This window comes from Achromobacter sp. (assembly GCF_050285585.1).
Lineage (GTDB): Bacteria > Pseudomonadota > Gammaproteobacteria > Burkholderiales > Burkholderiaceae_B > Achromobacter.
In genome coordinates, this window is sequence record NZ_JBLZXF010000017.1 from 1 (window position 1) to 54,561 (window position 54,561).

At 66.5% G+C, this 54,561-nt stretch carries 57 protein-coding genes and 1 tRNA gene (1 of these 58 only partly in view); 37 read left to right on the forward strand and 21 right to left on the reverse strand.

What is annotated here, in order from left to right; all coding sequences use genetic code 11:
- The 5 genes from ACN6PJ_RS20175 to ACN6PJ_RS20195 all read right to left on the reverse strand — a co-directional run.
- Nucleotides 1–335 (reverse strand): bile acid:sodium symporter (locus ACN6PJ_RS20175; protein ID WP_427997597.1); only part of this gene is annotated, 335 nt, incomplete at its 3' end.
- A gap of 153 nt (nucleotides 336–488) precedes the next feature.
- A complete protein-coding gene (gene pdxA / locus ACN6PJ_RS20180) occupies nucleotides 489–1,469 on the reverse strand; it encodes a 4-hydroxythreonine-4-phosphate dehydrogenase PdxA (RefSeq protein ID WP_427997599.1) in 981 nt (326 codons plus the stop codon).
- A gap of 69 nt (nucleotides 1,470–1,538) precedes the next feature.
- Nucleotides 1,539–1,847 carry a hypothetical protein gene (locus ACN6PJ_RS20185; protein ID WP_427997600.1) on the reverse strand — a complete coding sequence of 103 codons (309 nt, stop codon included), beginning with the start codon at nucleotides 1,845–1,847 and terminating at the stop codon, nucleotides 1,539–1,541.
- A 42-nt stretch (nucleotides 1,848–1,889) separates the two neighbouring features.
- The gene (locus tag ACN6PJ_RS20190; RefSeq protein ID WP_427989422.1) at nucleotides 1,890–2,348 is read right to left on the reverse strand and encodes an Lrp/AsnC family transcriptional regulator; all 459 of its coding nucleotides are present in this window, start codon (nucleotides 2,346–2,348) and stop codon (nucleotides 1,890–1,892) included.
- A 126-nt stretch (nucleotides 2,349–2,474) separates the two neighbouring features.
- Entirely contained in the window at nucleotides 2,475–3,080 is a 606-nt protein-coding gene (locus ACN6PJ_RS20195; RefSeq protein WP_427997601.1) for a hypothetical protein, read from the reverse strand.
- Nucleotides 3,081–3,252: 172 nt separating this feature from the next.
- Here ACN6PJ_RS20195 and ACN6PJ_RS20200 point away from each other — a divergent pair, with 172 nt between their 5' ends.
- Nucleotides 3,253–3,498, forward strand: a complete 246-nt coding sequence (locus ACN6PJ_RS20200) for a hypothetical protein (protein ID WP_129528610.1) — start codon at nucleotides 3,253–3,255, stop codon at nucleotides 3,496–3,498.
- A 234-nt stretch (nucleotides 3,499–3,732) separates the two neighbouring features.
- On the forward strand, nucleotides 3,733–3,960 hold the full coding sequence (locus tag ACN6PJ_RS20205; protein ID WP_427997602.1) for a hypothetical protein: 228 nt from the start codon (nucleotides 3,733–3,735) through the stop codon (nucleotides 3,958–3,960).
- Nucleotides 3,961–3,969: 9 nt separating this feature from the next.
- Here ACN6PJ_RS20205 and ACN6PJ_RS20210 read toward each other — a convergent pair whose 3' ends face one another.
- Both ACN6PJ_RS20210 and ACN6PJ_RS20215 read right to left on the reverse strand, forming a co-directional pair.
- Entirely contained in the window at nucleotides 3,970–4,533 is a 564-nt protein-coding gene (locus ACN6PJ_RS20210; RefSeq protein ID WP_427997603.1) for a DedA family protein, read from the reverse strand.
- Nucleotides 4,530–5,972 carry a PLP-dependent aminotransferase family protein gene (locus ACN6PJ_RS20215; protein WP_427997604.1) on the reverse strand — a complete coding sequence of 481 codons (1,443 nt, stop codon included), beginning with the start codon at nucleotides 5,970–5,972 and terminating at the stop codon, nucleotides 4,530–4,532. Before ACN6PJ_RS20215 ends, ACN6PJ_RS20210 begins: the two co-directional genes overlap by 4 nt.
- A gap of 169 nt (nucleotides 5,973–6,141) precedes the next feature.
- On the opposite strand from ACN6PJ_RS20215, the gene ACN6PJ_RS20220 reads away from it, so the two are divergent.
- The 4 genes from ACN6PJ_RS20220 to ACN6PJ_RS20235 all read left to right on the forward strand — a co-directional run bounded on the left by ACN6PJ_RS20220 (nucleotide 6,142) and on the right by ACN6PJ_RS20235 (nucleotide 8,766).
- Entirely contained in the window at nucleotides 6,142–6,522 is a 381-nt protein-coding gene (locus ACN6PJ_RS20220; protein WP_427997605.1) for a hypothetical protein, read from the forward strand.
- A gap of 20 nt (nucleotides 6,523–6,542) precedes the next feature.
- A tRNA-Met gene (locus tag ACN6PJ_RS20225) sits at nucleotides 6,543–6,619 on the forward strand.
- A 226-nt stretch (nucleotides 6,620–6,845) separates the two neighbouring features.
- Nucleotides 6,846–7,190, forward strand: coding sequence for a hypothetical protein (locus ACN6PJ_RS20230; RefSeq protein ID WP_043548941.1), 345 nt, complete (start codon nucleotides 6,846–6,848; stop codon nucleotides 7,188–7,190).
- 298 nt (nucleotides 7,191–7,488) lie between these two features.
- Nucleotides 7,489–8,766 carry a TIGR03862 family flavoprotein gene (locus ACN6PJ_RS20235; protein ID WP_427997606.1) on the forward strand — a complete coding sequence of 426 codons (1,278 nt, stop codon included), beginning with the start codon at nucleotides 7,489–7,491 and terminating at the stop codon, nucleotides 8,764–8,766.
- On the opposite strand, the gene ACN6PJ_RS20240 is transcribed toward ACN6PJ_RS20235, so the two are convergent.
- Both ACN6PJ_RS20240 and ACN6PJ_RS20245 read right to left on the reverse strand, forming a co-directional pair.
- Nucleotides 8,748–9,152: a hypothetical protein gene (locus tag ACN6PJ_RS20240; RefSeq protein ID WP_427997607.1), complete on the reverse strand. Its 405-nt coding sequence runs from the start codon at nucleotides 9,150–9,152 to the stop codon at nucleotides 8,748–8,750. The genes ACN6PJ_RS20235 and ACN6PJ_RS20240 overlap by 19 nt on opposite strands.
- Nucleotides 9,153–9,210: 58 nt before the next feature.
- Complete coding sequence (locus ACN6PJ_RS20245; RefSeq protein ID WP_231570458.1) at nucleotides 9,211–9,480, reverse strand: hypothetical protein; 270 nt, start codon at nucleotides 9,478–9,480, stop codon at nucleotides 9,211–9,213.
- 206 nt (nucleotides 9,481–9,686) lie between these two features.
- Between ACN6PJ_RS20245 and ACN6PJ_RS20250 the strand changes: the two genes are divergently transcribed.
- From ACN6PJ_RS20250 to ACN6PJ_RS20270, 5 genes are all read left to right on the forward strand, one after another.
- Nucleotides 9,687–9,818, forward strand: coding sequence for an entericidin A/B family lipoprotein (locus tag ACN6PJ_RS20250; RefSeq protein WP_042792633.1), 132 nt, complete (start codon nucleotides 9,687–9,689; stop codon nucleotides 9,816–9,818).
- Between the two features lie 167 nt (nucleotides 9,819–9,985).
- Nucleotides 9,986–10,420, forward strand: coding sequence for a BPTD_2524 family lipoprotein (locus tag ACN6PJ_RS20255; RefSeq protein ID WP_427997609.1), 435 nt, complete (start codon nucleotides 9,986–9,988; stop codon nucleotides 10,418–10,420).
- 3 nt (nucleotides 10,421–10,423) lie between these two features.
- Nucleotides 10,424–10,834: a hypothetical protein gene (locus tag ACN6PJ_RS20260; RefSeq protein WP_427997610.1), complete on the forward strand. Its 411-nt coding sequence runs from the start codon at nucleotides 10,424–10,426 to the stop codon at nucleotides 10,832–10,834.
- A 98-nt stretch (nucleotides 10,835–10,932) separates the two neighbouring features.
- Nucleotides 10,933–12,225, forward strand: a complete 1,293-nt coding sequence (locus tag ACN6PJ_RS20265) for an aspartate carbamoyltransferase (protein WP_427997611.1) — start codon at nucleotides 10,933–10,935, stop codon at nucleotides 12,223–12,225.
- Nucleotides 12,226–12,443: 218 nt separating this feature from the next.
- Nucleotides 12,444–13,880, forward strand: coding sequence for a diguanylate cyclase (locus ACN6PJ_RS20270; protein ID WP_427997612.1), 1,437 nt, complete (start codon nucleotides 12,444–12,446; stop codon nucleotides 13,878–13,880).
- A 67-nt stretch (nucleotides 13,881–13,947) separates the two neighbouring features.
- Here the strand turns inward: ACN6PJ_RS20270 and ACN6PJ_RS20275 are convergent, their stop codons facing one another.
- Nucleotides 13,948–14,847, reverse strand: a complete 900-nt coding sequence (locus tag ACN6PJ_RS20275; RefSeq protein ID WP_427997613.1) for a recombination-associated protein RdgC — start codon at nucleotides 14,845–14,847, stop codon at nucleotides 13,948–13,950.
- A gap of 150 nt (nucleotides 14,848–14,997) precedes the next feature.
- On the opposite strand from ACN6PJ_RS20275, the gene ACN6PJ_RS20280 reads away from it, so the two are divergent.
- Nucleotides 14,998–15,207 (forward strand): hypothetical protein, encoded by a 210-nt coding sequence (locus tag ACN6PJ_RS20280; protein ID WP_043548922.1) that lies wholly within the window; start codon nucleotides 14,998–15,000, stop codon nucleotides 15,205–15,207.
- Between the two features lie 422 nt (nucleotides 15,208–15,629).
- On the opposite strand, the gene ACN6PJ_RS20285 is transcribed toward ACN6PJ_RS20280, so the two are convergent.
- The 3 genes from ACN6PJ_RS20285 to ACN6PJ_RS20295 form a co-directional block, all read right to left on the reverse strand.
- Nucleotides 15,630–17,291, reverse strand: a complete 1,662-nt coding sequence (locus ACN6PJ_RS20285; protein WP_427997687.1) for an MFS transporter — start codon at nucleotides 17,289–17,291, stop codon at nucleotides 15,630–15,632.
- Between the two features lie 197 nt (nucleotides 17,292–17,488).
- Nucleotides 17,489–18,865, reverse strand: coding sequence for a sensor histidine kinase N-terminal domain-containing protein (locus tag ACN6PJ_RS20290; protein WP_427997688.1), 1,377 nt, complete (start codon nucleotides 18,863–18,865; stop codon nucleotides 17,489–17,491).
- Between the two features lie 115 nt (nucleotides 18,866–18,980).
- Nucleotides 18,981–19,670, reverse strand: coding sequence for a response regulator transcription factor (locus ACN6PJ_RS20295; protein WP_043548919.1), 690 nt, complete (start codon nucleotides 19,668–19,670; stop codon nucleotides 18,981–18,983).
- A gap of 276 nt (nucleotides 19,671–19,946) precedes the next feature.
- Between ACN6PJ_RS20295 and recA the strand changes: the two genes are divergently transcribed.
- Nucleotides 19,947–21,008 carry a recombinase RecA gene (gene recA, locus ACN6PJ_RS20300; protein WP_043548914.1) on the forward strand — a complete coding sequence of 354 codons (1,062 nt, stop codon included), beginning with the start codon at nucleotides 19,947–19,949 and terminating at the stop codon, nucleotides 21,006–21,008.
- A gap of 129 nt (nucleotides 21,009–21,137) precedes the next feature.
- Nucleotides 21,138–21,809: a recombination regulator RecX gene (gene recX, locus ACN6PJ_RS20305; RefSeq protein WP_427997614.1), complete on the forward strand. Its 672-nt coding sequence runs from the start codon at nucleotides 21,138–21,140 to the stop codon at nucleotides 21,807–21,809.
- A 36-nt stretch (nucleotides 21,810–21,845) separates the two neighbouring features.
- Here the strand turns inward: recX and ACN6PJ_RS20310 are convergent, their stop codons facing one another.
- Entirely contained in the window at nucleotides 21,846–22,763 is a 918-nt protein-coding gene (locus tag ACN6PJ_RS20310; RefSeq protein ID WP_427997615.1) for a LysR substrate-binding domain-containing protein, read from the reverse strand.
- A gap of 191 nt (nucleotides 22,764–22,954) precedes the next feature.
- Between ACN6PJ_RS20310 and metE the strand changes: the two genes are divergently transcribed.
- The 14 genes from metE to ppa all read left to right on the forward strand — a co-directional run bounded on the left by metE (nucleotide 22,955) and on the right by ppa (nucleotide 39,868).
- Nucleotides 22,955–25,252, forward strand: coding sequence for a 5-methyltetrahydropteroyltriglutamate--homocysteine S-methyltransferase (gene metE, locus ACN6PJ_RS20315; protein WP_427997616.1), 2,298 nt, complete (start codon nucleotides 22,955–22,957; stop codon nucleotides 25,250–25,252).
- Between the two features lie 166 nt (nucleotides 25,253–25,418).
- Nucleotides 25,419–29,381, forward strand: coding sequence for a Pls/PosA family non-ribosomal peptide synthetase (locus tag ACN6PJ_RS20320; RefSeq protein ID WP_427997617.1), 3,963 nt, complete (start codon nucleotides 25,419–25,421; stop codon nucleotides 29,379–29,381).
- Nucleotides 29,378–29,938 (forward strand): hypothetical protein, encoded by a 561-nt coding sequence (locus tag ACN6PJ_RS20325; RefSeq protein ID WP_427997618.1) that lies wholly within the window; start codon nucleotides 29,378–29,380, stop codon nucleotides 29,936–29,938. Before ACN6PJ_RS20320 ends, ACN6PJ_RS20325 begins: the two co-directional genes overlap by 4 nt.
- An 82-nt stretch (nucleotides 29,939–30,020) precedes the next feature.
- Entirely contained in the window at nucleotides 30,021–30,623 is a 603-nt protein-coding gene (locus ACN6PJ_RS20330) for a DUF2889 domain-containing protein (protein ID WP_427997619.1), read from the forward strand.
- 10 nt (nucleotides 30,624–30,633) lie between these two features.
- Nucleotides 30,634–31,794 (forward strand): ADP-forming succinate--CoA ligase subunit beta, encoded by a 1,161-nt coding sequence (gene sucC / locus ACN6PJ_RS20335; protein ID WP_427997620.1) that lies wholly within the window; start codon nucleotides 30,634–30,636, stop codon nucleotides 31,792–31,794.
- 100 nt (nucleotides 31,795–31,894) lie between these two features.
- On the forward strand, nucleotides 31,895–32,776 hold the full coding sequence (gene sucD, locus ACN6PJ_RS20340) for a succinate--CoA ligase subunit alpha (RefSeq protein WP_043548903.1): 882 nt from the start codon (nucleotides 31,895–31,897) through the stop codon (nucleotides 32,774–32,776).
- Between the two features lie 263 nt (nucleotides 32,777–33,039).
- Nucleotides 33,040–33,738 (forward strand): TerC family protein, encoded by a 699-nt coding sequence (locus ACN6PJ_RS20345; RefSeq protein ID WP_427997621.1) that lies wholly within the window; start codon nucleotides 33,040–33,042, stop codon nucleotides 33,736–33,738.
- Nucleotides 33,739–33,851: 113 nt separating this feature from the next.
- Nucleotides 33,852–34,571 carry a TerC family protein gene (locus tag ACN6PJ_RS20350; RefSeq protein ID WP_427997622.1) on the forward strand — a complete coding sequence of 240 codons (720 nt, stop codon included), beginning with the start codon at nucleotides 33,852–33,854 and terminating at the stop codon, nucleotides 34,569–34,571.
- Nucleotides 34,558–34,680, forward strand: a complete 123-nt coding sequence (locus ACN6PJ_RS20355) for a hypothetical protein (protein ID WP_042792647.1) — start codon at nucleotides 34,558–34,560, stop codon at nucleotides 34,678–34,680. The genes ACN6PJ_RS20350 and ACN6PJ_RS20355 overlap by 14 nt, the downstream gene beginning before the upstream one ends.
- Nucleotides 34,681–34,689: 9 nt before the next feature.
- On the forward strand, nucleotides 34,690–35,637 hold the full coding sequence (gene hemC / locus ACN6PJ_RS20360) for a hydroxymethylbilane synthase (RefSeq protein ID WP_427997623.1): 948 nt from the start codon (nucleotides 34,690–34,692) through the stop codon (nucleotides 35,635–35,637).
- Entirely contained in the window at nucleotides 35,637–36,455 is an 819-nt protein-coding gene (locus ACN6PJ_RS20365; RefSeq protein ID WP_427997624.1) for a uroporphyrinogen-III synthase, read from the forward strand. The genes hemC and ACN6PJ_RS20365 overlap by 1 nt, the downstream gene beginning before the upstream one ends.
- Before the next feature lie 37 nt (nucleotides 36,456–36,492).
- Complete coding sequence (locus ACN6PJ_RS20370) at nucleotides 36,493–37,683, forward strand: uroporphyrinogen-III C-methyltransferase (protein ID WP_427997625.1); 1,191 nt, start codon at nucleotides 36,493–36,495, stop codon at nucleotides 37,681–37,683.
- A 5-nt stretch (nucleotides 37,684–37,688) separates the two neighbouring features.
- Complete coding sequence (locus ACN6PJ_RS20375; RefSeq protein WP_427997626.1) at nucleotides 37,689–39,305, forward strand: heme biosynthesis HemY N-terminal domain-containing protein; 1,617 nt, start codon at nucleotides 37,689–37,691, stop codon at nucleotides 39,303–39,305.
- A 32-nt stretch (nucleotides 39,306–39,337) separates the two neighbouring features.
- A complete protein-coding gene (gene ppa, locus ACN6PJ_RS20380; RefSeq protein WP_043548895.1) occupies nucleotides 39,338–39,868 on the forward strand; it encodes an inorganic diphosphatase in 531 nt (176 codons plus the stop codon).
- A 154-nt stretch (nucleotides 39,869–40,022) separates the two neighbouring features.
- On the opposite strand, the gene ACN6PJ_RS20385 is transcribed toward ppa, so the two are convergent.
- The 4 genes from ACN6PJ_RS20385 to ACN6PJ_RS20400 all read right to left on the reverse strand — a co-directional run bounded on the left by ACN6PJ_RS20385 (nucleotide 40,023) and on the right by ACN6PJ_RS20400 (nucleotide 43,395).
- Complete coding sequence (locus ACN6PJ_RS20385; RefSeq protein ID WP_427997627.1) at nucleotides 40,023–40,859, reverse strand: IclR family transcriptional regulator; 837 nt, start codon at nucleotides 40,857–40,859, stop codon at nucleotides 40,023–40,025.
- Nucleotides 40,860–40,874: 15 nt separating this feature from the next.
- A complete protein-coding gene (locus ACN6PJ_RS20390; RefSeq protein ID WP_427997628.1) occupies nucleotides 40,875–41,636 on the reverse strand; it encodes an SDR family NAD(P)-dependent oxidoreductase in 762 nt (253 codons plus the stop codon).
- Nucleotides 41,636–42,847 (reverse strand): ABC transporter substrate-binding protein, encoded by a 1,212-nt coding sequence (locus tag ACN6PJ_RS20395; RefSeq protein WP_427997629.1) that lies wholly within the window; start codon nucleotides 42,845–42,847, stop codon nucleotides 41,636–41,638. The genes ACN6PJ_RS20390 and ACN6PJ_RS20395 overlap by 1 nt, the downstream gene beginning before the upstream one ends.
- 149 nt (nucleotides 42,848–42,996) lie before the next feature.
- Nucleotides 42,997–43,395 carry a cupin domain-containing protein gene (locus ACN6PJ_RS20400; protein ID WP_427997630.1) on the reverse strand — a complete coding sequence of 133 codons (399 nt, stop codon included), beginning with the start codon at nucleotides 43,393–43,395 and terminating at the stop codon, nucleotides 42,997–42,999.
- Between the two features lie 175 nt (nucleotides 43,396–43,570).
- On the opposite strand from ACN6PJ_RS20400, the gene ACN6PJ_RS20405 reads away from it, so the two are divergent.
- From ACN6PJ_RS20405 to ACN6PJ_RS20435, 7 genes are all read left to right on the forward strand, one after another.
- On the forward strand, nucleotides 43,571–44,350 hold the full coding sequence (locus ACN6PJ_RS20405) for an SDR family NAD(P)-dependent oxidoreductase (protein ID WP_427997631.1): 780 nt from the start codon (nucleotides 43,571–43,573) through the stop codon (nucleotides 44,348–44,350).
- A 10-nt stretch (nucleotides 44,351–44,360) separates the two neighbouring features.
- Nucleotides 44,361–45,122: an ABC transporter ATP-binding protein gene (locus tag ACN6PJ_RS20410; protein ID WP_427997632.1), complete on the forward strand. Its 762-nt coding sequence runs from the start codon at nucleotides 44,361–44,363 to the stop codon at nucleotides 45,120–45,122.
- Nucleotides 45,122–45,814, forward strand: a complete 693-nt coding sequence (locus ACN6PJ_RS20415; protein ID WP_427997633.1) for an ABC transporter ATP-binding protein — start codon at nucleotides 45,122–45,124, stop codon at nucleotides 45,812–45,814. Before ACN6PJ_RS20410 ends, ACN6PJ_RS20415 begins: the two co-directional genes overlap by 1 nt.
- 12 nt (nucleotides 45,815–45,826) lie before the next feature.
- Nucleotides 45,827–47,704 (forward strand): ABC transporter permease, encoded by a 1,878-nt coding sequence (locus ACN6PJ_RS20420; protein ID WP_427997634.1) that lies wholly within the window; start codon nucleotides 45,827–45,829, stop codon nucleotides 47,702–47,704.
- Nucleotides 47,704–48,006: a Dabb family protein gene (locus ACN6PJ_RS20425; protein ID WP_427997635.1), complete on the forward strand. Its 303-nt coding sequence runs from the start codon at nucleotides 47,704–47,706 to the stop codon at nucleotides 48,004–48,006. The genes ACN6PJ_RS20420 and ACN6PJ_RS20425 overlap by 1 nt, the downstream gene beginning before the upstream one ends.
- Before the next feature lie 148 nt (nucleotides 48,007–48,154).
- Nucleotides 48,155–48,850 (forward strand): fumarylacetoacetate hydrolase family protein, encoded by a 696-nt coding sequence (locus tag ACN6PJ_RS20430; protein ID WP_427997636.1) that lies wholly within the window; start codon nucleotides 48,155–48,157, stop codon nucleotides 48,848–48,850.
- A 41-nt stretch (nucleotides 48,851–48,891) separates the two neighbouring features.
- Complete coding sequence (locus tag ACN6PJ_RS20435) at nucleotides 48,892–49,023, forward strand: entericidin A/B family lipoprotein (RefSeq protein ID WP_006388428.1); 132 nt, start codon at nucleotides 48,892–48,894, stop codon at nucleotides 49,021–49,023.
- 377 nt (nucleotides 49,024–49,400) lie between these two features.
- Here the strand turns inward: ACN6PJ_RS20435 and ACN6PJ_RS20440 are convergent, their stop codons facing one another.
- The 3 genes from ACN6PJ_RS20440 to ACN6PJ_RS20450 are packed head-to-tail and all read right to left on the reverse strand — an operon-like array spanning nucleotide 49,401 to nucleotide 52,087.
- Entirely contained in the window at nucleotides 49,401–51,101 is a 1,701-nt protein-coding gene (locus tag ACN6PJ_RS20440) for a PhoH family protein (protein WP_427997637.1), read from the reverse strand.
- 60 nt (nucleotides 51,102–51,161) lie between these two features.
- Nucleotides 51,162–51,626 (reverse strand): peroxiredoxin, encoded by a 465-nt coding sequence (locus ACN6PJ_RS20445; protein ID WP_042792662.1) that lies wholly within the window; start codon nucleotides 51,624–51,626, stop codon nucleotides 51,162–51,164.
- Nucleotides 51,623–52,087, reverse strand: a complete 465-nt coding sequence (locus ACN6PJ_RS20450) for an Mth938-like domain-containing protein (protein ID WP_427997638.1) — start codon at nucleotides 52,085–52,087, stop codon at nucleotides 51,623–51,625. Before ACN6PJ_RS20450 ends, ACN6PJ_RS20445 begins: the two co-directional genes overlap by 4 nt.
- Before the next feature lie 316 nt (nucleotides 52,088–52,403).
- On the opposite strand from ACN6PJ_RS20450, the gene alaC reads away from it, so the two are divergent.
- Nucleotides 52,404–53,591, forward strand: a complete 1,188-nt coding sequence (gene alaC, locus ACN6PJ_RS20455) for an alanine transaminase (protein WP_054451081.1) — start codon at nucleotides 52,404–52,406, stop codon at nucleotides 53,589–53,591.
- A 182-nt stretch (nucleotides 53,592–53,773) separates the two neighbouring features.
- A protein-coding gene (locus tag ACN6PJ_RS20460; protein WP_427997689.1) for a homoserine dehydrogenase crosses the window boundary here: on the forward strand, nucleotides 53,774–54,561 show its 5' portion. The gene runs 517 nt beyond the window's last position; only the first 788 of its 1,305 coding nucleotides appear in the window; it begins with the start codon at nucleotides 53,774–53,776; its stop codon lies off the right edge, out of view.

Consider the following 54,561-nt stretch of genomic DNA (forward strand, 5'->3'; position numbering starts at 1 on the left):
GCGGGCAGGCAGCACAGGAACAGGATGCCCAGGTACAGCTCGGGCGTGACCAGCGGTTCCAGCACGGGCTTGAGCGCCAGGCCCAGCACGGGAAACATCAGGAAAGTCGCCGAGAAGATCGTCAGGTGGAGCTTCCAGTGCGTCAGGCCGGCGATGATCGCTTCGCGGGACAGCCGCGCCCCGTGCAGGAAAAACAGCAGGCCGACCGCGATGTTGGTAATCCATCCGAACACGACCACGCCTTGCCCGTGGGCGGGCAGGATGCTGGCGATGACGACGGTGCAGATCAGGTAGAGGGTGAAGCGGTCGGGAAGAAGGCGGGCAAGGCGTGACATTGGAGGATCGGGGGACGGACGGAAAGCGCCGCAAGGCGCCGGAAACGGGGCGTATTGTAGACTCGGGGCGGCCCGCCTTCCTGACAGGCAGGTGTCGGCCGCGCGCAAGGCGCGGCTTCGAGGGCGATACCGATGGGGCGGCGCTTGCCGCGTTCAGGGAGTCATGGCGAGCGCGAGGTCGAACGCCGCCACCAGCGAGGCGTGGTCGGCCAGGCCCTTGCCTGCGATATCGAAGGCCGTGCCGTGATCGACGCTGGTGCGCACGAAGGGCAGCCCGACGGTCACGTTCACGCCATGGTCCAGCCCCAGGTACTTCACCGGGATGAGGCCCTGGTCATGATATTGCGCCACGACGATGTCGAACTCGCCGCGCCGGGCGCGCATGAAGATCGTGTCGCCGGGCCAGGGGCCGCTGGCGTCGATGCCCTGCGCGCGGGCGGCGGCGACCGCGGGCTCGATGATGTCGATGTCTTCGCGGCCGAACTTCCCGCCTTCGCCGGCATGCGGATTCAGGCCCGCCACCGCGATCCGGGGATGCGCGATGCCCATTTGCCGGCAGGCCCTGTCGGCCAGCCGCAAGGCTGTCAGTTCGGCTTCCGGGGTGATGCGCGCGATCACGTCGGCCAGCGCCACGTGTATGGTCACCAGCAGCACGCGCAATTCGTCATTGGCGAGCATCATCGCGAAGTCGCGCGTGGCGGAGCGCTCGGCCAGGATTTCCGTGTGGCCGGGGTAGTCGATTCCCGCGGCGTGCATGGATTTCTTGTTCAGCGGCGCGGTGACGATGGCGCGGATGCGGCCGGCCTGCGCGTCGTCGATGGCGGCGCACACATAGTCATAGGCCGCGCGCCCGGCGGCCGCGTCGACCCGCCCGAGCGGCAGGTCGGCGGGCAGGGCGGGGCTGCAGGCGATGACGTCGATATGCCCCGCGTCGGCGCAGGCTTCGCCGACATCGGCGATCTCGTTCACCGTCAGCCTGGCGCCCAGCTGGGTCGCTGCGCGGCGCAGCGCGCCGGCGTCGCCGTACACCACGCAAGGCGCGCCCAGGCCCTGTGCGCATGCCTTGACGACGATTTCGGGGCCGATGCCTGCGGCATCGCCCATGGTGATTCCCACGGGCAGGGAGGTGTTCACGGTGCTTGGTGTCGGGGTTGCGATGCCGATAATGCTACACCCGTTCGCGGGCGCGGCCGGGGGGGGGCGTTACTGCTTGTCTTCCTTCGGCGGTTCGATGGCGCCGCATTCGAAGGTGACCGTGGCGCGCTTGGAGCCCAGGCCGGTCGCATGGTTGGAGGTGATCTTCGGCTTCTGCAGCTTGCGTCCGATGGACTGGCAGTACTGTTCGGCGCGTTGCAGCGTCTGGTTCTTGAGTTCGACCCAGGTCAGCAGCTGGGTGCCGGAACTGTAGGTGACGCTGTAGGTGTCCTTGCCGACGGAAGTGACCTCGCTCATGCTGGAACAGGCGGCCAGAAGGAAGAGCAGGGCGGCGGCGGGGGCAAGACGAGCAAGCATGGAGGGTCCTGAAATCGCGGTAGACATCATTACACCATCATTTCACGGCGCGCCCACGGCGCTGCGGCGGTCCACCTTGCGGCTGAGCACGATGGAGGTCTGGGTTTGCTTGACGCCGTCGATGAGGCCGATCCGGTCCAGCAGCGCATCAAGCTGCTCATGGGTTTCGCAGCGCAGGAAGATCAGGTAGTCGTACGGGCCGCTGACGGACGACACTTCCTCGACCTCGGGCATTTTCTCGAGCTCGCGGATCACCGCGGCGGGCGTCTTGGGCAGCACGCTGATGAAGCAATAGGCGCGCACCGCGGCCTCTTCCAGCAGGCGTCCCAGGCGCACGCCGTAGCCGGCCACGATGTGTTCGCGCTCCAGTCGGGCAATGCGCGCCACCACGGTGGTGCGGGCCAGCCCGAGCTTGCGCGCGAGAATGGCGGCCGGTTCGCGCGCATTGGCCTGCAGCAGGCTGAGCAATTGCCGGTCGATGGCGTCGAGTCTTTCGTTCATGCGTGGGGCGGTGGCATTGGGCGCGAGGGCGAGACTGCCGACGGTACAGGCCCCGGCCGGCCCGCGTCAATGCGGCGCGGGTGCGGGGCCCGGCCTGCGCCAGGTTCCTTTCAGCGTGGACAGGCCCTAGCCGTCCGATTCCGGCGGAATGCCGCCCTGGTAGATCCGCCCATCGAACTCGAAGCGGGTGATGGTCTTGCGCGCCGCGTCGAAGATGCGGTCGCGGCTGGCGGCGTCCAGGCCGTCATGGTCGGCGAAGCTGAAGCGGCAGAGATCGATGTCGCTGTCGTAGAACGCGGCGTGCACGAAGCGGCTGACGTCGAACTCATGGGCGAAATGCGCGAATTCGCGCAACTGCTCCATTTCGTGGAAAGACCCGTTGCGGCTGATGAGCAGCATGCCGAACTTGCGCTCTTCGTCCGCCGCGGGCTCCGGAGCCGGCGGGGCGCTGGCGGCCTGCGGTTCCGCGTAGTCGAAGCGCGCGCCCAATTCGTGCATGGAGGCCAGCACGCGTTGCCAGGTGTCTTCGTCCAGGGCGAGGCGGGCCGCCACGAAGAACAGGCGTTGCCGGCCCAGCGAGCGCGGCTCGGGGCCGCCGACAAAACTGGGCCAGGGGGCGGCCGCGTCCAGGCCCGCAAGTTCCGTCATGCGTGCGTCGCTGTATCCCAGCCTGTCCTGCAGGCGCCGCAGGGACCGGGCATCCGGGGGAACATAGTTCTGGATCGTCTTCATGGGCGCGCTCCGTTGGGCTGCGGGCGCCGCGAAACGGGGCCGGCGGCGTGCGCCTGGGCGCCCTTGCGGCTACGCTTTCATGCTAGCGCGCCGCGCCGGGCTTGCCTAGCGCCGGCCCGGGCGGGACGCGTGCTAGGATTTGCGCCGACTTTCAATGCCAGGAGGCTTACCCATGGACATCCAGGAACAAATCGCCGTCATCGTGCATACCATTTCGCACCAGGGCGGCCGTATCGACGCGCTGAACTCGACCCTGCTGTCGATGTTGCATCTGGTCAAGGCTTCGCCCGGCCTGCGCGAGGCGATCGAAGCCCAGCTGGAACAGAATTACTCCAGCCTGCTGGCCCGCTCCGAGAATCCGCAGTACGTGGCGGGATTCGAAAGCGTGCGCGACATGATCACGGCGGCCCTGAAGTAGGCGCGGCAAAACGGGGGAGTTACCCACAACTTCTGTGGACAAGCCTTGGGATAGCGCGGGCATAGCTGCGCAAATTCCTTTGATTACAAGGGCTTGCCGACGGCGCTCAAAGGCGGCTCCCGCCGCGCATTTGCACAGCTCCCCGCGGAGGTCGTCACGGGGCGCCCAAGCCGGGTAATATGCGCCCCCATGCGGAATCAGTATTCAATGGAATGCCGGGACGGATCGATGGCGATGCGCGTTTCGGAAGCGGCAAAGCTGGCGGCGTTCGACCCCGGCAAACTCTCGCCCGAGGCGCGCCAGAGCTGGGAGCGCATGGGGCACGGCTTCAAGGCCTGGCACGACTTCGACCAGCGCCATCCCATCCTGCGCCGCCTGGCGCGCCTGCCGTTGATCGGGGCCTGGTACCGCAAGGCCCGCCGCCGCCATGTGCTGCGGGCGAGCGGCCAACTGGTGGTCTGACGCCGGCGGCTACTTCCGGCGCCTGGCGTACAGGTGATAGGCAAGCGCGATGGCCGCGCCGATCGCGGCGGCCACCGCCAGCTTGGTCTCGACGCCATGCAGGCGCCCGAGCATGGATTCGATGGTCTGCCCGAACGCATAGCCCAGCGCGCTGAAGCACAGCGCCCAGATGGCGGCCGCGATGGCATTCAACGCGAGGAACCGCAGCGGCGATACGCGCGACACGCCCAGCGCCACGGGACCCACCGTGCGCAGGCCATACAGGAAGCGCAGGGTCAGGATAAAGCCATGGGGATAGCGGTCGATCAGCGCCAACGCCTTCTCGAAGGCGGGCTGCTCTCGGATCCGGCTGACGTAGCGATGGTCGCGATAGCGCCGGCCCAGGTAGAAGAGCAACTGGTCGGCCGCGAAAGATCCCGCGAATGCGCATAGCATGACCTCGGGCAGGTGCAGGAGGCGCTGGTGCGCCAGGAATCCCGCAAGCACCACCACGCTTTCGCCTTCCAGGAACGTGCCGGCCAGCACCGCCCACAGGCCGTAGTCCACGATGAATTGATGCAGCGCCGGGTTCATTTCTTCGGCCGCTCGCCCACGATGCGGGCCAGGGTCTGCAGGGCCTGGGTGATATCGGGCGAGATGCGCTGTCCGCAGCTGATGCGCAGGAAATGGTCGTAACGGGTGCCGTTCGAGAACATGGAGCCCGGCGCGACCCGTATGCCCTGGCGCAGGGCGGTCTCGAAAACATCCATGCCCGAGCGGCCGCCCGGCATTTCCACCCAAAGCAGCATGCCTCCCCGGGGCATGCTCAGGCGGGTGCCCTGGGGGAAATGCGCGGCGATGGTTTCGGCGGTCTGGTCGCGCTGGGCCTTCAGGTGCCGGCGCAGCCGCGACAGATGGCGATCGTATGCGCGCGCCCCCATGAATTCCGCCACGGCCATCTGCGCGAGCGGTTCGTTGGGGCGGCTCTGGGCGAATTTCAGCATGGCGATGCGGGCCTTCCAGCGTCCGCCGATCAGCCAGCCCAGGCGCATCCCCGGGGCCAGCGTCTTGTGCATGGACGAGCAATAGATGACATTGCCGGTCGCGTCCCAGGATTTGGCCGCGGGCAGCGGCGTGTCGTCGTCGGTCAGCGCGCCGTAGGTGTCGTCCTCGATCAGCGGCACCTGCTGGCGTTCGCACAATGCCACCAGCCTGGCCTTTTCGGCTTCGGGCATGACGCAGCCCAGCGGGTTCTGGAAATTGGGCACCACGACCACCGCGCGGATGTTTCCGTGCGTCTGGAAGGCCAGGTCCAGCGCCTCGATCGATAGCCCGTGCTGAGGGCTGGTGGGAATTTCCAGCGCGCGCATGCCCAGGCTTTCCAGGACCTGCAGCAGGCCGAAGTAGGCGGGAGACTCGACGGCGATGGTGTCCCCGGGGCGGGCCACTGCGCGCAGCGCCAGGTTCAGGGCCTCGATGCAGCCATGCGTGACGATGACGTCGTCGGGCGCCGCATTGATGCCATTGGCCAGCGCCCGGCGCGCGAGCACGGTGCGCAGCGCCGGATGCCCTTGCGGGGGGACGGAGCTGACCAGCACCTGGGGCGACTGGCGCAGCGCGCGCGTCATGGCCTGCTTGAGCGCTTCCATCGGATAGGCCTCGGGCACCGCCGCGGCCAGCGCGAAGTTGGCGCTGACGGGATGGGCCTCGCACTTGGCCACGAAATCCGACACCCGATCGTGGATGCCCACGTACTGCGCGGCCCCCAGCGTCTGTCGGATATCAGGTTCGTCCACGGGGGGAATGCGGGCGCGGCGCGGTTTCAGGACGAAATACCCGGAACGCGGCCGGGCTTCGATCAGGCCGTCGTCCTCCAGTTGGCGGCAGGCCTGCAGCGCGGTGGAGAGGCTGACGTGGTGGGTGCGCACCAGCGTGCGCACGGAGGGCATGCGCTGCTCCGGCGCGAGCACGCCCGCCTGGATGGCGCGGCGGTAGTGATTGGCCAGGCGTAGATAGAGCGGTTGCGGGTCCATGCGCCGATCATCCTCCCCGGGGCTGGAATGCAGGTAGGCACAGATTCCGGGAAAGTACACCATAACAGCGAGGAAATCGAGGATCTGCATCGGTACAGAAAGACAGTTTGTGTGGCTGTTGCGCATAGCAGGGGGCGCGTAGCCTGGGTATGTCCGACAGGAGATGACCATGAACTCGAATTTCGTCCCCGATGCCCAGGCGCGCCGCCTGGTGCTGGCCGCCGGGGCCTGCCAGCAACTCGTCCTGCGCGCCGGCGCCACCGTCGTCTGCGTCGACGGCAGCGTGCGCATCGATGAGCCGCCGACCGGCCCGGAAGCCGCGGGCGGCCTGCCTTGCGCCATTTCCGTGCGCGTCAATGCGGGCGAAGGGCACGGCCTGGCCTACGGCGGGGTGGCGCGCATAACGGCCATCGGCCGCGCGGAGGTGCTTTGCCTGGAACGGCCCGGCCTGGCGCGTCGCCTATTGCGTCGGGCAAGCGATTTTTTCCACCGGGAAATGGCCGGAACCCAAAAAAATTCCGTGGGTGCGCTGCACAAGATTTCAAAATGATGTATGATTCACACATCAGACGCGGGGTGGAGCAGTCTGGCAGCTCGTCGGGCTCATAACCCGAAGGTCGTAGGTTCAAATCCTGCCCCCGCAACCAGTTTCAAGCAGGACCCGGACAGCCGGGCGGCGCATCGGATGCGCCTCTCCTCTAAAAAAAGCCGCGATCATGTCGCGGCTTTTTTTTGCTTTGCCGGCCTCGCGCTTGCCTTGGGTCAAACCTTTGTTCCAGCCCGGGCTTTCCCGGGGGCGCGGGGCCGCACAGGGCGGCGCCCCTGCGCTACGATGGGTCACGCGCGCTAGGTTGCCGCATTCGAGGAGGGTCCATGGGAACAGCAAAATACGATCATCCCGGCTACGTCGCCGACACCGGCGCTGAAGGCAAGTACCACGTGGGCATCTGGTGCCCTCACGGCTATCCCGCCCATATCCATATCGGCCGCCCGGCGGAACGCGGCGATCCCCAGGCGCTGCTGCGGCTGCGCATACCGGACGGCGTATTCCAATCCCTGCCCGACGACCCCGAAACCCTGTGCCGCCGCGCGCTTGGCCAGGCCCTGGATGCCGGACTGCTGCGTTCGGTTTCCGTGGATGGCGAGTTCCAGGAGCTGCGCTTCGAGCTGGACGCCAAGCCCTGGTCGGGGCCGATGCAGGCCGCGATCCGCGCCTAGGGAAAGGCGCGCCGGATCGGCGGGGTGCCGGCGTCCGGGGGACTTGCCCACAGCGATTGTGGACAAGCCTTGGGATAGCCCCTGCGCATGTCGGCTTTTCCCCGCCATAACAAGGACTTGGCGCCATCGCTCAATAAACGCCCTTCGGGGCGTTTATCGCGTCGGGAGGCTTCATCGGCGGGGCTGTGCGACAATCCTCGCCGGGGCGCGTCCGCGTCCTTTCCCGCCGTCCTCCCGATTTCTCTTCCATGCACTGTGCTTCGCCTGTCCATCCCGTCGGCCTGAAGGCGGCGGCGCCATGAGTCCGTCCGTCAAGCGCGTTGCCGTCGTCGGCGGCGGTCCGGCCGGCCTGATGGCGGCGGAAAGGCTGAGCGAGCGCGCCGTGCAGGTGGACGTGTTCGATGCCATGCCCTCGGTGGGGCGCAAATTCCTGATGGCGGGGCGGGGCGGCTTGAACCTGACCCACAGCGAGCCCTCGGGCCCCTTCCTGGCCCGCTACGGCGACCGCGCCGCGCAGGTGGCGCCGTGGCTGGCGGCGCTGGATGCCGACGGCCTGCGGGAGTGGGCCCGCGAGCTCGGCATCCAGACCTTCGTGGGCTCGTCGGGGCGCGTGTTCCCCGAGGAAATGAAGGCCGCGCCGCTGTTGCGGGCCTGGCTCGCCAGGCTGCGCGCCCGGGGCGTGCGGCTGCACATGCGGCACCGCTGGCTCGGGTGGCCGGCCGGTTCGCGGCCGGGCGCCGCCGCGCTGCGCTTCGATACGCCCGAGGGCGAGCGCGTCTATGCGGCGGATGCCGTGATCCTTGCCCTGGGCGGCGGTAGCTGGGCCAAGCTGGGCTCGGACGGAGCCTGGGTAGCGGGCCTGCAGGCGCATGGCATCGGCGTTGCGCCGCTGCGCGCCGCGAATTGCGGCTTCGACGTGGACTGGTCGGATCACTTCCGCGAGCGCAACGCGGGGCAGCCCGTGAAGTCCGTGGCCATGGCCTGCGCGACCGCCGCGGGCGCGCGGCTGGCCAGGCAGGGCGAATTCGTCATTTCGCAAACCGGCATCGAAGGCAGCCTGGTCTATGCGCTGTCGGCGCACCTGCGGGACCGGATCGAGGCCGAGGGCGAGGCGATCGCCATGCTGGACCTGCTGCCAGACTGGCCCCAGGAAAAGGTGATGGCGGCGGTGGCTCATCCGCGCGGCGCGCGCTCCATGTCCAGCCATTTGCAGAGCCGCCTGGGATTGCGGGGCGTCAAGGCGGGCCTGCTGCGCGAATGCGCGACGGCGGAGGATTTCCGCGACCCGGCGCGGCTCGGCCTGCGCATCAAGGCGCTGCCGTTGAGACTGGCGCGGCCACGGCCGGTAGACGAGGCGATCAGCACGGCGGGCGGGGTGCGTTTCGATGCGCTTTCGCCGGGCCTGATGCTGCATTCGGCGCCCGGCGTATTCTGCGCCGGCGAGATGCTGGATTGGGAGGCGCCGACGGGCGGCTACCTGCTGACGGCCTGCATGGCGAGCGGTGTCGCCGCCGCTGCCGGTGTGATGGATTTCCTGGCGGCGGGCCAGGCGCGCGCTCAGGAACTCGACGAGTAGCGCGTCATGCCCGCGGGGGCGCGCGGCGCCAGATCGCCGACGACATGCCCCACGACCGGCGGACCGCCCTCGGGCTGCGTGATGATGCCGATCACCTGGGTGATGGCGCTGGCCGGGATGCTGGTGCCGTGCGCCGGATCCTGGACCAATTGCCAGATGGGGGCTTCTTCGGCGCCGGCTTCCTGCTCGGCGGGATTCGTGGTGTCCAGGCAGTTGCGGGCGAAAGACGACCAATCCGCCGCGCTGCAGGGCAGGCCATGCGTGGTGGCCAGCCGTGCCAGGGCCTGCGGAGCGTCGGGCTGGCCGGCGGCGTGCTGGGCGGCCGCGCCCAGGGTGACATCCAGCGACAGCAGTCGGAGAAACTCGACGACATTGTCCGTACTCATTATGGGTCTCCTGCTATAGCTGTTCTCTTCCTGGTCCTGCCGCCGGGCCTGCTGTGCGTCAGCCAGCCTGGCCCAGCATCGATACCAATGATTGTTTCAGGCGCGCCGAAAAAATCGGCACCGTATGGGAAACGCCGTTGCGGTCCACGCCTTCCTTAAGTTCGACAGACTGTCCGAGGAAAATATCCGGCGCGGCGCCGATTTCGTTATATCGGGCCAGCAGCTCGTTCACGTCGCGCTGCGCATCGGCCAGGGTGCTGCTGTCCGCAAGCTTGCCCGCGGCGTGCGCCTGCAGAATTCGATGCAGATCATCGATGAACAGGGCCAAAGCCGCCTGTCCGCGGCATTGAGGCTGTTCCCAACCCCAGCCTTGAGGGGAGGATCCGGCGCTCTGCGATACATGTTTCTTGATCATTTGCGCATCCTAATCCATTGCCGGCAATTTCGCGACAGGCGGGGCGGGAGGGTGATCCCCAAGTCGAGGGCTTTGCGGTATGCTGGGTTTCGCTTTTCTCGGCCAGACAGGAGATATTCATGAAAAACAAGGTCTTTCTCGTCATGCTGCTATCGATCGCCGCGCTTTCGGCGGGCTGCAACACTGTTGCGGGTGCTGGCAAGGACATTCAGCGCGGCGGGGAAAAGATAGAAGGCGCAGCCACCAAGTAGCGGGCTCGCCCGGCCGTCGCGATACGGGCTCAAGGCCGCACGTGAAATGCTCCAGCATTTCACGCGCGGCTTTTTCGTGGCGGCTCGCCCGCCTTGCGGCGGCGGCCCGGGCCCGTTTTGGGCTGGGGCATAATCACGGAAATCCGAATCTCGAAGCGGGAAGTGTCATGCGCAAGTCTGTGTGGGTGGGAATGGTGGTCGCGGCCGGGTTGTTGGCCGGCTGCGCGAGCCGAGGCGTCTACGAGTCCGATGCCGCCGTGAAGGAAACCTTCAGCGTCAATACCAACTACGAGGCGGCTTTCCGCCGCGCGGGCGAATACGTGCGCGTCTGCCACGTCCAGGTGCAGCATGCGTACAACGTGGCCTACGCCTGGCGTCACGTGAAGGGCGAGAAAGGCGCGCCGGACGAGGTGCAGCTCTATAAAGTGACGGAGCCCGCCAAGGTGCTGGAACTGATCTCCGCCGAGACCGACACGCCCTCGACGTCCAAGGTGACCGTCACCGTGCTGGGCGAAGGGCCGTGGGACGCGGCCGAGATCGCGGCGGCCAAGGCGTCCATCCAGAGCGCCACGCCGGTGTGCCGCAAGGGCGCCGAAGGCTGATCCATGGATATCCGCTCCCAGCAGATCCGCGCCGGCGCCGTATCGTTCTCGCTGCTGGTCGGGGCGTTTCGTTTCCTGGGCTGGCTCAATGGCGGCGCCGCGCTGATCCTGACAGGGTTTTCGCTGGGTATCGTGGGCGGCGACATCGCCGCGCCGGATCTGCAATTGCCGCTGGAGCTGCTGCTGGCCGGGCTGCTGGCGGGCTGCCTGGGGATGCTGTTCGCCTACCTGGCCCAGGTCAGTTTGTTGCGCCAAGGCTACACCGGACATCTGACGCGCGCGCATTGGCCAACGCAGATATTGGCCGCGATCTGCTACCTGCTGAGCGCGCTGGCCTTCTGCGCGGCCTGCTGGCTGGCGGCCGCGCAGGCCGTTACGGATCCTCCTCAGATGACGGCCTATGTGAGTCGTTGATTTGGGGTAAACCCTTGTGCGCAAAAATGTTGGACTTGCGTATGTGTTGAGAATAATATGCGCACTGCGTATATAAATCCTCCTCTTTGGGGCCCGCCATGACCATCTCCCAGCAAGCCTTCCTGCGCGACGCCATGCGGCGCCTCAACCTGACGCGTGACGTTTTCGCCACCCGCATCGGCGTCAAGCGCCGGGCCTTGGACACTTGGCTGCTGCCCGAGGGGTCGCAGGAATTCCGGGCGATGCCGGAGGTGGTGCAGCGCTTCGTCAGCGAAATCGTGCAGAACGGCGTTTTGCTGGAAAAATATACGCAAAGCGTACAAGAAGGCCCGTTGCGCGACCGTATTGCCGTGGAAGGCAAGCATCAACTGCTGTCGGTGGACCAGTTCACCCGCGAGTCCGTCGAAGACCTGTTCCGCGTGGCCGACATGATGCAGCCCATCGCGCGTCGCCAGAAGGTGTCGCGCGTGCTGGAAGGCGCGGTGCTGGGCAACCTGTTCTTCGAGGCGAGCACCCGGACCCGCGTGAGCTTCGGTTCGGCATTCTGCCGCCTGGGCGGCTCGGTGTGCGACACCACGGGCTTCACGTTTTCGTCGATGGCCAAGGGCGAGTCCATCTACGACACGAGCCGTGTCATGAGCGGCTACGTCGACGCCATGGTCATTCGCCATCCCGACCAGGGTTCGGTCGCCGAATTCGCCCGCGCCACCAATATTCCCGTGGTGAACGGCGGCGACGGCCCGGGCGAGCACCCCAGCCAGGCCCTGCTGGACCTGTACACGATCCTGACCGAGTTCTCGCGCCTGGGCAAATTGCTGGACGGCGCCCACATCGCCATGGTCGGCGACCTGAAGTATGGCCGCACGGTGCATTCGCTCATCAAGCTGATGGCGCTGTACAAGAACGTGAAGTTCTCGCTGGTGTCGCCCAAGGGCCTGGAAATGCCGTCCTACATCATCGACCAGGCCAGCCGCAACGGCAACGTGATCGAACAGAAGAGCTCGCTGGCCGACGGCCTGGCCGGCGCCGACGTGATCTATGCGACGCGCGTGCAGAAAGAGCGCTTTGCCAATGAAGAGAACGAAGGCTACACGCCGGACTTCCAGATCAATCGCGCAATCATCGATGCCTATTGCAGCCCCGAGACCATCGTGATGCACCCGCTGCCGCGCGACAGCCGCCCCGGCGCCAACGACCTGAGCGTGGATCTGAATCACGATCCGCGCCTGGCGATCTTCCGCCAGACGGATAACGGCATTCCCATCCGCATGGCGATCTTCGCGGTGCTGCTGGGCGTAGAGGGCCTGGTCCAGCACTCGATGCGCGATGTGACCTGGCAGCACCCCTCGCACGTCGGGCCGGACGATTCGGCCTTCCACGGCCTGGACTGACGGCTCGGCCACCCCGAATACCCCTGCGGCAAGGCCGCCTGGCCCGCCTTTGCAGGGGTTTTCAAGCATAATCCGCGCTAGCTTTTTTGCCGCCGGGCCGCCCCAAGGCAAAGCGCCCATCTGGGCGGCAGGCACGCACGGCGTGTGGGGGGAGGGCATCTGGCGCCTGTCGCGTGCCGCATCCCGGGCGCGCCCTTGAGCCTTCGGGCGGATTATCTATGTCTTCAAGCAGTCTTGGCATCCCGACTTCTTCCGGCGGGTCCGATGACACGCCCGGCCGGGCGTGCTACCTGAGCGCGTCCAACGAGCAGGCCTGGGCGGCCGTCTACCGATCGGTCGATGCCTATACCCGCGGCCAGGTCGCGGCGGTGGTGTCCGACAGCGTGGCGCAACTGGTGGATACGTTTTATTCGGTCTTGCTGGCGGATGCCGAGGCGGGGCCGCGCCTGTCCCATGACATCGTGGCCACGCGGCTGCACAGCGGCATGACCCGCTGGCTGAAGGGGCTGCTGTGCGTGCGCGATCAGGGCGACATCGGCGCCCTGATGGCCACGCAGAAGAAGGTGGGCGAGGTGCACGCCCGCGTGCATATTCCCATGCATCTGGTGATGGCCGGCGCGCGCATCCTGAAGAACGAGATTGCCCTGCGCCTGCGCGCGAGCGACCTGGACGGCCCGGCCGTTGCCGTCGCCATGCAGTATGTGGGCAATCTGTTCGATCTGGCGGTCGAACAGATGAGCCGCGCCTTCATGCGCGACATCAGCCGCGGCGCGCGCAACGACGAGGCGTATCGGCTTTTCGCCCTGGGGCAGAACATTTCCACTGAACGGGAGCGGCAGCGCGCGGCGTTGCTGGAATGGAGCCAGGCGGTGCTGATCGGCCTGCATTACCGCGCGCCGGGCCAGGCCCTGCCGCGCCTGGCGGCGTCCGAGTTCGGGCTGTGGCTGCAGCACAAGGGCGGCGCGATGTTCGAAAGCGCGCCGGCCCTGCAGCAGATCACCGAGGCGGTCGCCCGGCTGGACCAGGAGGTCTTGCCGCAGCTGATGCGAAATGAAACGCCGGGGCAGGCCTCTTCGATGCCGGATCACGTGCGCGAATTGCAGGAGCTGGTGGCGCGCATCAAGCATCTGCTCAACGGCCTGTTCGACATGGTGGCCGAGATCGAAAGCGGCAGCGACCCGCTGACCAACGTGCTGAACCGGCGGTTCCTGCCCTCGGTGGTCGGCCGCGAGATTTCGATCGCCCGCCGCCAGCGCAGCGAGTTTTCGGTCCTGCTGCTGGATATCGACCATTTCAAGGCCATCAATGACGAGCACGGCCACTCCGGCGGCGACCAGGTGCTGCGCCAGTTCGCGGAGGTGCTGCATCAGTCGTGCCGCTCCAGCGACTTCGTGTTCCGCTATGGCGGCGAAGAGTTCCTGGTGGTGCTGGTGGATGCGGGGCGGGAGGCGGCGCTGGCGGCTGCGGAGAAGCTGGGCGCCGAGATCCGCCGCCATGTGTTCACCGTGACCGAGGCCGGTCCGCTGCACATTACGGCCAGCATCGGCGTGGCCACGTTCGACGGGCATCCAGACTATGCCTACCTCATCGATCGCGCCGACAAGGCGCTCTACCGGGCCAAGCAGGCGGGCCGGGACCGCAGCGAGACCGCATAGAAAACGCCCCCTGGGGGGCGTTTCCATTTGCCTGGGGCGGCGGGGCGCGGGCCCTGCCGGCTAGGCTCTACACCTTCTTTTCGCCGCCGAGCGCGTCGACCAGCTCGGCCATCATCTTGGCCAGTTCGCCCGTCATGAGCATCATGTCGGAATCGAATTTCTCGTCGTCGTTGGCGGCCACGCCTTCGTTGCCTTCCTTCAGCACGTCCAGGGGGGCGACGCGCTTGATGTCCAGGCCCTCGGTCAGCACGAACGAGATGCGGTCTGCCCAGGTCATGGCCAGGCGGGTGCACTGCTTGCCGGACTGGATATGGCGGCGCACGTCGTCGGCGTCGATGGAATGCTTGACGTAGCGGATGGCCGCGCCGCTTTCCCCCGAGGAACGCAGTTCGGTGTCCTGGTCGATGGAAAAGTTGACGGGGGCCTCGTCTTCAGCCAGCCAGCCCGTCATTGCCGACGCGGGCGATTGCGCCACGTAGAGGTTTTCGAGCGGGAACGGGTCGATGCACTTGGCCAGCAGGCCAATGACTTCGTCGGCCTTGGCCGAGGCGGCGGCATCGACGACGAGCCAATGGTTTTGCGTATCGATCCACACGCGGGTGTCGCGGTACACGCTGAAGGCGCGCGGCAGGAGCTCGTCGGTGACGCGCTCCTTGATTTCCTTCATCTGCTTGCGGCCCGGCTTGTAGCCTTGCTGCTCTTCGATTTCCTGGGCGCGCGCCTTGGCCACCTGGTTCACGACGGTGCCGGGCAGGAGCTTTTTTTCTGCGCGCAGGCTGAGGAGGATCTGGCCATTGATGACGTGGGCCAGCCCGCCGTTTTCGCGGGGAGGGACCCAGCCCAGGCTTTGCATTTCCAGGTTGTTGCCGGCCTGGTAGGCATGCCGCGCCAGCGTTTCTTCAAGCTGGTCGCCGATCAGCGTCCACGGCGAGGAGAGGCGATAAATCTTGAGATTCTTGAACCACATGAGCGTCGGCCAAAAGGGGAGATTCTATACGACGCGGGCATATTGCCGAAGCGTCGCAATACGGCAGCGCGGCGCGACACCTTCTGTCACTGACAGCCGCCGGCCTATGCGCTAATGTCCGCGGCAGCAACGTCGAACTGGAGAAAACACATGAAGATCATTGGCGTCATCTTGATCGTGCTGGGCATTGCCGCCCTGGCCTACAAGGGCTTCAACTACAAGTCCGAGGAGACCGTGCTGCAGATCGGGTCGGTGAAGGCTACCGCCGAAACCGAGAAGTCGGTGCCCATCCCGGCGTGGGCCGGCATTGCGGCCATCGTGGCGGGCGTCGTGGCGATAGGCGTGGGCATGCGCCGCTGATCGCCCGGGATCTTTGGGGCCGCCGGCTGGCCCCGGGGCAGGCGACCGCCTTGCGGTCGCCTTTTTTGTGTTTGCTTGCGCAAAAAAAAAAGCGGCCCGGCTCAATGAAGGCCGGGCCGGTACGGGAGCACACAATACCGCGTCATAAAAGGCTCGCGGGGAACGCGGTATCGGTGTCAGAACACTGACCCTGCAATCCTCCGACAGGGGGATCAATCGTCGGCGGACCTGGTGCAAGACCGTAATCTGAGCGGCCAGTCTAATGTCGTCGGTCTGACATGGTCCTGAATCGGCCAAATACGCCGAAGCCGCCATCCGCGCGTCATCGATACGCCCCGGGGAAGCGGGCAAAAAAAAAGCTCCATAAGGAGCTTTTAAAGGCCGGGCGGGCGCAGCAGTCCCGTCCGGCGGGGGATGGAAGGTTAGGCGTTGATGTCGACGTCCTTGGTTTCGCGCACGAACAGCGTGCCGATGACCAGGGTCATCACCGCGATGATGATCGGATACCACAGGCCGTCGTAGATGTTGCCGGTTGCGGCGACCACGGCGAAGGCTACCGGAGGCAGGAAGCCGCCGAACCAGCCGTTGCCGATGTGGTACGGAAGGCTCATCGACGTGTAGCGGATGCGCGTCGGGAACATTTCCACCAGCATGGCGGCGATCGGGCCGTACACCATGGTCACGTAGATCACCAGGATGGTCAGCAGGACGACGACCATGACGTTGTTGGTCTGCGCCGGGTCGGCCTTGGCGGGGTAGCCGTGGCTGCGGATCGCGGTGGTGAGCGCCTTGTCCAGTTCCGCGACCTTGGCCTTGAAGTCGGCCGCGGGCATCGTCTTGCCGTCGAACGAGGCGAACTCGTCATTGCCGATCTTGACCTTGGCGACCGAACCGGCCGGAGCGGCTTCGTTCTTGTAGTTCACCGAGTTGCGGGCCATGAAGGACTTGACCACGTCGCAGGAGCTGGTGAACGACGAGGTGCCCACGGGGTTGAACTGGAACGAGCAGGTGGCCGGGTCCGCGATCACCGTGACGGGCGCCGTGGCCTGGGCCTTCTCCAGCGCGGGGTTGGCGAAGTGCGTGAGACCCTGGAAGAGCGGGAAGTAGGTGACGGCGGCGATCAGGCAGCCCGCCATGATGATGGGCTTGCGGCCGATCTTGTCCGACAGCGCGCCGAAGATCACGAAGAACGGCGTGCCGATCAACAGCGCGAGCGCGATCATGATGTTGGCGGTGTTCGCGTCGACCTTCAGCGTCTGCGTCAGGAAGAACAGGGCGTAGAACTGGCCCGTGTACCAGACCACGGCCTGGCCGGCGGTCAGGCCCAGCAAGGCCAGGATCACGACCTTCAGGTTCTTCCACTGGCCGAAGGATTCGGCGATCGGCGCCTTGGAGCCCTTGCCTTCTTCCTTCATGCGCTTGAAGGTCGGCGATTCGCTCAGTTGCAGGCGGATCCACACCGAGATGCCCAGCAGGACGACCGAGATCAGGAACGGAATGCGCCAGCCCCAGGCCTTGAAGTCGTCTTCGCCCATGAACGTGCGGATGCCGAGGATGACCAGCAGCGACAGGAACAGGCCCAGCGTCGCGGTGGTCTGGATCCAGGACGTGTAGAAACCGCGGCGGCCCTGGGGAGCGTGTTCGGCGACGTAGGTCGCGGCCCCGCCGTATTCGCCGCCCAACGCCAGGCCTTGCAGCAGGCGCAGCCCGATCAGGATGGCCGGCGCCGCCAGGCCGATGCTGGCGTAGCTGGGCAGGACGCCGACGAGGAAGGTGGACAGGCCCATGATCACGATCGTGACCAGGAAGGTGTATTTACGTCCGACGAGGTCTCCCAGGCGGCCGAACACCAGCGCGCCGAAAGGCCGGACGGCGAAGCCTGCGGCGAAGGCGAGCAGCGCGAAGATGAAGCCCGCGGTGGGGTTCACGCCCGAGAAGAAGTGCTGCGCGATGATGGCCGCCAGCGAGCCGTAGAGATAGAAGTCGTACCACTCGAAAACCGTGCCCAGGGACGACGCAAAGATGACGCGGCGCTCATCCTTGGTCATCGGGCGCGGACCCGCGGATGGGCCGCGGCCTGCCATGGTTGTTGTGCTCATGATGTCTCCTCGTTTTTGTTGCCGGCGGTGGTCCGCCGTGCACCGCCCTCCGCCGGCGACACCGACATCGAGAGCTATACGTAACATTGGGGGGCGAGGCTGACGAGGTTCTGACGGGATCCTTACTCGAATCTTAAAATTGAAACAACATGCTTCTTTCCCTGGGGGCGCTAGGGATAGTCCTAGCTGTCGAACAGGGGCGCCGGGTCCGCGTAGAGCGGGAAAACCACGCGGACGCGCATGCCGGGCAGGGACGAATGCGCGGTGGGGTGGTCGTGGATTTCGACGCTGGCCTGGTGCTTCTGCGCGATCTCGCGCACGATGGCCAGGCCGAGGCCGCTGCCGTCGGACATCGTGCCCAGGACGCGGTAGAAGCGGTCGAACACGCGTTCGCGCTCCTCGGGCGGAATGCCCGGGCCGGAGTCTTCCACATCCAGCACGGCGTGCCCGCGCAAGGCCTGCACGCGCACCGTGATGTGGCCGCCTCGGGGCGTGTAGCGCAGCGCGTTGTCGACCAGGTTGTTGAGGAGCTCGGCAAGCAGCAAGGGATTGCCGTTGATCTCCACGGGCGCGTCCGCGCCCTCGAATCCCAGGTCGGTGCTGAGCGACAGGGCTTGCGGCACCCAGTGCATGGCCTGTTCGTAGGCGATGGCATTGAGGTCGCTGCGGGTCAGCCCGATGGCGCTGGGGTTTTCCGCGCGGGCCAGCAGCAGCAATTGGTTCACCAGGCGCGTGGCCCGTTCCGAACCGGTCACGAGTTGGCGCAGGCTGGATTGCATTTCCTCGGGGCTGGCGTCGCGCAAGGCCAGTTCGGCCTGGGTGCGCAGGCCGGCCAGCGGCGTCTTCAGCTGGTGGGCCGCGTCCGCGACGAAGCGGCGCTGAGCCTGGACGTTGGAGGAAAGCCGGTCCAGCAGGTCGTTCATGGCCGCCACCAGCGGCGCGATCTCGGATGGCGCGGCGCGCTCGTCGATGGGCGAGAGGTCGTCGGGCCGGCGCGCGCGCAGCCGCTGCTGCAGCGCGTTCAGCGGCGCGACGCCGCGCGACAGTCCGAACCACACCAGCAGCACGGCGACGGGCAGCACCACGAACTGCGGAATGATCACGCCCTTGATGATGTCGTTGGCCAGCTGCGTGCGTTTTTCGACCGTCTCGGCGGCGATCAGCAGCGCGGGCTGCGTGTTCGGCAGATGCAGGTCCACCCAGGTGAACGCCAGCCGTATCCCGAAGCCGCGCAGCGTGGCGTCCTCGTACTGCACTTCGCCGGGATGGGGCTGGCCCACGCTGGAGGGCAGGGGCAGCGCCCGGTCGCCGCCCAGGTATTCGCCGCGGCTGCCCAGCGCCAGCCAGAACACGCTGTCGGTCTCGTCGGCATGCAGCACCTCGCGCGCCGCGTCGGACATCTTCAGCACGGCGCGCCCGTCCTGCGCGTGGACCTGCCGGGTCAGCACGTGGAGATTGTTTGCGAGCGCGCGGTCATAGGGCACGTTGGCGATGTTCTGCGCGACCACGTAAGTGATGGCGACGCTCATCGGCCACAGGAGGAACAGGGGCGCGAGCATCCAGTCCAGAATCTCGCCCAGCAGGGAACGCTGGGGCGGCGCGAAGCTCGGTCCCTTGGAACCGGCTTGCATGACATCCAGTGCTTCCTGGTTGAGCGCCTCCGGATGCGCGGGCTCAGCTTGCGAGGTAGGCCGCACCCTGGTCCCGCTCAAGACAGTAGCCCAGGCCGCGTACGGTCACGATCTTCACGCCGCTGGGCTCCAGCTTCTTGCGAAGGCGGTGGACGTACACCTCGATGGCGTTGGTGCTGACTTCCTCGCCCCACTCGCACAGATGGTCGACGAGCTGGGTCTTGCTGACCATGCGGCCGCTGCGGGTCAGGAGGATCTCGAGCAGGCTGACTTCGCGGGCCGACAGGTCCAGCGTCTGGTCGTCCACCATGGCCACCCGGCCGGTCTGGTCGAACAGCAGCCGGCCGTGCTTGAGCAGGGTCGCGCCGCCGCCGGCGCCGCGCCGGGTCAGCGCGCGCACGCGCGCTTCGAGTTCCGACAGCGCGAAGGGCTTGGCCATGTAATCGTCCGCGCCCAGGTCCAGGCCCTTGACGCGCTGTTCGATGCTGTCGGCGGCCGTCAGGATGAGCACGGGCAGGGCGGAATTGCGGGCGCGCAGGCGGCGCAGCACCTCCAGGCCGGCCAATTGCGGCAGGCCGAGGTCCAGGATGAGCAGGTCGAACGGCTGGGCCGCCAGGGCGGAGTCGGCCGCAAGCCCGTCGCGCACGGCATCCACGGCGTAGCCATTGTGGCGCAACGAACGGGACAGGCCGTCGGCCAGGATGCTGTCGTCTTCGGCGATCAGGATACGCATGGGCTACAGTAGAAAAAAATCCCGCGCCATGGCTGGGGCGGTCCGGCGGGGGTACGGGGACGAAACGCCGGGCTCGCCTGGGATTCTGGCATATGCCGGCCGGCTTGCCACTCAGGGTATACGTGCAAAACATTGGCACACTGTTTTTTTGTACAGTATAATCCGATGCCATAATCTGATCCGTAGCCCAAAGCACTGCCCAGGTCGGCGCGCCGGATCGGCCCGCCAGATCCGCAATCCCCTTCGACACCAGATACGTTACAGACAGGACTCTACATGGACGACAAAACCACCAAGGCCGCCGCCTCGGAAAAGGCCAAGGCACTTGCCGCCGCGCTTTCGCAGATCGAAAAGCAGTTCGGCAAGGGCTCGATCATGCGCTACGGCGACAACGAGGTCTCGCACGACATCCAGGTGGTTTCCACGGGTTCGCTCGGTCTGGATATCGCGCTGGGCGTCGGCGGCTTGCCGCGCGGCCGTGTCGTCGAAATCTACGGTCCGGAATCGTCGGGCAAGACCACGCTCACGCTGCAGGTCGTCGCCGAAATGCAAAAGCTGGGCGGCACCTGCGCCTTCGTCGACGCGGAACACGCACTGGATGTCCAATACGCCTCCAAGCTGGGCGTCAACCTGGCCGACCTGCTGATCTCGCAGCCGGACACGGGCGAGCAGGCGCTGGAAATCACCGACGCGCTGGTGCGCTCGGGTTCGGTCGACCTGATCGTCGTCGACTCGGTGGCCGCGCTGGTGCCCAAGGCCGAAATCGAAGGCGAAATGGGCGATTCGCTGCCCGGCCTGCAGGCCCGCCTGATGAGCCAGGCGCTGCGCAAGCTGACCGCCACCATCAAGAAGACCAACTGCATGGTCATCTTCATCAACCAGATCCGCATGAAGATCGGCGTGATGTTCGGCAACCCCGAAACCACCACCGGCGGCAACGCGCTGAAGTTCTATTCCTCCGTCCGCCTGGACATCCGCCGCATCGGCTCCATCAAGAAGGGCGACGAAGTCGTCGGCAACGAAACCCGCGTCAAGGTCGTGAAGAACAAGGTCGCGCCTCCGTTCAAGCAGGCCGAGTTCGACATCATGTACGGCGCCGGCATTTCGCGCGAAGGAGAAATCATCGATCTGGGCGTGGCCGCCAACGTGGTGGACAAGTCCGGCGCGTGGTACAGCTACAACGGCAACCGCATCGGCCAGGGCAAGGACAACGTCCGCGAATACCTGAAAGAGCACAAGGAACTGGCCATCGAGATCGAGAACCGCGTTCGCGAGAACCAGGGCATCGTCAGCCGTGCAGCCGAATTCGTGCCCACGGCGGAAGACACCGCCGAGTAAGCCCGCGGGCTCGCCGCCTGCCCTTTGCAGTGGGGCGCGGCAGGCCCCGCGGCGATGCCGGGCGCAGCCCGGCGACTTGCGGCAGGCGCCAGGACGGGCCTGCCGTTATGCATCGCAAGCAGGAAACGCATGAGCTGGAAACCGCCCCAGGCGTCAGCCGACCGTCTTCGCGCCAAACTTGACGACGAGTTCGAAACCGTCGCCAGGCCCCAGGGCTTGCGCCGCACGTCGGACGCCCGGCGCGAGCCCGACGAGGCCGAGGCCGGCGCTGAAGATGGCTGGCGGCGCAGCTCGGAGGAGCGCGCGGCGGCGCGCGGCCGCCAGGCCGCCGATGACGCGGAGGGCGGCAAGCCCGCGCGCAGCGGTCCGTCGCTGAAGATGCGCGCCGTGGGTTATCTGTCGCGGCGCGAGCATGCCCGCAACGAGCTGGCGCGCAAACTCGCTCCCTATGCCGAAGACCCATCCGAAGTCGAGGCCGTTCTCGACGCGCTGGAGAAAGAAGGCTGGCTGTCCAACGAACGCTTCGCGCAGGGCCTGGTCCATCGGCGCGCTTCGCGCCAGGGCACGGCGCGCATCGTCCAGGAACTGCGCCAGCATGGCGTGGACGACAATCAGGTCGCCGAATTGCGCGACCAACTGCGGGCCACCGAATACGACCGCGCGCTGGAAGTCTGGAAGAAGCGCTTCCATGCCAGGCCCGAGGATCGCGCCGCCTACGCCAAGCAGGCGCGCTTCCTGGCCAGCCGCGGCTTTGCGCACGACGTGATCCGCCGCATCCTGGGCGAAAGCGACGAAGACTGATCCTCCCGCGGCCGCCGCGGGATGGCGGGCGCCCTGCTATTTCGCCGACTTGATGCCGGACAGCGTCTTGAAGCAGACGTCGCGCGTGATCGTCAGGAATTCGTCGATGTACGACGCGTCCGTGTCTTCGCTGCGCACCGTGGCGTACAGGGTGCGCCACACGCCTTGCGGCCCCAGCCTGCACAGCCGCAGCCACCCCTGGTTCATGTATTCCGTCAATGCCCAGTTCGGCAGCGCCGCCACGCCGCGATTGCTGGCGACAAGCTGCGCGATGATGGGGGTGAGTTCCGCCTTGCGGACGGCCGCCGGTTCCACGTCGGCCGGGTCCAGGAAGGCGGTGAAGATATCCAGGCGCTGCTTGTCCACCGGATAGGTAATGAGCGTCTGGTCGGCCAGTTGGTCCGGCATGATGAATTTGCTGCCGGCCAGCGGATTGGATTCCGACACCGCCAGCACCAGCTCGTACTTGAACAGGGGCAGGTATTCGACCGCGTCCAGCGGCTGCGGGTCCGACGTGATGACCAGGTCCAGATCGCCGCGCACCAGCGCGGGCAGGGGAGCGAACGAAAACGCGGCCGACAGGTCCAGCGCCACGTCCGGCCATTGCGCGCGGAAGGCGTCCAGCGCCGGCATCAGCCATTGGAAACATGAGTGGCAATCGATGGCCAGGTGCAGGCGGCCGGTGCGGCCGGCGGCCAGCCGCTGCAATTCCCGTTCGGTCGAGCGGATGCGTGGCAGCACCTCGTCCGCCAGCGCCAGCACGCGCAGCCCGGCGGTGGTCAGGCGGGCCGGCCGCGTGCGCCGGTTGAGCAAGGGCGTGCCCAGGCGGGTTTCCAGGTCGCGTAACTGGTGCGACAAGGCGGACTGGGTCAGGTGGAGGCGTTCGGCGGCTTCTTGCAGGCTGCCGCCCTCGCGGATGGCGGTCAGCGTTTCAAGATGGCGGATTTCTAGCATGGGCGGGGACGGAAGGTAGAAAGCAACGATGGGCCGAACCCAGCGGTTCGCGGCGAACCCCATGGGGGTAATGAGCTTATATTGTATGAGATTTACTCATTTTATGAATGTAGACATTGATTTTGATTCATCTAGTTTTGCCGGCACAATAGCCGTCACTTGAACAAATTTTGTCTAACGGCGGTGTTGTCATGACTACTATTCATAATTTGGGGTTCCCGCGTATCGGCGCCCAGCGCGAATTGAAGCGCGCTGTCGAAGCCTATTGGGCCGGCAGGCAAACCGCCGAAGCGCTAGAGGCGATCGGCCGCGAATTGCGCGCCAGGCACTGGCAGCTGCAGGCCGGCGCCGGCTTGAAATTCGTGCCCGTGGGCGACTTCGCCTGGTATGACCAGATCCTGGAGTGGACCACGCTGCTCGGCGCCGTGCCCGCGCGCTTCGGTCAGAAGGACGGCGAGCCGGTGTCGCTGGACACGCTGTTTCGCATGGGCCGTGGCCGCGCGCCGTCCGGCAAGCCCGCCGCGGCCTGCGAAATGACCAAGTGGTTCGACACCAACTACCACTACATCGTGCCGGAACTGGTCCCCGGCCAGACCTTCCGCATCGCGCGCGAATCGCTGTTCGAACAGATCCAGGAAGCCCAGGCGCTGGGCCACGCCGTCAAGCCCGTGATCCCCGGGCCGCTGACCTGGCTCTACCTGGGCAAGGGCGACGCGTTCGCCGAAGGCGCCGCCGACGCGGGCAAGCTGCAATTGCTGGCCGCATTGCTGCCGGTCTATCGGGAAGTGCTGGCGCGTTTCGCCAAGCTGGGCGTGCAATGGGTGCAGATCGACGAGCCGATCCTGGCCCTGGACCTGCCCCAAGCCTGGCGCGACGCCTTCCGCGAGGTCTACGCCACGCTGGCGGCCAGCCCCGTCAAGCTGCTCGCCGCCACCTATTTCGATGGCCTGAAGGACAACCTGCCGACGGCGCTGGGCCTGCCCGTGGCCGGCCTGCACGTGGACCTGATCCGCGCGCCGGAGCAATTGGCCGAGGTGGTTTCGGGCCTGCGCGGCGACCAGGTGCTGTCGGCCGGGGTCATCAACGGCCGCAACATCTGGCGCACCGACCTGGATGCCGCCATCGCCACGCTGGCTCCCATCAGGCAGCAACTCGGCGAACGCCTGTGGCTGGCACCCTCGTGCTCGCTGTTGCACGTGCCGGTGGACCTGGCCCACGAAACCGAACTGGACGCCGAACTCAAAAGCTGGCTGTCCTTCGCCGCCCAGAAGCTGGACGAACTGAGCCTGCTGGGCCGCGCGCTTGAAAACGCCGCGGACGCGTCAGTGCAGGAAGGTCTGGCCAAGCAGCGCGCCGCGCTGGCCGCCCGCCGTTCCTCCGCCCGCATCCACAACCCGGCGGTCGGCCAACGGATGGCCGCGGCCGCCGGCGTGTCGCGCGAGCGCGCTCCGTTCGCGGGCCGCATCGCCCGCCAGCAGGAGCAGCTGGGCCTGCCGGCCTATCCGACCACGACCATCGGCTCCTTCCCGCAGACCGCTGAAATCCGCGCGCTGCGCCGCGACTGGAAGGCCGGCGCGCTGACGGACTCGGCCTACGAGACCGCCATCCGCAAGGAAATCGAGGAAGTGATCCGTTTCCAGGAAAAGGTCGGCCTGGACGTGCTGGTGCATGGCGAGCCCGAGCGCAACGACATGGTCGAGTACTTCGGCGAGCTGCTGGCCGGCTTCGCCTTCACCAGGAACGGCTGGGTGCAAAGCTACGGCTCGCGCTGCGTCAAGCCGCCGATCATCTTCGGCGACGTGGCCCGTCCGGCTCCCATGACCGTGGGCTGGTCCTCGTACGCGCAGTCGCTGACGGACAAGCCGGTCAAAGGCATGCTGACCGGCCCGGTCACCATCCTGCAATGGTCCTTCGTGCGCGACGACCAGCCGCGCGAGCAGACCTGCCGCCAGCTTGCGCTGGCGCTGCGCGACGAAGTCGTGGACCTGGAAGCGGCCGGCATCAGCGTCATCCAGATCGACGAGCCCGCCATCCGCGAAGGTCTGCCGCTGCGCCGCGCCGATTGGCAGGCGTACCTGGACTGGGCGGTGGACTGCTTCCGCCTGTCCACCGCGGGCGTGCGAGACGAAACGCAGATACACACCCACATGTGCTATTCGGAATTCAACGACATCATCGAGTCGATCGCCGCCATGGATGCGGACGTGATCACCATCGAAACCTCGCGTTCCAATATGGAGCTGCTCAAGGCCTTCGAGGATTTCCGCTACCCCAACGATATCGGCCCGGGCGTCTACGACATCCATTCGCCGAACGTGCCCGAGGTGGACTGGATGGTCGGCCTGATGGAGAAGGCGGCTGCCCGCCTGCCCAAGGAGCGCCTGTGGGTGAATCCTGACTGCGGCCTGAAGACGCGCGCCTGGCCCGAAACCGAGGCCGCGCTGATCGGCATGGTGCAGGCGGCCCGCGCCCTGCGCCAGGCGGCATAAGCCGATACGCCCGGAGCCTTGGCTCCGGGCCGCCTTCAGGCAAAAACGCGCTCCTTCCGGGAGCAAGCCGCACGCGGTGCGGGCTTTTTTTATTTTTGCTTGAACGAAATGGCGCGGCGCGGGTCCATAGGCAAAATTCTCCCCTTGCCGGATCGTTGCCGCCCACATGATTCTCCATGGCCCTTATCGGGCAGACCTGCTGCGTGCCGAAACGCTGCCCGATATTCTTGAAGCCACGATCCGCCGGCAGCCCGCCGCCATCGCCATCCATTGGCAGGATCAAACCCTGACCTACGGCATGCTCGGCCAGCGCGCCGACCTCGCCGCGCATCACCTGATCGAGGCGGGCGTGAGGCCCGGACAGGTCGTGGGACTGTGCCTGCCGCGCGGAGCGGAACTGCTGGTCATGCAGGCGGCGATCGCCAAGGCCGGCGCGGCCTGGCTGCCGTTCGAATCCGATACGCCGCCCGACCGCATGCAGGCCTGCCTGCTGGACGCTGGCGCCAACGGCCTGATCGCCGGCGGCGACGTGCGCCTGGAGGGGCTGGACACATGGACTCCCTGGCTGCTGGCCGATCCCGTGGACGGACCCTTGCGGGCGCGCGAGGGCCTGATGCCCGGGCACCCCGCCTACGTGATCTACACCTCCGGCTCCACCGGCAAGCCCAAGGGGGTGCCGATCAGCCACGCCAGCATCTGCCATTTCCTGCGCAGCGAAAACGAGGTGCTGGGCGTGCGCCAGGACGACAAGGTCTACCAGGGCTTCTCCGTGGCCTTCGACATGTCGTTCGAGGAAATCTGGATCAGCTACCTGGCGGGCGCCGCGTTGTGGGTCGCGCCCAAGATGCTGACGACCGACCCGGAAGAACTGCCGCTGGCGCTGGCGCGCGAGGGCGTCACGGTATTGCACGCCGTGCCGACGCTGCTGGCGCTGTTCGCGCATGACGTGCCGGGGCTGCGCATCGTGAACCTGGGCGGCGAGGCCTGCCCGGAATTCCTGGCGCGTCGCTGGGCGACGCCCGGGCGCCGGCTGTTCAACACATACGGCCCCACGGAAACCACGGTGTCGGCGAGCGTGGCCGAGCTGTTCGCGGATCGCCCGGTGACGATAGGTTCGCCCTTGCCAAACTACGGCATGCTGATCCGCGGCGAAGACGGTTCGGTGCTGCCCCAGGGGCAGGTGGGCGAGCTGTGCATTACCGGCCCCGGCGTGGCGGACGGCTATCTGGGCCGGCCCGAACTGACGGCCGAGAAGTTCCTGGCCAACCCCCGTCCCGGCGGCGAGCACGACACCCGGATGTACCGCAGCGGCGATCTCGCCCGGATCGACGACTCCGGCCAGATCGTCTGCCTGGGCCGCAGCGACGACCAGGTCAAGGTGCGGGGCTTTCGCGTCGAACTCGGCGAGATCGAGGCGGCGCTGTACCGTCAGCCCGGCGTGGGCGCGGCGGCGGTGGTGCTGCGCGATCTTGCCGGCATCGAGCAACTGGTCGCCTTCGTGGCGCCCGAAGGCGACGTCCGGCTGGATGCGCACGCGCTGCGAGCGGCGCTGGCGGCAGATCTACCCGCTTATATGATTCCTGCCCGCTTCGAGCGGGCGGCCGAGGTGCCGCGCCTGACGTCGGGCAAGATCGATCGCAAGGCGCTCAAGGCGCGCCCGCTGGAGGCGGCCGCGGGGGCCGGCGGCGACGACGATCCGCCGGCGACGCCTGGCGCCGCTGCGCTTTTCGATGCGCTGCGCCCGCTGTTTCCGGGGCAGCCCTTGCGCCTGTCCAGCGATTTCTTCCGCGACCTGGGCGGGCATTCTCTGCTGGCCGCGCGGCTGGTGTCGGCGCTGCGCAGGCACCCGCGCTATGCCGCGCTGACGATGCACGAGCTCTACCAGCATCCGGAGCTGGGCGCGCTGGCGGCCAGGCTGGACGCGCTGGCCTCGGCCGGCGAAGAGGCCCCGGCGGAAGCGGCGCCCGAGCAGGCGCCGCAATGGCGGCGCTGGACCTGCGGGCTGGCGCAACTGGCCGCCTTGCCGCTGCTGATCGGCGTGCGCATGCTGATGTGGCTGACCCCGTTCTTCACCTACCACTATTGGACGGGCGACGAAGGAGATTCCGTCTGGCGCGCGGTGGCCTTGTCCATCGCCAGCTACCTGGCCTGCAATCTGCTGAGCTTTGTCGTGGCGGTCGGCTGCAAGTGGGCGATCCTGGGGCGGCTCGGGGCCGGCCGCTATCTGTTGTACGGATGGACGTTCTACCGGTGGTGGCTGGTGGACAGGATCCTGGACATCCCGCCGGCGCACCTGCTGGCCGGCTCGCCGCTCCAGGTTTGGTATCTGCGGGCGCTGGGCGCGCGTATCGGCCGCGACGCCGCCATCAACCGTATCTCGGTCCGCGCGCCGGACCTGCTGTCGGTGGGCGACGGCGTGAGCATCGGCGCCTCGGTGAACCTGGAGAATTTCGCGGTGCGGGGCGGCACCTGGGAGGTGGCGCCGATCACGCTGGCGGACGAAACCTATATCGGTTCGTATGCGGTGCTGCAGGGCGACGTGGCGATGGAGCGGGGCGCCCGCCTGGAGGGGCTGTCGTCGCTGCCGCGCGGGTCGCGCGTTCCGGCGGGGCAGACCTGGACGGGGGCGCCCGCGCGCCACGATCCGCTGGCGCGCGCGTCCGACCTGCCCGCCCGTCCGGCGCGCCGGACGGCCTGGCGCCGGCTCGACTGCCTGGCCTATGCGGGGGGCGGCGCGCTGATCGCGGCCCTGTTCTTCATGCCGGTCTTCCCGAGCTTCGTCCTGATCGACTGGATCGACGCCCGCTGGCTGGACCTGATGGGCTCCCGAGTCGCCTGGCCCCAGGCCTTTCTTGCCTATCTGCTGCTGGCGCTGCCGGCCAGCGCCTTGCTGCTGCTCCTGACCGTGATCGTCTCCGCAATGCTGCGCTGGGCGCTGCTGCCGCGGCTGGCCAGCGGCCGCTGGCCCGTCTATGGGCAGATCTATCTGCGCCGCTGGCTGACCAACCAGATCCAGGAGTCCAGCCTCAGCGTGCTGCACGGCCTGTACGCGTCCATCTACGCGGGCACCTGGTACCGCCTGCTCGGCGCGAAGGTCGGGCGCGGCACCGAGATCTCCACTGCCATGGGCATCGTGCCGGACATGCTGACCCTGGGCCGCGACAGCTTCATCGCCGACGGCGTCATGCTGGGCGACGAGGAGATCGACCGAGGCTGGATGACGATGCGTCCCACCGTCATCGGCAACCGCAGTTTCGTCGGCAACGGCGCATACGTGCCGGACGGCTCGACGCTGCCCGACGACGTGCTGATCGGCGTGCAGAGCCGCGCGCCGGCCAATGCCCGCATGGCCAGCGGCCAGACGTGGCTGGGCAATCCCCCGATCTCGCTGCCCGCGCGCGAACAGACCGCCGGCTTTCCCGAGCATCTGACGTTCCGGCCAGGTCCGGGACGCAAGGCCGCGCGCGGGGCCGTCGAAGGCATGCGCATGATCCTGCCGCTGGCCGTGGTGATCGCGGCGGGCTACCTCACGGTGATGAAAGTCATCCCCATCGCCGCCCGCGACGGGTTCCTCGCCGCCTTCGACGAGCTGATGCTGGCCGGCGTGCTGTACGGCGTGGGCGCGTTCCTGTTCCTGGTGGCGTTGAAGTGGGCCCTGATCGGGCGCTACCGGCCCCGCGCCGAGCCGATGTGGACGCCCTTCGTCTGGAAGAGCGAGGCCGTCACCAGCCTGTACGAGTCCATCGCGGTGCCGAACTTCTTCAATTTCCTGCGAGCGACGCCGTGGCTGCCCCTGGCCCTGCGCTGCATGGGGGCGCGGATCGGCAAGCGCGTCTTCATGGACACCACCGACGTGACCGAGTTCGACTGCGTATCGATCGGCGACGACGCGGTGCTGCATGCATGGTCGGGGCCGCAGACCCACCTGTTCGAGGACCGCGTCATGAAAATCGGGACAGTCCGCATCGGCAAGGCGGTCAACGTCGGGCCGCGTAGCACCATCCTGTACGACACCCGGGTAGAGACGGGCGCGCGCCTCGGACCGCTGACGCTGGTGCTCAAGGGCGAAACCATCCCGGCCGGACAGGCCTGGATCGGCAGTCCGGCCACGCCGTGGAGATCGCGGTGAGCCCGGCGCTCTGCCTGAGCGGGGAGGGCGCCGCCGTCGAACTGTGGCTGCTGCGGGCGGCTGCCGCCCGCCAGCGGCAGCGGCAGGCGGCCCGGGACTGGCTGGCGGCGGAGCTTGCGCGGCGCGGCGCCGGGGTGTCGTGGACGGAATCGGCCAAGGGGCCGCGGATGCCGGCCGGCGCGCGCTGGCAAAGTTCGTTTTCCTATTGCGGCCCCTATATTCTTTGCGGGCTGTCCCGGCTAGGCGTGCCTGGCGTGGACCTGGCCGGCGGCGAATCCTGGCCGGGCGACGCGGACGTCGCCCGGCTGTACCTCGGCCCAGCGGCGGCCGGGGGGCTGGCGGCCAGCCCGCCAGCGGGCAGGGCGGACGCCTTCGCCCGGGCCTGGAGCGCGCTGGAGGCGCGCCTGAAGGCATGCCGGCGCGGGCTGGAGGAATACTCCCCGGAGCGGGAGCGGCATCTGGCCGCGGCCGGGATCACCTGCCAGGTCCGGCACGAGGGCCTGTGGGCCTCGGCCGCGCTGCGCCCGGACGCCGCGGACGCCGGCCTGGGCGGTTGATGAAGGGCCGCCTGCGCTATACTTTCAAGGTTTTGTTGCCGCGCACCATGCGCAGGCCATCTTCGCCCCGCAGGCCCCCAGCATGCCCTTGCCCCCGCCGGACTATCCTCGCCAACCACTGCATACGCGTTCCATACGCGTGCAATCGTATGCGCGCGATGACGGGCTTTGGGATCTGGAGGCCGAACTGATCGACGTCAAGGCGTACGATTTCCCCAAGCGCGACGGCGAAATGTTCAAGGCCGGCCAACCCATCCACCATATGCACCTGCGCATCACCATCGACGAGAATTTCTCGATCGTGGCCGCGCAGGCCGTCTATGACGCCGCGCCCTACGGCGCGCAATGCATGGCCATCGAGCCGGCTTACACTGATCTGATCGGCATGAACCTGCTCAAGGGATTCCGCCGGCAGGTCAAGGAGCGGTTCGGGCACGTGGAGGGCTGTACGCACATGACCGAGCTGTCGCAGGTGCTTCCCACCGCGGCGGTCCAGACCATGGCCAACCGCCGGCGGCAGGAACCCAACCCGAACCGGCGTCCATTCCAACTGGACGGCTGCCATGCGCTCAGCACTGGCGGCCCTGTGGTGGCTGAGCATTATCCCGAGTGGTACACCGGGGGTAGCGCTGAGGCATCGGCCGAGTCGTCCTCCGATTCACCTTCTTTTTCTCATACGTCCTGACAGGTAACACATGAAAATCCACGAGTATCAAGGCAAGGAACTGCTGAAGCAATTTGGCGTCCCCGTGCCGCGCGGGATCCCCGCTCTTTCCGTCGACGAGGCCGTGGCTGCCGCTGAAAAGCTGGGTGGACCGGTTTGGGTCGTCAAGGCACAAATCCACGCGGGTGGCCGCGGCAAGGGCGGCGGCGTCAAGCTGGCCCGCTCGCTGGACGACGTCCGCAAGCTGGCCTCCGAAATCCTGGGCATGCAACTGATCACGCATCAGACCGGCCCCGAAGGCCAGAAGGTTCGCCGCCTGTACATCGAAGACGGCGCCGACATCCAGAAGGAATACTACGTGTCGCTGGTCACCGACCGCGCCACCCAGAAGGTCGCCTTCATCGCCTCCAGCGAAGGCGGCATGGACATCGAGGAAGTGGCCCACTCCACTCCCGAGAAGATCGTCACCGAATACATCGACCCGCTGACCGGCCTGTCGGCCGAGCAAGCCACCAAGATCGCCAACGCGATCGGCCTGCCCGCCGACTCGACCGCCCAGGCCGTGGACGTGTTCCAGAAGCTCTACAAGTGCTACATGGACACCGACGCCTCGCTGGTCGAAATCAACCCGCTGAACCGCGACAGCAAGGGCAACATCATCGCCCTGGACGCCAAGTTCAACTTCGACTCCAACGCGCTCTTCCGCCATCCGGAAATCGTCGCCTACCGCGACCTGGACGAAGAAGATCCCGCTGAAATCGAAGCCTCGAAGTTCGACCTGGCCTACATCCAGCTCGACGGCAACATCGGCTGCCTGGTGAACGGCGCCGGCCTGGCGATGGCCACCATGGACACCATCAAGCTGTTCGGCGGCGAGCCGGCCAACTTCCTGGACGTGGGCGGCGGCGCCACCGCCGAGAAGGTCACCGAAGCCTTCAAGATCATGCTCAAGAACAAGGGCGTGAAGGCGATCCTGGTCAACATCTTCGGCGGCATCATGCGCTGCGACGTCATCGCCGAAGGCGTGATCGCGGCTTGCAAGGCCGTTAACCTGAACGTGCCGCTGGTCGTCCGCATGAAGGGCACCAACGAAGAGCTCGGCAAGAAGATGCTGGCCGACTCGGGCCTGCCGATCATCAGCGCCGACACGATGGCCGAAGCCGCCACCCGCGTCGTAGCCGCCGTCAAGTAAATATGCCCCCACGCCGCGCCCTTCGGCTTGCTGCCCCCCAAGGGGGCGCTTAGCACCTTGGGGCGGCCCGGCGGTACAAAGCAAATCCAAGGATTCACAAATGTCGATTCTGATCAACAAGGACACCAAGGTCATCACCCAGGGCATCACGGGCAAGACCGGCCAGTTCCACACCCGCATGTGCCGGGAGTATGCCAATGGCAAAGCCGCCTTCGTGGCCGGCGTGAACCCCAAGAAGGCCGGTGAGGACTTCGAAGGCGTGCCGATCTTCGCCTCCGTGAAGGAAGCCAAGGCCGACACCGGCGCGACCGTGTCCGTCATCTACGTGCCGCCCGCCGGCGCTGCCGCCGCCATCTGGGAAGCCGTCGAGGCCGAACTGGATCTGGTGATCTGCATCACCGAAGGCATTCCCGTGCGCGACATGCTGGAAGTCAAGAACCGCATGAAGGCCAAGGGCAGCAAGACCCTGCTGCTGGGCCCGAACTGCCCCGGCCTGATCACCCCGGACGAAATCAAGATCGGCATCATGCCGGGTCACATCCACCGCAAGGGCCGCATCGGCATCGTCAGCCGCTCGGGCACCCTGACGTACGAAGCCGTGGCGCAAGTCACCGAGCTGGGCCTGGGTCAATCCAGCGCCGTCGGCATCGGTGGCGACCCCATCAACGGCCTGAAGCACGTCGACGTCCTGAAGATGTTCAATGACGATCCCGACACCGACGCCGTCATCATGATCGGCGAAATCGGCGGTCCGGACGAAGTGAACGCCGCCCAGTGGGCCAAGGACAACATGAAGAAGCCGGTGGTCGGCTTCATCGCCGGTGTCACCGCTCCTCCCGGAAAGCGCATGGGCCACGCCGGCGCGCTGATCTCCGGCGGCGCCGACACCGCCGACGCCAAGCTGGAAGTCATGGAAGCCTGCGGCATCCGCACCACGCGCAACCCCTCCGAAATGGGCAAGCTGCTCAAGTCGGTGCTGTAAACCTCGGTTTCGCACAGGAAAAAGCCCGCTTCGGCGGGCTTTTTTTTCGGATTTTTTTGCGCAATCCTAGGGAAATCCCGCGTCCATGTCACGGCCGGGCAACCATACGGAAAGCTGAACGAAACTATAATGAAAGAAAATCCAGCGCGTACCCAGCAAGAATGCCGTCGGGCTCGCACCAAGACGGTCAGTACGTTTTCATCTTATTTTTCACCCATTCATTTGGTTCGTCCTAGGGGGATCAACACCTAGGAAAGAGAGGCATGGAACTTAGTTCAGCGGCATTCTGGATAGCGTTGCTCCAGATCATTTGGGTCAACATCCTGCTATCGGGCGACAACGCCGTGGTTATTGCGCTGGCGGCGCGTTCGCTGCCCCCGACGCAACAGAAGAAAGCGATCGTGATCGGCTCGGCCGCCGCGATCATCATGCGTATCGTATTGACGCTCGTCGCCGCCAAGCTGCTGTTGCTGCCGTGGCTCAAGCTGATCGGCGCGCTGCTCCTGGTCTACATCGGCGTCACGCTGCTGTTGCCGGAGGGCGAGGAAGACGGCGCGGGCAAGACGCAGGGCAACCTGCTGACGGCAATCCGCACGATCATGATCGCCGACCTGGTCATGAGCCTGGACAACGTGGTGGCCGTCGCCGCCGCGGCGATGGGCGACACGACCTTGCTGGTCGTAGGCTTGGCCATCAGTATCCCGCTGGTCATCTTTGGCAGCACGCTGCTTCTGAAGGTCATCGAGCGCTTCCCGGTCATCGTCTGGGTGGGCGCGGCGCTGCTGGGCTTCATCGCCGGCGAACTGCTGGTGGGCGATCCGGCGCTGCAGGAACCGGTGGCGCGCATCGACGCGGCGCTGGGCGTGACGCAGCACAGCTTTGCGCTGATGACGGGTGCGCTGGGCGCGATGCTGGTGCTGGCGATCGGCAAAGTTTTGCTGATGCGCCAGAAAGCTGACTGAAAGCTGAATTATACTAATACGTTGTACTGAATAGGCTCGCCGCGTCATGCGCGGCGAGCTGGCCGGACCGGGACCGGCCTTTTTTTTCTCATAATGCTCTTCGGGGGTTCATAGTGCTTGAGTTTTTCCAGACGCTGAGTTGGGCAGCGATATTCCAGATCATCCTCATCGATATCCTGCTCGGCGGCGACAACGCCGTCGTGATTGCACTGGCTTGTCGCAACCTTGCGCCCAAGCAGCGCATGCAGGGCATTCTTTGGGGCACCGCGGGCGCCATCCTGCTGCGCGTCGTGCTGATCGCCTTCGCCCTGACTCTCCTCTCGATTCCCTTCCTGAAGGTCGTGGGCGGCGCGCTGCTGCTGTGGATCGGCGTCAAGCTCCTGATTCCCGAAGACGATGCGCACGGCAACGTGAAGGGCGGCACATCCATCGTCGCAGCCATCAAGACCATCATCATCGCCGACTTCGTGATGAGCCTGGACAACGTGATCGCCATTGCCGGCGCGGCCCAGAACGCCCACGCCGACCATCAGATCGGCCTGGTCGCCTTCGGCCTCATCGTCAGCGTGCCCATCATCATCTGGGGCAGCACCCTGGTGCTCAAGCTCATCGACCGCTATCCGCTGGTCGTCACCTTCGGCGCTGGCCTGCTGGGCTGGATCGCCGGCGGCATGCTGGTTACCGACGTTGTTGTCGAGCGTCAATTCGGCGTTCAGCCGGCTGCGGTTAAAATCGGCGCAGAAATCATTGGCGCCTTGCTGGTTGTTGTCCTTGGACGGTGGCTGGCAAGCCGCAAAACCGCCTCCAAGGAATCAGCACATGAGTCTGCGTAGATCCACCGATCCCCAGCAATCCGAATCGGGCCTGAGCCTGCTTCAAGGCCTGTTCGTGCTGGCCATTCTCGGTGTCGTCGCGACGGTCATCGTCTCCAACTTCGTTTGACGACGCCTCGTGTCCCTACCGCAACGCCTGGTCATTGCGACCCGCGCCAGCCGGCTTGCCCTGTGGCAAGCCGAGCATGTGCGCGATCGGCTGCGCACGCTGTACCCGGCGTGCGCGGTTGAGCTTCTTACCCTCACGACCCGAGGCGACCAGATCCTCGACCGCACCCTGTCCAAGGTGGGCGGCAAAGGGCTGTTCGTCAAGGAACTCGAAAACGCGCTGCTCGACGGGCGCGCCGATCTCGCCGTCCATTCCCTGAAGGACGTGCCGGTGGATCTGCAGGCCCCGTTCGAGCTTTGCGCCGTCCTCGATCGCGCGGACGCGCGCGACGCCTTTGTCTCCAATCACTACGGTTCGCTGGCCGACCTGCCCGCCGGGGCGGTCGTCGGCACCTCCAGCCTGCGCCGCGAATCGCAGATCCGCGCGCGCTACCCGGCATTGACCGTCAAGCCGCTGCGCGGCAACCTCGACACGCGCCTGGGCAAGCTGGACAAGGGCGAATACGACGCCATCGTGCTCGCCGCCGCCGGCCTGGAGCGCCTGGGCCTGGGCGTGCGCATCCGCAGCCTGCTCGATCCTTCCGACAGCCTGCCCGCGGCGGGGCAGGGCGCGCTGGGCATCGAGATCCGCGACGATCGCGGCGACATGCGCGCCTGGCTGGCCCCGCTGGCCAGCGCGGACACGACCTCCTGTGTCGTGGCCGAGCGCGCCGTGTCGCGCAAGCTGGGAGGCTCCTGCCAGGTGCCCCTGGCTGCGTACGCCGAGATCGCGTCCGGCACCTTGTCGCTGCGCGCGCTGGTGGCCTCGCCCGATGGCGCGCGCATGGTCCGTGCCGTGCGCAGCGGCCCGGTGGCCGAGGCGCAGGCCATCGGCGAAGCCGCCGCGCAGGAACTGCTGGACGCCGGCGCGCAAGCCATCCTCCGCGAACTGCTGCAAGACGACGCCCAGCCGGACTGATGGTCATGGCGTCCGCAGCCGCCGAATCGCCCCGGGTCGCGATCCTCACGCGGCCTTCGGGACGCAACGAAGCGCTGGCCGCCCGCCTGAGCGGCGCCGGCTGGCTGCCCTGCATCCTGCCGGCCCTGGAAATCCAGGCGTTGCCGGCTCCCTCGCAGAATTTCCCCCGTCCGGCCGATTACGACATGGTCGTCTTCGTCAGCGGCAACGCGGCCCGGCAATACCTGGACCAATGGGTCCAGGCGGACGGCCTGTCGGCCTGGCCCGCTGGCGTCATCGCCGCCACCGTGGGGCCGGCCAGCGCGCAGGCATTGCTCGCGTCGGATTGTTTTGGCGCGAATACAACAGTTCTGCATCCCCCCGAAAGCGCTCCCAGCCATGATTCCGAGGCCTTGTGGGAAGTGCTGCGGGGGTTGCCCCGCCTGCCCGGGCGGGTGCTGCTCGTGCGCGGAACGCAGGGCCGGGACTGGCTGGGCGACAAACTGGAGGCCCACGGCTCGGCCGTGATGCGCCACGCGGCCTACCTGCGCCGTCCCGCCGCCTGGGATGCAGGGCAGTTGGCCCGCCTGCGGAAATGGGCCGATGCGGGGGTGCGCGCCACCTGGCTGATCACCAGCGGGGAGGGCGCGGACGCCGTCCGGGCCCGCCTGGACGAAGCCGGCCTGGGGGCCTGGTGGGAAGGCTGCGGCTTCGTGCTGACGCACCCCTCCCTGGCGCGGCGCGTGCCGCCGGCCAGCCATGACGCCGGAACCCCGGCAATGGTAAAAATCTGCTTGCCCAACGACGAGTCGATATTCCACGCCTTTGTTGCTGCTTGATTCGTTGCATCGGACCGACACCGAATACAATCGCGTCATGACAGACAAGACTCCCGCTACCGATCCGGTCGTTCCGACCGCCGCCCCGGGCGCAAGCGCGCCCGCATCGGCCCCGGCCGATCCCGTCAAGGCCCGTCCGGCCAAACGCGGCAGTGGCCCTCTGGTCACCGCCCTGATCATCGTCATCGTGCTGGCCGCCGGCCTGGGCTACGCGCTCTGGAAGCAGCGCACGCAATTCGTGTCCGCCGGGCGCGAGGTCGCGACGCGCCTCGATACGCTGACCTCCGACGTGGCGCAGGCCCGCAAGGACACGCGCGAGGCCCTGGCCCTGGCTCAGGCCCAGGCGGGCCGCGTGGCCGAGCTCGAAGACACCGTGCGCGAGACGCAAAGCCAGTACAACGCGCTGCAGCTGGCCTGGCAGAACTTCAACGACAGCGCCAGCGACGAACTGCTGGCCAACGACGTCGAACGGCTGCTGACCATCGCCAGCCAGCAACTGCGGCTGGCCGGCAACGTTTCCAACGCCATCGTGGCGCTCGAGACCGCGCAGTCGCGCCTGGCGCGCGCCGACCGGCCGCGCTTCTCCAGCCTGCAGCAATCCATCAACGGAGACCTGGACCGCCTGCGCGCGGTGTCCACGGTGGACATTCCCGCCCAATCGGCCCGTATCGAGCGCCTCGTGGCGCTGGTCGGCCGCGCGCCGCTGCTGGTGCCCGACGCGGCCGCCCCGGGGGTCACGCCCGCCGGCGAGGCCCGTCCCGCTGCCGCGGCGCCCGAGGTCGATCCCCAGGCTGGCCTGCCCGCCGACGCGCCCTGGTGGCAGCGCTGGCGCGCCGAGATGGCGTCCTGGCCCGGCCGCGCCGGTTCCGCCCTGGCGCATGAGCTGGGCGGCCTGATCACCATCCAGCGCGTCGACGAGCCCGCGGCCCTGCTGCTGTCGCCCGAGCAGGCGGACCTGGTGCGCGGCGCGCTGCGCCAGCGCCTGCTGACCGCCCAGCTGGCCATGCTGATGCGCCAGCCCGCCGTCTGGAAGAGCGAACTCGAAAACGTCGGCACGACGCTGGCCAAGTACTTCGACAACCGGTCGCCCGACACCGTCGCCGCCCAGGGGCTGGCGCGCGAGTTGGCCCAGACCGACATCGCCGTGCGCCTGCCGGACGTGGCCGACAGCCTGAACGCCATCGCGGCGCTGCGCGCGGCCGGTTTCAAGACTAGCGAGCAGGACTGAGGCCTATGCGTACCTGGTTCTGGACTCTGCTGCTGGCCGTTGTCGCCGTCGCCCTTGCGGTGGTGCTGCGCTCGCATTCCGGCAACGTGCTGTTGCTGGTCTGGCCGTGGCGCATCGGGATGTCGCTGACGCTGGCCGTCCTGCTGATCGTTGCGGCCTTCATCGTGCTGTACGTGGGCCTGCGCCTGCTGGCCTGGCTGCTGGCCATCCCCGACCGCGTGCGGGCCTGGCGCGGCAAGCGCGCCCAGGCGCGCGACCATGAATTGCTGGAACGCGGCTGGATCGGCCTGCTGGAAGGCCGCTATACCACCGCCGAAAAGGACCTGACCAAGCTGCTCGATCAGACCAAGGTCCAGAACCGCCGCGTGCTGGCGGCCCTGTCCGCCGCCCGCGCCGCGCATGGCCTGGGCGAATTCGACCGCCGCGACCGCTTCCTGGCGATGGCGCAGGAGCAGGCGGGCACGGAGCCGGGCCTGCTCGAGGCCACCGCCACGGTTTCCGCCGACATGCTGCTGGACCAAGGCCGCGCCGAGCGCGCGCTTGCCGTGCTGGAGCCCCTGGCCGACGGCGGCGCGCGCCATCTGCACACCATGCGCCTGCTGCTGCGCGCGCACACTGCGCTGCACCACGACGAGCAGGTCTTCACATTGGCCCGCGGCCTCGTGCGCCGCAACGCCCTGGCGCGCACCGAGGCCGATCATTTGATCGACGCCTCCGGCGCGGCGCGCCTGCGCGCTGCCGCCAACAGCGAATCCTGGCGCGCCATCTGGAAAGACCTGAAGGCCGAGGAGCGGCTCCTGCCCGAGATCGCCCTGGCCGGCGCTGCGGCGTTCGAGGCCGCCGGCGAGGCCAACGAAGCGGCTCGCGTGCTCGAAGCCGCGATTGCCGTGAAGTTCAATCCGGCGCTGGTGGCGGCATACGCCCGCTGCGAGGCCGAGCAAGTGTCGCGCCGGCTCGCCCGCGCCGAAACCTGGTTGCAGCAGCGTCCCACCGATCCCGAGCTGCTCACGGCCCTGGGCATGCTGTGCCTGAACGGCCAACTCTGGGGCCAGGCGGAGCGCTATCTGCTGCGCGCCCTCAGCCGCCGCAGCGATGCGCAGACGCATGCCTTGCTGGGCAGCCTGTACGATCGCCTGGATCGTCCCGCCGACGCCGTGCGCCACTGGCGCCTCGCCACGGCGGCCAGCATGGCGCTGCCGGTGCTGGCCTCGGACGCGGCGCTGCCGGCCGCGGACACGGGTTCGGATCCCTATCGCGTGGATGCCGAAGGCGGCTACGCGGTGGGCCTGTCCGATACCGAGGGTGACACCGACGTCGGCGGCGACTATCCCGCGCTGCCGCCGGCCGTGGCGGCCTCCGCGTCCGACTACGTGCTGGATCCGGACGCGCGCGTCAGCAAGGAACAGCGCGAGCGTGCGCTCGCCCCCGAAGATGCGCCGCTGGCTGGCGGCAGCACCTCGGATATCGACGAGTACTTCGACAGCGCCCCGATCCCGGCGGCGGCTTTCGATGAGCCCGTGCCCACGTACGCGCCGGCCCCGCCCGCAGGGCCCAAGCCCGCGCCGGCCGCCGCGCCCGTGCCGGCAACCAAGCCGCCGTTCAAGGACGACGGCTCGATTTGAATATTCCTTCAGACAAACAACAAGGTTGAATCATGAGTCTCGATCGCGTCTCCCCTGGCAAGAAGCTGCCGGAAGACTTCAACGTCATCATCGAAATCCCCATGAACGCCGACCCGGTGAAGTACGAGGTCGACAAGGACTCGGGCGCGATTTTCGTTGACCGCTTCATGCTGACCGCCATGCACTACCCGTGCAACTACGGCTATATCCCGCAAACCCTGTCCGAAGACGGCGACCCGGCCGACGTGCTGGTGCTGACGCCGTTCCCGATCCAGATCGGCGCCGTCGTGCGCTGCCGCGCCATCGGCGTGCTGGAAATGGACGACGAATCGGGCGGCGACGCCAAGCTGCTGGCCGTGCCGATCGAAAAGCTGTACCCCCCGTACCGCAACATCAAGACCTACGAAGACCTGCCCGCCGAAGACATCGCCCGCATCCAGCATTTCTTCGAACACTACAAGGACCTGGAAAAGGGCAAGTGGGTCAAGGTCAAGGGCTGGAAGGGCCTGGACGCCGCGCACGAAGAAATCGTCCGCAGCGCCGAGCGCTACACGAAGGGCTGATCAGGCTTTTTGCCGCCGGGCCGCCCCAAGGCAAAAAGGCCCCCTTTGGGGGGCAGCAAGCCGAAGGCGCGGCGTGGGGGCTATCCTGCCGCCGGGCCGCCCCAAGGCAAAAAGGCTCCCTTGGGGGGCAGCAAGCCGAAGGCGCGGCGTGGCGTTATTTCTTTAGCCGGGCCGGCGATGCGCCGGCCGGCATCTTGGAGCGGCGCGGCCGCGACGGCATGATGCCGATCGCCGCCGCGCCGTTGCTTTGAGGGGCCTGCAGGTTCTGCGACACTTGCGCGGCCGCGATCTGGATGCGCGCTCGCAGGATCTCCAGTCGCTCTTCCGAGGTGCGAGCCTCGGCGGCAATGAACACCAGGCTGCCGACCACCTTCTGCTCGGGGCTGAAGATCGCCGAGCCTATGCCGATCAGTCCGGGATCAATCTCGCCATGCGAAACGTACACGCCCGCGGTGCGCAGGCGCTTCAGGTTGGCGCGGAATTCGTCCCAGTCATCGCCGAGCCCGGCCTCGCGGATTTCCGCGCTGTGCCAAAGCATGAGATTGCGTAATTGGTAGGGGGGCAGGTTCGCCAGGATGGGCTTGGCCGTGGCGCCGTGGAACATGGTGTAGGGGCGGCCGCGGGCATAGCTGGACTCGATGGAATTGTCCGTCCAGTAGCGGTCCACGCACATGACCTTGTCGCCGTAATAGTTGCAGAGCATCAGGTTGGCATTCAGCTCGTCGCCCGTGGCGCGCATGACGTCGCGTGCTGCCCGCATCAGGGGATCGTGCTGGCGCAGATGGCGGTCCAGCTCGATGATGCGCGATCCCAGCACGTAGGCGCCGCCCGAAGTGGGCGCGAGCAGGCCACTCTCGGTCAGCGATTTCAGATAGCGGTACGCCGTGGCGCGCGAACACTCCAGATGCGCCATGACGTCTTCCTGGAACGCGGCGGTGGTGTCGTCGCGAAAGAGGTCGAGGATGGACAACATGCGGTCTGGAGTGCTCATTGCGGGAGGGCGCGCCTAATGAATGTGGAAGCCGCCGTTGACGTCGACCACGATGCCGGTTGAGTAGGAGGACAGGTCCGAAGCCAGAAAAAGAATGGCTTGCGCGACTTCGGCGGGCGAGCCAAAACGCTGCAGCGGAATGCCCTGTTTGAGTTCTTGTTCCCAATTTTCGCCGAATTTGCCTAGTGTCATGTCGGTTTCAATGATGCCTGGCGCCACGCAGTTGGCACGAACCCCGCGCGGCCCCAGTTCGCGGGCCAGCGCCTTGGTGAAACTGATGACGCCGCCCTTCGACGCGGCATAGTGCGAGCCGCCGAGCAGGCCCCCGCCGCGCAGCGCTGCGGTGGAACCCAGATTGACGATGGCCGGGTGCTGCCGACTCTCCAGCAAGGCCGGCAGTACCGCGTGGGTAACGTTGTAGGTGCCCGTCAGGTTCACCTCTATCATGCGGCGGAATTCCTCCTCGGGCAGGTCCCGGATGCGCGTGGCGGCGACGATGCCGGCATTATTGACCAGCACGTCGATCCCGCCGAGCGCGGCCAGCGCTTGTTCGACCGCGGTGGCGCAGGATGCCTGGCGAGATATGTCGCAATGCAGGTTGACACGGCCCCCCGCAAGCGCCGGGGCGGCGTCTTCGGGATAGGCCTGGTCGAGCACGGCGACGGCAGCGCCCTGTGCGATGAACAATTCCACAACGGCGGCGCCGATGCCGCGGGGGTTGGCGCCCCCCGTGACAATGGCGCGCTTACCGGCCAACAGCCCAGGCGCGCCGTCCATCACGATTTCACCAGCGAGCAGCCGCCATCTTTCAGCGGACGGAAGGCCTGTTCTGCCGGAATCTTGCGGACCAGATTGTAGTAATCCCAGTCGCGCTTGGATTCCGACGGCTGCTTGACTTGGAACAGATAGAGGTCGCGCATGACGCGGCCGTCCTCGCGGATCCGGCCGTTCTCGGTCATGAAGTCGTTGATGGGCGTTTCATGCATTTTCTTCAGCACGGCTTCGGAACCGTCGGTGCCAGCCGCCTTGATGGCGCTCAGATAGTGCATGGTCGCGCTGTAGTTGCTTGCCTGTACCATCGAGGGCATGCGGCCGGTGCGCTTGAAATAGCGTTCGGACCATTGACGCGCCTTGTCGTCTTGGTCCCAGTAGAAGGGCTCCACCAGGTTCAGGCCCTGTGCATATTCCAGCCCCACGCTGCGCACATCCACGATGCTCATGAACAGCGCCGCCACGCGCTGCTTGCTGCCCATGATGCCGAACTCGAATGCCTGCTTGATGCTGTTGATGGTGTCGCCGCTGCCGTTGGCCAGGCCGATGACCTGAGCCTTGGAAGCCTGCGCCTGCAGTAGGAACGAGGAGAAGTCGGCGCTGGCGATGGGATGGCGCACGCTGCCCACGACCTGCCCGCCCTTGGACTTGACCACCGCCATCGCGTCGCGCTCCAGCGAATGGCCGAAGGCGTAGTCGGAGGTGATGAAATACCAGCTCTTCCCGCCGTCTTCCATGACACCGTTGGCCACGCCGGTGGCGTAGGCGTAGGTGTCGTAGGTCCAGTGCATGCCGTTGGGAGAGCAGGCCTTGCCGGTCAGGTCGGCGGAGCCGGCGCTGGTGAAGATCACCACGCGCTTCATCTGCCGGGTCAGGTCCTGCACCGCGAGCGCGATGGCCGAATTGGGCACGTCTAGGATCAGGTCCACCTTGTCGTTCTCGTACCAGCGGCGCGCGGTCGCTACGCCGATGTCCACCTTGTTCTGGTGGTCTGCCGAAATGACTTCGATGGGCTTGCCCAGCACGGTTCCGCCGAAATCCTCGACGGCCATCTTCACAGCTTCGACGCCGAACTTGCCGGAGAGGTCGGCCATCATGCCGGACTGGTCTCCCAGCACACCGATCTTCACGACGTCGTCCGACACCTGTGCCTGGGCGGATACGGACAGAGCGCCCAGCGCGCAGGCGGCCAGGCTGTTCTTCAAACGGGTCTTCATGGGGATGTCTCCTCGGGGGCTTCGATTCCAGCGCGCCGACCTGTGCCGGGCAGTCGCGCGAAAAATTGCCTCCACGCCGCGCCTTCGGCTTGCTGCTTCCCGGGAGGGGCGCTTTTTGCCTTAGGGCGGCCTGGCGGCAAAGAAGGGGCTTATTCCAGCGTCTGGCCGGCGTAGCCTTCGATGAACAGGTTGGGTTTCAGGAAGAAGCTGAGCACCAGCGCGCCGTCGGGTGCGCGCGCCACGTGCCGGTTGCCGCGAGGGCGCCAGACGTAGTCACCCGCGCAGACCTCGCCTTCGGCGTCGACGATCGAGCCTTCCAGTACATAGGTTTGCTCGACTTCCACGTGCTCGTGCAGCGGAAGTTCCGTGCCGGGCTGCCAGCGGAACAGCGCGGTGAGCAGGCCCGATTCCTTGTCCTGCATCAGGATCTTCATATCTATGCCTTCCACCTGCGTGGGCTTCCAGGGGAGGTCGGCGACTTTCAGGAAGCGCGAGGCCAGGGGCGGCAGCGCGTTGACTGCGGGGCAGCCGGGGGTTTCGAGGGCCATGATTGTCTCCTAGCCAGCGGTCTTTATAAGAGATAAAGAAAAAATCTTGTTATTGAGTGTTTAAAAATAGTCGCGTATATTGAGATTTATGTCAATCAGGTTTTTGTGCATCAGAGCCTGATCCGACGCAGGCCGGGCCAGAGATCCGGCCGTATACAAAATCTAGGAGACAAGCTTGAAACACGACTATCTGGACCGGACGTTCGGTCTGGCGGGGCGTGCCGCGCTGGTGACCGGCGCGGCGCGGGGATTGGGCTATGCCATTGCGCAGGCGCTGGGCCGGGCAGGCGCGCAGGTGGTGGTCAACGACCTCTCCGCCGAGGCTTGTGCGGCTGCTTGTGAACGCCTGGGACAGGAGGGCATCAAGGCCCGGAGCGCCCCGTTCGACGTGGCCGATGGAGAGGCGGTAGCCCGGGCCGTGGCCGGCCTCGAGGACTCTGGGCTCGCGATCGACGTGCTGGTGAGCAACGCGGGCAACCAGAACCGCAAACCCGTGGTGGAGATGAGCCTGGCAGAATGGCAAGCGCTGCAGAACGTCCACGTCAACGGCGCGTTCCATTGCGCGCGCGCCGTGCTGCCGGCCATGAGTAAACGCGGGTTCGGCCGCATTGTCCTGATGTCCTCCGTGGCGGGGCAGGCGGCCATGCCGAACATCGCGGCCTACGCAACGGCCAAGGGCGCTGTCGCGGCCTTCACCCGGGCGCTGGCGGTCGAGTACGGCGTCAGCGGCGTTACGTGCAATGCGCTCGCCCCGGGTTTCGTGCGCACCGACTTCACCCAGGGGCTGCAAGACAATCCGCAGTTCCAGTCCTTCCTGTCTACGGCCGTCCCGGTCGGCCGCTGGGCCGAGCCGGAGGACATCGCCCCGGCGGTCGTCTACCTGGCTTCGCCTGCCGCCTCATTCGTCAATGGACACGTCTTGGCGATCGATGGCGGCCTGCTGGCCCGCATGTAGGAGCGCCGCTATGAACTCCCAAGCGGTCCTGTCCGCCCGCGGGCTGGTCAAACGCTTTGGCGGCTTCAATGCCGTCGACAACGTGTCGCTGTCCCTGCGTGAAGGGTCCATCCATGCCCTGATCGGCCCCAATGGAGCAGGCAAAACCACCTGCTTCAATCTGCTGACAAAATTTCTTGCCCCGGATGCCGGGGTCATTCACTATCGCGGCCGCGACATCACGGCGCTCGCGCCGGAGCAGATCGCGCGGCTGGGCATCGTCCGTTCTTTCCAGATATCCGCGGTGTTCCTTGGCCTGACCGCCCTGCAGAACATGCGCGTGGCGCTGATGCGGCAGCATGGCGACGGCTGGCGTTTCTGGCGCAGCCGCGGCAGCATCGATCGCCTGAACGGACGCGCGATGGAACTGTTGGACGCGGTCGGCCTAGCGGCATTGGCGGGCACGACCGCCGCCTTGTTGCCCTATGGCCGCAAGCGAGCGCTGGAAATCGCGATGACCCTGGCGCTTGAACCCGAAATCATGCTTCTGGACGAACCTATGGCCGGCCTGGGCCAGGAGGACGTGGCTCGCATTGCGGCGCTGATCCGTAGCGTCTCGGTCAACCGCAGCATCCTCATGGTCGAGCACAACCTCTCGGTGGTGGCGGACCTGTCCGACACGATCACCGTGCTGGCGCGCGGCGCGGTGCTGGCGCAGGGCGACTATGCCGCTGTGTCGCGCGACGAGCGCGTCATCACCGCCTACATGGGCTCGGACGAGGAGGGGCACTGATGCTGGCAATCAAAGACCTCAATGCGTGGTACGGCGAATCACACGTGCTGCACGGCGTGAACCTGAACGTGAACCGCGGCGAGCTGGTGACCATTCTTGGCCGCAACGGCGCGGGCAAGACGACGACACTGCGCGCGATCATGGGCATCCTGGACAAGCGCCGTGGCTCCATCCTGTTGAATGGGCGGGAGACGGTGAACCTGGCCGCGCACCGTATTCCGCGCCTGGGCGTGGTGTATTGCCCGGAAGAGCGGGCGGTGTTCCGCAGTCTCAGTGTGACCGAGAACCTGCTGCTGCCGCCGCGACTGGCCGACGGCGGCATGTCGCTGGACGAGATCTACACCCTGTTTCCCAACCTGCGCGAACGCAGCGCCAGTTCCGGCGGCAATCTGTCCGGCGGCGAGCAGCAGATGCTGGCGATCGCGCGCATCCTGCGCACGGGCGCCCAGCTCATCCTGCTGGATGAACCCACCGAGGGCCTGGCCCCGGTCATCGTGCAGCAGATCGGACATGCCATCCGAACCCTGAAGGAGCGGGGCTTCACCATCGTGCTGGTCGAGCAGAACTTCCGGTTCGCGAGCAAGGTGGCCGACCGTCACTACGTGATGGAGCACGGCTGCGTGGTCGACCAGTTGTCGGCGGAAGAGGCGCGCAACGATCCCGAGCGGATCATGCGCTGCCTGGGTGTCTGAGGGAGAATCCACGTGTTCGAAATTTTCGGCGTGCCGTCCACGGCACTATTCGGCCAACTGTTGCTCGGGCTGATCAACGGTTCGTTCTACGCCTTGCTCTCGATCGGGCTGGCGGTGATTTTCGGCCTGTTGAACATCATCAATTTCGCCCATGGCGCGCAGTACACGGCGGGCGCGTTCCTGGCCTGGATGTTGCTGAACTACCTGGGGGTGAACTATTGGGCCGCGCTGGTGCTGGTGCCGCTCATCATGGCGGCGTTCGCCATCGTGGTCGAGCGCGCGTTGATCTCGCGCACGTACCGCATGGACCATCTGTACGGCCTGCTGCTGACCTTCGGCATCGCCTTGCTGATCGAAGGCGGCCTGCGCCAGGCCTATGGCGTGTCGGGGCTGCCCTACACCATACCCAAGGCGCTGATGGGGGGCGTCAACCTCGGCTTCATGTTCCTGCCCTGGTATCGGGGATGGGCCGTGGCCGTGTCGCTGGTGCTCTGCCTGGCCGTCTGGGTGTTGATCGAGAAAACGCGCGTGGGAGCCATGCTGCGCGCGGCGACCGAAAACCCGACGGTGGTCCGCTCGTTCGGCATCAACGTGCCGTTGCTCATCACGCTGACGTATGCGCTCGGCGTGGCGCTGGCCGCGGTGGCGGGCGTCATCGCCGCACCTATCTATCAGGTCAGTCCGATGATGGGCTCCAATCTGGTGGTGGTCGTGTTCGCGGTGGTGGTGATCGGCGGCATGGGCTCTATCATGGGCGCCATCGTCAGCGGCTTCGGGTTGGGAATCATCGAAGGCTTGACCAAGGTGTTCTACCCCGAGGCCGCGAATCTGGCGATCTTCATCATCATGGTGCTGGTGCTACTGTGCAAGCCCGCAGGGCTGTTCGGCAAGCCACTGCAGGTGCAGAACGTGCTGGCCGCCGAGGCGACCCGCGAGCCGGTGCAGCTCGGGCGCGGCGGCATGCGTGTGGCGATGGCGGCGCTGGCGGTTGCGGCGCTGGCGGCGCCGTGGTTCATCTATCCCACGTTCCTGATGAAGGTGCTGTGCTTCGCATTGTTTGCGGCGGCCTTTAACCTGCTGGTGGGCTACGTGGGGCTGTTGTCGTTCGGCCATGCCGCATTCTTCGGCGCGGCAGCCTACGCGACCGGCATCGTGATGAAGCTATTGGGGGCCACGCCCGAGCTCGGCCTGCTGGCCGGGGTGCTGACGGGCGGCCTGCTGGGCCTCGCGTTCGGCGCGATCGCCATCCGGCGCCAGGGCATCTATTTCGCGATGATCACGCTGGCGCTGTCGCAACTGGTTTATTTCATCGCGGTCCAGGCGGGTTTCACCGGTGGCGAGGACGGCTTGCAGAGCGTGCCGCGTGGCAAGCTGTTCGGCATCTTCGACCTGGAAGGCGTGATGCCTATGTACTACTTTACGCTGCTGGTCTTCGCGCTGGGCTACGCCTTCGTGCTGCGCGTGTTGAACTCGCCGTTCGGGGAAGTGATCCGCTCGGTGCGCGACAACGAACAGCGCGCTCGCTCCCTGGGATATTCCACGTCGCGGTACAAGCTGATGGCATTCACCCTGTCGGCCTCGGTGGCCGGCCTGGCCGGCGGTCTGAAGGTGTTGGTGTTCGGCGTGGCGTCGCTGACTGACGTGCACTGGCATGCCAACGGCGAAGTGGTGCTGATGGCGCTCCTGGGTGGCATCGGCACGGTGTTCGGTCCGCTGGCCGGAGCCTTCACCTTCGTGTCCCTGCAGAACTACCTGGCGCCGCTGGGATCCTGGGTGCTCATTGCCCAGGGGGGCATTTTCGTCCTATGCGTGCTGCTGTTCCGCGACGGCATCATGGGGCTGATCGCGCGGGCCTGGCTGGCGCTTACCCGATCGAAAAAGGAAGCCTGATGTACTTGCATGTCGTAATGTTGCAACTTTCGGACGCCGCCGACGCGCGGTTTCACGATCGCGTTCAGGGCTATTGCCAACGGATCCTGTCGGAATGCGAAGGGGTCAAGGGATATGACTTCCGGCGCAACGAAGCCAGCCGCTCGGACGGCCTGACACATGCCGTGGTGGCCGCCTTCGCCGACAGCCCCGCGCACGATCGCTACCAAGTGTCGCCGGCGCATCAGGAAATGAAAGCTTACATGGCGGATTTCATCGAACGCTTGGTCGTGTTCGACGGGGAAATCCCTACGATGGCCTGAACGTTCGATGACCGCGCCTGGCCACGCGGAAAGGGATAAACTCGCGAATGGTTTTCATCGCCTGGCCGCCCAGGGCGACACTGTCTCCTTCGGGGCAGCAAGCGCTTAGCCGGTTTCCGGTCACGTATTCATCATAGGTTGATTGAACATGGACTACGTATTGCCTCCCCAGCCGCCCGTGGCGGTTCCCGTTGCCGGCAGCGCCGCGCTGTTTCCGGTGCGCCGTGTCTATTGCGTCGGCCGCAACTACGCCGAGCACGCCAAGGAAATGGGCTTCACGGGCCGTGAAGATCCGTTCTTCTTCTGCAAGCCCGCCGACGCGGTGCTGAGCGTGGCCGACGGTGAAACCGGCAAGATGCCGTATCCGCCCAAGACTTCCAACCTGCACTATGAGATGGAACTCGTCGTCGTGCTGGGCAAGGGCGGGCGCGACATTCCGGTCGAAGAGGCCAACGAGTGCGTGTGGGGCTATGCGCTGGGCCTGGACATGACCCGCCGCGACCTGCAGGGCGACATGAAGAAGCAGGGGCGCCCCTGGGAAATCGGCAAGGCGTTCGATTTTTCCGCGCCGCTGGGCCCGATCCACCCGCGCAGCGTCGTCGGCACCCTGGACAAGGGCGCCATCTGGCTGGACGTCAACGGCCAGCGCAAGCAGTCCAGCGACATTTCGCAAATGCTGTGGAACGTGCCGGAGAGCATTTCCTATCTTTCCGGCCTGTTCGAACTGCAGCCGGGCGACATCATCTTCACCGGCACGCCGGAAGGCGTGGGGGCGGTGCTGCAGGGCGATGTCATCACCGGCGGCGTCGAAGGGCTGGGCGAACTTCGCGTCGAAATCGTCTAAAGTACGGGCCGGAACCGTTTCATCACTATAGGAGCGCCAGCATGCGCAGCAAGATCGTGCTGACCGCCTTCGTCGTGTTCGGCTTTGTCCTCGCCGGTTGCAACACCGTCGCGGGCATGGGCAAGGACATGTCCAGGGCCGGCAACGCCATCACCAACGCCGCCGACAAGTAGTCTCTGCCTCGGCCCGGCGAAAAAAAGCCCCTTGAGCGATCAAGGGGCTTTTTCTTTGGCGGACCAGGAGTCAGAGCGCGGGGGCAGCCAGCCCGCGGTAGCGGGCGCGGCGTGGGGGCTCACCGTTTCCCCGCCGGGCCGCCCCAAGGGGAAACAGCCCCCTCGGGGGGTAGCTAGCCCGCGGTAGCGGGCGCGGCGTGGGGGCTCACCATTTCCCCGCCGGGCCGCCCCAAGGGGAAACAGCCCCCTCGGGGGGTAGCCAGCCCGCGGTAGCGGGCGCGGCGTGGGGGCTCACCGTTTCCCCGCCGGGCCGCCCCAAGGGGAAACAGCCCCCTCGGGGGGCAGCTAGCCCGCGGTAGCGGGCGCGGCGTGGGGGCTCACAATACATCTCCAGCGTAGTCGGCCAGGCGCGAGCGCTCGCCGCGTTGCAAGGTGACGTGGCCGGAATGCGGCCAGCCCTTGAAGCGATCGACCACGAAGGTCAGGCCGGAGCTGCCCTCGGTGAGGTAGGGCGTATCGATCTGGGCGATGTTGCCCAGGCAGATCACCTTGGTTCCGGGGCCCGCGCGCGTCACCAGCGTCTTCATCTGCTTGGGCGTGAGGTTCTGCGCCTCGTCGATGATCAGGTATTTGTTCAGGAAGGTGCGGCCGCGCATGAAGTTCAGGGACTTGACCTTGATGCGCGAACGGATCAGGTCCATGGTGGCCGCGCGCCCCCAGTCCCCGTTGCCTTCGCCGTCGCCCATGTTGAGCACGTCCAGGTTGTCTTCCAGCGCGCCCATCCAGGGCAGCATCTTTTCCTCTTCCGTGCCGGGCAGGAAGCCGATGTCTTCGCCGACGGGCACCGTGACGCGGGTCATGATGATCTCGGTGTAGCGCTTGGTTTCCAGCACCTGCGTGATCCCGGCGGCCAGCGCCAGCAGCGTCTTGCCGGTGCCCGCCTGGCCCAGCAGCGATACAAAGTCGCACTCCGGGTTCATCAGCAGGTTCATGGCGAAGTTCTGTTCGCGGTTGCGCGCGGTAATGCCCCAGACGTTGTTCTTGCCGTGGGTGTAGTCGCGCAGGGTGGCCAGCACCGCCATCTTGCCGCTGACTTCGCGCACCTGCGCGTAGAGCGGCATCTGGCCTTCGAAGTAGACGAACTGGTTGACCACGAACTGCGAACACAGCGGGCCGTGGATGCGGTAGAAGGTGGTGCCGCCCTGTTGCCAGGACTCGACATCCTTGCCATGCTTGTTCCAGAAGTCCTCGGGCAGCTGCATGACGCCCGAATACATCAGGTCCGAATCTTCGAGGACGTGGTCGTTGAAGTAGTCTTCGGCGGCCATGCCCAGGGCGCGCGCCTTCAGGCGCATGTTGATGTCCTTGGACACCAGCACCACCTCGCGCTGCGGGTACTTTTCCTGCAGGGCCCGGACGACGCCCAGGATCTGGTTGTCGGCCTTGCCCATGGGCAGGTCGGACGGCAGGGTGCTGTGGATGGCGGTGGTCTGGAACATCAGGCGCCCGGTGGCGTCCTTGTTCCCCAGCTTGGCCAGTTCCAGCCCTTCATCGAGCTGGGTGGCATCCTGCACCAGCGCGTCCAGCGAACGGCTGACCTGGCGCGCGTTGCGCGCCACTTCCGACATGCCCTTTTTCTGGTGGTCCAGTTCTTCGAGCGTCATCATCGGCAGGAAGATGTCGTGCTCTTCGAATCGGAACAGGGAACTGGGATCGTGCAGCAGCACGTTCGTGTCCAGGACGAACAGCTTGCGGGGCTCGTTCTGGGCGCGCGGCCTGGCGCGTTTGGCGGGCGCGGCGGCCGGCTTCGCCTGGCGCGCCGCCGGGCGCACGGCCGGCGCCGCGGGCGGCGGCACCTGGCGGGCAGGGACGGGAACCTGCGCCTTGCGGGCCGGAGCGGCAAGGCCTTCGAGTTCAGGCTGGACGGCGAGCTCGTCCTCGTCGTCCTCGGCGAGGGCGGCCTGGGTACTGGACCGCGCAGCGGCGGTCTTGGTCGTGCGGGCCTGCGCTCGGGCGGGTTCGCCCGAAGGGAAGGTCAGGATGGCTGCGGGACGGGTGGGCAACTTCGGAAGCGGCATATGCGTCACTCTCCTGTGTGGGCCGGCTATAGCGCCTGACGGGTCTACCTGAGCTAGCGGCTAGCCGATGCTCTTCGCGGCTTGCAGGACTTCCTTCGCGTGGCCCGGGACCTTCACCCCGCGCCACTCCTGCACCAAAACGCCGTAGGCATCGATCAAGAAGGTGCTGCGTTCGATGCCGCGCACCTGCTTGCCGTACATGTTCTTCTGCTTGATGACGCCGAACAGATTGCACACGGTTTCGTCGGCGTCGGAGATGAGGGGGAAAGGAAGCTCGTACTTGGCCTTGAAGTTCTCGTGCGACTTCAGCGAATCGCGCGAGATGCCAATGACCACGGCGCTTGCCGCCAGGAAGTCGGCGTGCAGGTCGCGGAAATCCTGGCTTTCGGTGGTGCAGCCAGGGGTGTTGTCCTTGGGATAGAAATACAGGATCACGGCGCGGCCCTGGCATTGCTCCAGGCTGATCGGACCTATGGTGCTTTCAGCGGTGAACAGCGGGGCGGGCTTGCCTATGGTCGGCGTCATTGCTGGGATTCTCCGTTGGGAGGGATGAGGGCCACGACGACGCGCCGGCCCTCAGCCATCAGGATGTTGTAGGTGCGGGAGGCGGCGTGGGTGTCCATGATCTCGACGCCGATGCCCATCGCCAGCAGGGGGCGCAGCACATCGGGGCGCAGGAACTGTTGCCGGCCGCCCGTGCCCACCAGCAGCACTTCGGGCGCATTCGCGGGGCGGCCCGCGGAGGCGGCCTCCGGTTCGTCCAGGAACGCAAGCGGATCACGGACGGGCTCGGACAATCCGGCCGCCTGGAGCAAGAGGGTAGGGGTGATGTCGGCCGGCGACTCGACGGGCCATTGGGCAACTTCGCCCTCGGGGCCGAACGCGACCGACGAGGAAAAACGTACCTGGTTGACCTCGATATAGCCATCACCGTAGGCGGTGACGGTGTTCAGGGCGGCCGTCGCAGGATCGGTATGCAGCTTCAATAAAAACTCCAGCTTTATGTGCCTGATAATAGCGCATCAACATGTCGCCATGTTGCAGGGTATCCACGGCCTGGCGCAGGGGCGCGCCGCGGACCGGTTTCGCCGCCCCCCCAAAGGAGCGGGTTCCAGCCGGGGAAAAAAGGGGCAAATTGACCCCGTTTTGTTCCCATTTGCCGCCTAGGCGTCCTTGCGCTAGATTACAGGGTTTTGCTGCGCTGCAATCTTGTGGCGTGGCGGCCGTCAGGCTCCCTTTTCCCCTTCGCGCGACCGCGCCCTGGTTTTTTGCCCATTTTTTTCGCCCCTAAGGATTCCCATCATGAGGAAGTTCTCCCGCATTGAGCGTTTGCCCCCGTACGTTTTCAACATTACCGGCGAGCTCAAGATGGCGGCGCGTAGGCGGGGCGAAGACATCATCGATATGTCCATGGGCAATCCGGACGGCGCGACGCCCAAGCACATCGTCGACAAGATGGTGGAAGCCACCACGCGCCCCACCACGCACGGCTATTCGGTGTCCAAGGGCATCCCCCGCCTGCGCAAGGCGATCTGCGACTGGTACCAGCGCCGCTACGCGGTCGAGTTCGACCCGGATTCCGAGGCCATCGTCACGATCGGCTCCAAGGAAGGCCTGGCTCACCTGATGCTGGCCACGCTGGACCGCGGCGACACCGTGCTGGTGCCGAACCCCAGCTACCCGATCCACATCTACGGCGCGGTCATCGCCGGCGCCAACATCCGTTCCGTGCGCATGACGCCGGGCGTGGATTTCTTCGAGGAACTCGAGCGCGCCGTGCGCGAATCCATCCCGAAGCCCAAGATGATGGTGCTGGGCTTTCCCAGCAACCCGACCGCCCAGTGCGTGGACCTGTCGTTCTTCGAACGCGTGGTGGCGCTGGCCAAGGAGCACGACATCCTGGTCGTGCACGACCTGGCCTACGCCGACATCACCTTCGATGGCTACGTGGCCCCGTCCATCATGCAGGTGCCCGGCGCGCGCGACGTCGCCGTCGAGTTCTTCACGATGAGCAAGAGCTACAACATGGCAGGATGGCGCATCGGCTACATGGTCGGCAACCGCGAGCTGGTCAACGCGCTGGCCCGCATCAAGAGTTATCACGACTACGGCACGTTCACGCCGATCCAGGTGGCGTCCATCGCCGCCCTGGATGGCCCGCAGGATTGCGTGAACGAGATCGTGGCGCAATACCAGAGCCGCCGCGACGTGCTCGTGCGCGGCCTGCATGAAGCAGGTTGGAATGTGGAAATTCCCAAGGCGTCCATGTACATCTGGGCGCAGATCCCCGAGCCCTACAGGGCAATGGGCTCTTTGGAATTTGCCAAGCGCGTCCTGTCGGATGCGAAAGTGGCCGTGTCCCCCGGGATCGGCTTTGGCGAGTACGGCGACGAATACGTGCGCTTCGCTCTTATCGAAAACGAGCAGCGCACCCGCCAGGCGGTGCGCGGCATCAAGGACATGTTCCGCAAGGACGGATTGCTGCGGTAGAGGATGAGCCCATCCCCGCAGCGCTGCGCGCTTCCCCTCTCAAGGGGGCATGCCTGCGGACCGGCGGAGCCGGATCCGCGGCATCGCGATAGCGCAACGTTTCTTGCGTCGAGTGTGTCGCACAGCAGTTATGGAGAACTGAAATGAATTCCCCTCAACGCCCGCCCGCAGAGGGCGCCGCGATGAACCCCATGAAAGTCGGTCTGCTGGGTCTCGGCGTGGTGGGCGGCGGCACCTGGAGCGTGCTGTCGCGCAACGCGGAAGAAATCGCCCGCCGCGCCGGCCGCCGCATTGAAGTGACCCGCGCCGCCGTGCGCGACGTGGCCAAGGCGCGCGCGCGGGTCGGCGATTCGATCCTGGTCGATACCGATGTCCACGCCCTGGTGCGCGATCCGGAAATCGACATCGTCGTCGAACTCATCGGCGGCGATACGCTGGCGCGCGAGCTGGTGCTGGAAGCCATCGCCAACGGCAAGCACGTCGTGACCGCGAACAAGGCCCTGCTGGCCAAGCACGGCAACGAGATCTTCGCCGCCGCGCACGAGCGCGGCGTGATGGTGACGTTCGAAGCCGCCGTCGCCGGCGGCATCCCCATCATCAAGGCGATCCGCGAAGGCCTGACCGCCAACCGCATCCAGTGGGTGGCCGGCATCATCAACGGCACCACCAACTTCATCCTGTCCGAAATGCGTTCGCGCGGCCTGCCGTTCGCCGACGTGCTGGCCGAGGCGCAGCGCCTGGGCTATGCCGAAGCCGATCCGACGTTCGACGTGGAAGGCGTGGACGCCGCCCACAAGCTGACGCTGCTGGCCTCGCTGGCCTTCGGCGTGCCGGTGCAGTTCGATCGCGCGCACATCGAGGGCATTTCGCAGCTGGCCGCCGAAGACATCGAGCATGCCGAGCGCCTGGGCTACCGCATCAAGCTGCTGGGCATCACCAAGCGGCGTGCCGACGGCATCGAACTGCGCGT

Coding starts and splice junctions, on each gene's coding strand:
- ACN6PJ_RS20185 (WP_427997600.1), bottom strand. CDS start 1,847: ATGCTTGCTCGTCTTGCCCCCGCCGCCGCCCTGCTCTTCCTTCTGGCC.
- ACN6PJ_RS20190 (WP_427989422.1), bottom strand. CDS start 2,348: ATGAACGAAAGACTCGACGCCATCGACCGGCAATTGCTCAGCCTGCTG.
- ACN6PJ_RS20195 (WP_427997601.1), bottom strand. CDS start 3,080: ATGAAGACGATCCAGAACTATGTTCCCCCGGATGCCCGGTCCCTGCGG.
- ACN6PJ_RS20200 (WP_129528610.1), top strand. CDS start 3,253: ATGGACATCCAGGAACAAATCGCCGTCATCGTGCATACCATTTCGCAC.
- ACN6PJ_RS20205 (WP_427997602.1), top strand. CDS start 3,733: ATGCGCGTTTCGGAAGCGGCAAAGCTGGCGGCGTTCGACCCCGGCAAA.
- ACN6PJ_RS20210 (WP_427997603.1), bottom strand. CDS start 4,533: ATGAACCCGGCGCTGCATCAATTCATCGTGGACTACGGCCTGTGGGCG.
- ACN6PJ_RS20215 (WP_427997604.1), bottom strand. CDS start 5,972: ATGGACCCGCAACCGCTCTATCTACGCCTGGCCAATCACTACCGCCGC.
- ACN6PJ_RS20220 (WP_427997605.1), top strand. CDS start 6,142: ATGAACTCGAATTTCGTCCCCGATGCCCAGGCGCGCCGCCTGGTGCTG.
- ACN6PJ_RS20230 (WP_043548941.1), top strand. CDS start 6,846: ATGGGAACAGCAAAATACGATCATCCCGGCTACGTCGCCGACACCGGC.
- ACN6PJ_RS20235 (WP_427997606.1), top strand. CDS start 7,489: ATGAGTCCGTCCGTCAAGCGCGTTGCCGTCGTCGGCGGCGGTCCGGCC.
- ACN6PJ_RS20240 (WP_427997607.1), bottom strand. CDS start 9,152: ATGAGTACGGACAATGTCGTCGAGTTTCTCCGACTGCTGTCGCTGGAT.
- ACN6PJ_RS20250 (WP_042792633.1), top strand. CDS start 9,687: ATGAAAAACAAGGTCTTTCTCGTCATGCTGCTATCGATCGCCGCGCTT.
- ACN6PJ_RS20255 (WP_427997609.1), top strand. CDS start 9,986: ATGCGCAAGTCTGTGTGGGTGGGAATGGTGGTCGCGGCCGGGTTGTTG.
- ACN6PJ_RS20260 (WP_427997610.1), top strand. CDS start 10,424: ATGGATATCCGCTCCCAGCAGATCCGCGCCGGCGCCGTATCGTTCTCG.
- ACN6PJ_RS20265 (WP_427997611.1), top strand. CDS start 10,933: ATGACCATCTCCCAGCAAGCCTTCCTGCGCGACGCCATGCGGCGCCTC.
- ACN6PJ_RS20270 (WP_427997612.1), top strand. CDS start 12,444: ATGTCTTCAAGCAGTCTTGGCATCCCGACTTCTTCCGGCGGGTCCGAT.
- ACN6PJ_RS20275 (WP_427997613.1), bottom strand. CDS start 14,847: ATGTGGTTCAAGAATCTCAAGATTTATCGCCTCTCCTCGCCGTGGACG.
- ACN6PJ_RS20280 (WP_043548922.1), top strand. CDS start 14,998: ATGAAGATCATTGGCGTCATCTTGATCGTGCTGGGCATTGCCGCCCTG.
- ACN6PJ_RS20285 (WP_427997687.1), bottom strand. CDS start 17,291: ATGGCAGGCCGCGGCCCATCCGCGGGTCCGCGCCCGATGACCAAGGAT.
- ACN6PJ_RS20290 (WP_427997688.1), bottom strand. CDS start 18,865: ATGCTCGCGCCCCTGTTCCTCCTGTGGCCGATGAGCGTCGCCATCACT.
- ACN6PJ_RS20295 (WP_043548919.1), bottom strand. CDS start 19,670: ATGCGTATCCTGATCGCCGAAGACGACAGCATCCTGGCCGACGGCCTG.
- recA (WP_043548914.1), top strand. CDS start 19,947: ATGGACGACAAAACCACCAAGGCCGCCGCCTCGGAAAAGGCCAAGGCA.
- recX (WP_427997614.1), top strand. CDS start 21,138: ATGAGCTGGAAACCGCCCCAGGCGTCAGCCGACCGTCTTCGCGCCAAA.
- ACN6PJ_RS20310 (WP_427997615.1), bottom strand. CDS start 22,763: ATGCTAGAAATCCGCCATCTTGAAACGCTGACCGCCATCCGCGAGGGC.
- metE (WP_427997616.1), top strand. CDS start 22,955: ATGACTACTATTCATAATTTGGGGTTCCCGCGTATCGGCGCCCAGCGC.
- ACN6PJ_RS20320 (WP_427997617.1), top strand. CDS start 25,419: ATGATTCTCCATGGCCCTTATCGGGCAGACCTGCTGCGTGCCGAAACG.
- ACN6PJ_RS20330 (WP_427997619.1), top strand. CDS start 30,021: ATGCCCTTGCCCCCGCCGGACTATCCTCGCCAACCACTGCATACGCGT.
- sucC (WP_427997620.1), top strand. CDS start 30,634: ATGAAAATCCACGAGTATCAAGGCAAGGAACTGCTGAAGCAATTTGGC.
- sucD (WP_043548903.1), top strand. CDS start 31,895: ATGTCGATTCTGATCAACAAGGACACCAAGGTCATCACCCAGGGCATC.
- ACN6PJ_RS20345 (WP_427997621.1), top strand. CDS start 33,040: ATGGAACTTAGTTCAGCGGCATTCTGGATAGCGTTGCTCCAGATCATT.
- ACN6PJ_RS20355 (WP_042792647.1), top strand. CDS start 34,558: ATGAGTCTGCGTAGATCCACCGATCCCCAGCAATCCGAATCGGGCCTG.
- ACN6PJ_RS20365 (WP_427997624.1), top strand. CDS start 35,637: ATGGTCATGGCGTCCGCAGCCGCCGAATCGCCCCGGGTCGCGATCCTC.
- ACN6PJ_RS20370 (WP_427997625.1), top strand. CDS start 36,493: ATGACAGACAAGACTCCCGCTACCGATCCGGTCGTTCCGACCGCCGCC.
- ACN6PJ_RS20375 (WP_427997626.1), top strand. CDS start 37,689: ATGCGTACCTGGTTCTGGACTCTGCTGCTGGCCGTTGTCGCCGTCGCC.
- ppa (WP_043548895.1), top strand. CDS start 39,338: ATGAGTCTCGATCGCGTCTCCCCTGGCAAGAAGCTGCCGGAAGACTTC.
- ACN6PJ_RS20385 (WP_427997627.1), bottom strand. CDS start 40,859: ATGAGCACTCCAGACCGCATGTTGTCCATCCTCGACCTCTTTCGCGAC.
- ACN6PJ_RS20390 (WP_427997628.1), bottom strand. CDS start 41,636: ATGGACGGCGCGCCTGGGCTGTTGGCCGGTAAGCGCGCCATTGTCACG.
- ACN6PJ_RS20395 (WP_427997629.1), bottom strand. CDS start 42,847: ATGAAGACCCGTTTGAAGAACAGCCTGGCCGCCTGCGCGCTGGGCGCT.
- ACN6PJ_RS20400 (WP_427997630.1), bottom strand. CDS start 43,395: ATGGCCCTCGAAACCCCCGGCTGCCCCGCAGTCAACGCGCTGCCGCCC.
- ACN6PJ_RS20410 (WP_427997632.1), top strand. CDS start 44,361: ATGAACTCCCAAGCGGTCCTGTCCGCCCGCGGGCTGGTCAAACGCTTT.
- ACN6PJ_RS20415 (WP_427997633.1), top strand. CDS start 45,122: ATGCTGGCAATCAAAGACCTCAATGCGTGGTACGGCGAATCACACGTG.
- ACN6PJ_RS20425 (WP_427997635.1), top strand. CDS start 47,704: ATGTACTTGCATGTCGTAATGTTGCAACTTTCGGACGCCGCCGACGCG.
- ACN6PJ_RS20430 (WP_427997636.1), top strand. CDS start 48,155: ATGGACTACGTATTGCCTCCCCAGCCGCCCGTGGCGGTTCCCGTTGCC.
- ACN6PJ_RS20435 (WP_006388428.1), top strand. CDS start 48,892: ATGCGCAGCAAGATCGTGCTGACCGCCTTCGTCGTGTTCGGCTTTGTC.
- ACN6PJ_RS20440 (WP_427997637.1), bottom strand. CDS start 51,101: ATGCCGCTTCCGAAGTTGCCCACCCGTCCCGCAGCCATCCTGACCTTC.
- ACN6PJ_RS20445 (WP_042792662.1), bottom strand. CDS start 51,626: ATGACGCCGACCATAGGCAAGCCCGCCCCGCTGTTCACCGCTGAAAGC.
- alaC (WP_054451081.1), top strand. CDS start 52,404: ATGAGGAAGTTCTCCCGCATTGAGCGTTTGCCCCCGTACGTTTTCAAC.